Below are 56,712 nucleotides of genomic sequence, written 5' to 3'. Positions count from 1 at the left end.
TCAACGTAATTGTCATACCGAATGAATTTCAGGTAGTTCAAATTGCAAATATGTTACTGATTGGTGCAACTGAATCTTTTTTATCTATGGTTAAAGATATACAAGCTTGCTATTTAGTTGAAGATATCAAAGAAATTGCTACTAACCTAGTTAAGATGGGTGCAACTATTCAAGTCCCTTTGACAAAGATTACAACGGGAAGTTATATGATTATAGAACACCCCGATGGAATGAAAGTTGAGTATGTCGAACATACCAACAAGAACCCTTTAGACACTATGCTAAAGATAATTTAATGCTTGTTCAAAAAGACCTTATCAAATGATAAGGTCTTCTGTTATTTGAGTATGGACTGCCACCACTCTCCTATGTCAACGGCTTTAGGAGAAGTTGTAATTTTTCAAAAAGCTTGTAAACCACGTTAAAGCTTTCGACTTAACCTTCTTTTATGTTAAACCGTACCAGGGGTTTGTCGGTGACCAACTTTTCTGCGATGAAAAGCATCGCTTCGCAAGGGAACATCGAGCAAAACGAGATCTACATGATTTCATCATGCTGAGCAAATCAAACGAATTTGGAAAGAAAGTTCGGGGTGGTATGGCATTCGTAAAGTCTGGCAACAACTGCAACGAGAAGTTATGTTATTACGCGCTGTACAGTTGCTCGATTGATGCAAAAGCTAGGTATACAAGGTGTTTGGCGTGGTAAGAATAAACAAACTACCCGTAGCAGAGATGATCAAAAACGAACGAATGACTTGGTGAAATGGAATTTTAGTGCTGATCAACCTGACCACCTGTGGGTCGCTGACTTCACGTATATTCAAACCAAGTCAGGTTGGGTCTATACCGCATTTATTATTGATGTGTTCTCACGAGCAATTGTTGGATCAACACGTATGAATACAGATATGGTGCTTGATGCATTAGAGCAAGCATTGCATGATCGAGGCATGCCAAAGAACGTGATTCACCATTCCGACAGAGGTGTGCAATATCTTTCAATTCGTTATACCAATCGTTTAGAAGCAGCAAATTTAAGAGCATCAGTCGGTACGACTGGTGATTCATACGATAATGCTTTGGCTGAAACAGTGAATGGCTTATACAAAACAGAGGTGATTGAATATTTAAAAGCAGATTGGCAAGGTTTAGCTGATGTACAACTTGCGACACTCAACTGGGTAGATTGATTCAATAAAGAGCGTGTACACAGTGCACTGAGTTATGTATCACCTTTTGATTTTGAAGCAATGTACTATGATAAGAATAACCCGTTAGGTCAGGTGGCCTAACTTAAATAAAAAGTCTCCGACAAACCCGGTACGGTTCAAAAATAAAAAATTTCAAAAAATGGTTATTAAACTATAAGTCTGGTGAATTCTATAATTTGTAAAATGTTCTGTTTCAAGGGGCTTGGTTATATAAGATTTGTGAATGCTTTTGATCTAGCTTGTTTTTGATCGAGCAGGTTGTTGAGATTGAAGATCACACTAAATCCAAGCATTTCTCAATTGATTTAAGCCAAGTTTAACTTGGCTTAATCTTAAGATCATCGTCTCAGTAAGAACTCTGAGTCGTTAGAATGCCCACACCATTTTTAAGGTGGTGGAATGTCCTTCAGGACGATGCTCCACTTCGGTTTCTTTCAGGAACTTCGCCTCTAATGACCAGTTATCCTGTTTGTATTGAATTGCAGGGCCAAATGCCAACGCCTGTCCTTTATTGCCAATACTGACACCATTCACGTCATCATCTGTGGTTTGTTTAAACACATAGCCTTCTAGTGCCAATTTCACTTGATCATTTAACTGATAACCGATTGCATAATCCCCAGCAAAATAATCGCCCGATTGATAGTTGGTATCGTCATTTTCGGTATTGAAACTATAAGACAGTTTGGTCGAAAACTCCCAACCTTGTGGCTGCAAATACGAGTAAGCCAAAACTGGCCGAATGGTGTGATAATTCTTGCCTAAATTCGCAATTACAGGACGTTGGGGATTGGCATTGTCATAATCTCCGGTAGCAAAAACACCTTCCAGACCTGCAATACTGTGATGGTTACCTTTATGCCAACCGAGCATAGTGCCCATCACTAAATCTCCCAGTCCACTGTTAGAATCCGACGCGCCCATCGCATTTAAACGTAAATTGACTAAAGGCTGTGCTGCATAGAACCCTAATTGCCCGCCTGCAATTTGTTGTGGGGTCATCCACACCAGACGTGGAATAAAGGCATTTACATCGACATGGAAATTGTCGGGACCATCTTTAAACTCACTGGCATGGTAATTTTGGTAGTAGTTCAGCAAATATACCCCAGGTGGTGGCAAAGCACCTGCAGCAATGCCTTCAGCACCCAGTGCAAAAGAGTCTAAACCGTTTTCAGTTGCACAGACATGCGTTGCTATACCGCTCAATAACATGAGTGCGTAGATTTTGTTTTTCATAGAACATCCTATTCAATGCCAATTTTGATGAAGTTTGCTTGCCATGTTGAATCTTTCATACCTTGGCAAGAAACTGAAGTGAGCAGCATCACCAAATGGCTTGATGAGGCTGGGGTACGCTGTGGAAAATTTGGAAAGTAGCGCTAGGGACGGTAAATTATGTGCTTGCGCGGCGACGTTCCACCTCGGTTGATGGTGCGTTATTTAGATCTTTGACCAATTCAAAGTTAAAGGTGATGTGTTTGAATGGCTTGTCTAAACCACGGCGCTGGATTTCTGCAGGATCAGTCACATCTACTGCTGTAACGACTAGGCCTTCACGGGTAGCAAAGGCAAAGTCATTCCAAAGATATTGGTCGCCTTCGATGTTAAATTGAGTGGTCAATTTACGGAAACCCGGTGCAGAAATAAAGTAATGCACGTGAGATGGGCGGTTACCATGACGTCCCAGTTTGTTTAATAAAGCTTGAGTCGTACCGTCTGGTGGGCAGCCATAACCAACTGGCATGGTGGTTTGCGCTACATATTTACCTGCTGCATCACTAAAAATGGTACGGCGCAAGTTAAAGTCAGACTGGGTTTTGTCAAAGAATGAATAATTGCCCAAACTATTAGCATGCCAAACTTCGACTTTGGCATTTTCAATAATGTTGCCCTGTGTGTCAGTGACCTTACCTTCAATAATTAAAGTATCTATATGATCTGATTCTGAACCGTCATCCATACGCGCAAAACCGACTGATTCAGGTGCACCTGCAACATACAATGGCCCTTCAATGGTACGTGGTGTACCACCTGTCACGCCTGCTCTAGCATCGGCTTCATCGGCACGTAAATCTAGATAATGTTCCAGACCCAAACCTGCTGCAAGTAAACCAAGTTCATTGGCTTTGCCTGCGTCGGTCATGTATTCCAGACCTTTCCAGACTTCAGAAGGCTGAATGTCTAAATCTTCAATAGCTTGAAATAAGTCTGTTACCAAACGTACTACAATTTGCTGTACACGTTGATCGACAAGGCCTGTCGCAGTGTCGACGTTCATTTCTTTCACTAAAGTATCAATTTGTTGACGGTCCATGTAATCCTCCTTGTCTATTTTGGCACTGTAGAATTGAACAGTGCTATTTTTAGTTTTTGACACTACCTTCCAGTGTTGGTTTAAGTCAGTGCCAAAGCGAGTTTCTACGGCACTGAACGATGTCCTTAAGTTTTTTCTAATCTTTTTTTAAATATGTTTAAACAATGCAGAACGTGACTGACCGCTTGCCCCATCTGCAGCACTCAAGAAGCGCTCGGTATGAATATCTCGCTCAAATAAACGGCTTTGCATCAGGGTTGAAATGGCCGCATCAATCATCACCGGTGGGCCACATAAATAGGCCTTATGACCACCACAGCGCTGTTCAAAATAGTCAGCAACTGCTTCATGCACATAACCTGTAAAACCTGTCCAGCCATCTTCTTCTTTAGGCGCATTCAAAGCAGGAATATAGCGGAAGTTTGGATAGTCTTTGACCAATTTCTCAAACAGTTCTCGGTTATATAATTCCGCAACATCTCGCGCACCTTGGAACAGGTAGATGGTGCGGGTATCACCCGATTCAAGCAGGTCTAAAATCATAGATTGCGGGCTAGATAAACCTGAGCCACCAGCAATAAAGATCGCATCCTGTTCATCCGATTTACGTACAAAGAATTGTCCGTAAGGCCCTGAAATTTCCAGTTCATCGCCTGCTGCTAGCTGCTCATGCACATAAGTCGTTGCACTACCGCCCACCACATGACGGATATGCAATTCAATAATACCGAGTTCGCTTGGCGCATTGGCAATAGAAAACGCACGCGTGCCTTCAATGCCCGGGAATTGCACGTTAATGTACTGCCCTGCCTGAAAATCCATTGCGCGGTCTAACTGCAAACGCACACCTTTAATGGTTGGAGATAAGTCGCGAACTTCAATGACTTTGGCCTGATAATCTTGTACTAGATAACCCAGAAAATCAGGGTCTGCATCGACATCGGCTTCAATGGTCATGTCTGATTCTGGCTTACAGCAGCACGCCAACACTTTGTGTTCTTCACGCTCTAAATCCATCAGCGCGAAAGGTGATGCTTCGCCCACATCATAATAACCATCGGTGACTTGGACTTTACAAGTGCCGCAAGTGCCGTGCCCACAAGCAAATGGCAACCACACGCCCTGACGTAACGCGGCATCTAAAATGGTTTGATCTTCTTCAACCTCAATGGTTGTACCAATTGGCTCAATTGTGACTTGATAGCTCATCTGCGACCTCCTGTCTTGCACTTACTGTCTGTGCTTTGCTGTCTTTATCTAGTTGTGATCTTGCTGTTTTAAACGTGTGCGTCCTTGTACCCATTCAGCCCTGGAGTTACAAAGCGCAGTAGTGATTTATGATCGAAGCCAATTTCTGCCAAGGTCTGTTCAGGGCGTGGCTGAATCGCCTGTTTGTTCAGGGTAAATTGCACTTTATCCCATTTAATTTTTTCAAAGTCAGGATGTTGATGAAAACCCGCTTGCATTTGCTGATCCAAAAACTCCTGAAAAGTTTGCTGCGGCGAAACCAACATGGCGTGTGCAGAACAATATAAAGTGTGATGATCCCAACCCACATAAATCAAAATATTGCCGCTATAGTGTTTTTGTAGATCGCGTGGTTCAAAGTCGTAATCTGGGCGAATAGCGCGTACTGACATGGTCATTCTCCGTATTGAGGTGGTTTAAGCCGAAAATGGCTCAAACCAAAATCCTTTTAATTTTAAAGCTTGAAATAACTTAAACTTTATATATTTACCTTAGATATTGAATGCGAGTTATGCCGCATCACCTTTCCATTTTCTCCAACGTTGCTGGTCTGGCGAACCTTCAATATCCAAGTTATCTGCACCGACATTAAATCGATAATATTCGCGCAGCATGTTTTCCAAATCTAAGCCACCACAGTTGCCTTGTAGAATTTGGTTAACTGGTAACCATGCCTGCACATATTTTTCAGGTTCACGTTCAAAAATATCGTGACAACCATCTGAACAAGTGTGGTAACGATCGCCTTTATAAACAGACTCACGATAAGCAAACATGGTCGGATCGCCATCCATTTCGGTGAATGTCATTGGCACTTGGCAAATCTGGCACAATTGCGGTAAGCCTGCACTGTAGAAACGCTTACCTTCTGCTTCCATCTTGCGTGCGATTTCCCACTTTGGACGGTAGTATTTGTCAAAGGTATCTGGATATTTTTCAGATAACCAATCCATTTCCTGATCGGTTGGAATCCATGTATGGAAACCTGCTGCATGACCGAAGTTATAGAAAATCCACCATGCCTGATGCGACACGTGTTCTTTTTCTTTGGTAATCACTTCTGAATATTTCGGCATACGAATACCATAACGGCTCAAGTCCTTAAATAACGCACCGCCCGCTTCTTCAAAGTAAGTTTCCCACGCTTCCTTCCACGACATCACTTTGTTTGGCAGCATGTAGTCCATCATCATGCCAACAATCGATAACAAACGTGTCCCACGCCAGAACCACTTATCAATCCACTCCTGTACGATTGGCACGTTGTCTTCGTGTTGTTCTAACAAGAATTTCACAATTTCTAGACCTAAAGTCATGTGACGTGCTTCATCGGACTGTGCACTAAAACCAAAGGTTACGGTTGCCATATCGCCATTGTGTGCCGCACCCGACATGAACGGTACGAACAACAAGTTGGTCAATACATATTCAAATGCAAAACTGATCGCCAATAAGAACTCAAACGGCCCTGCAGAACGGGCATCTTCAAAGAAAGATTTTGGTACAGACAAGTACCAAACGCGGTCATGCATGTGCGACCAATCCTGAAAACCATCAAAGAATTTGTTGTAATGGCTCATGGCATGAATTTGTGTCTGCACGTGACGCAATTCATCAATCGACTGCATTTGTGATGCGATACGTGCGCCCACACCACTGAACTGACGCCCCACATGCGCATAACCTTGGAATGCCTGATATTCAAGCGGAGTTACCGCAGTTAAAAACAGTTTGATGGCATTTAAGTAACGTTCATTGGTCACGTTCATTTGACCATTGTTTTGTGCAAAAGCATCAAAAATCGCGTAGAGTTTTTTCTCTTTTTCTGCCTGATATTTCCAGTAAGCATCCATGGTTAAACGGAATGGATCTTCCCATTTAGACCAGTCTGTAATTTTAATGCCTTCAAATTCTTCGTATGGAAAGGCTTCTTTGCGGTCTGCATAAGAAAAATCCCAATCCAAGTCACGAGTGAGTGCGCGATAACGGTCTTTGGCATTCATTTTTTTTGCTGGGGTTTTGACTTGTGAATTCATGCTCATCATCCTTAAATTTTTTAGCGGCAATCTATGCAGCAATATGTTCTGGTGGCACTGCACTCAAATTGGCTCAGTGCGCATCCTTATTCCTAGTTCCAGTGCAAACGGAAACTGTCGTCATCTTCTTCGACGTTGCCGCCCAACGTAATCATGTTGAGTTGTAAAGACTGAATATCCCAATCTTGTCCAAGTTTTTCAGATACCGTTTCTGCTTTAACAATCAGACCTGTTTCACTTTCTACCCGAATCATGGCTGGCAGATATTGAATCGTGGCATCTGGGTTGTCTTCTTCAATCGCTTCAATGATGTAGCGCGATGTGTCATTGTCCTGTAATGCCAGATAAACCTTAGACATGCTGCTTCTCCTTAAGCCTGCAAAATTTGTTCAAGTTCGATGCCAATTTTTTTACTACGTTCCAGCAGTTTTTGTTCTGCAATGTCGACTGCATCTGCAGACAACGCCTCAGCTGCCCACACTGCAAATGCCGCTTTCACTTCAGGTAAATATTCGGCTAACCATTGGCTCAACAATTGTTTGTTATGTGCAGATTCTGCTGCTGCGGTTTTAAATACGCTGTCTGACCATTTGCGCAAATCTGCCATAGCTTCCTGCATAAATTCCATCAGCATCGCTAAGTCACGTGCTTGATGCTGTGCTAACCATTGATCAAATTGGGTGTAAAACAATTCGCTCATAAAACTGTCAATCACCAAGTTTTGTAATAAAAACAGTTTGAAATAGTCTTGCTCGGTCAAACTAGTTTCACATAGCTTGCGCAGTCCTTGCCATGCTTCATCTTGCATCCATGCTTGTTTGGCTGGAATTAAAGATTCGCCCGTGTTGCCATCGAGTGCCAAACCGACACGTGAGATGTACTGCGCCATACCTAAACGATCCATCGCAGCATAAATACAGGCTTGGCTCAGCACCGTGCCGTAACCATAAGCACTGCCCGACATCATGTGTAAATTGGCAGTTTGCTCGATATGACGAAACGGCAAAAACAAGGCAATCACTTTGGCTTTGACGCCTTCAGAAATATGCTCTGCCAACTGACGCTTTTCAAAAAAGCTAAAGTTACTTTCAGCAATGTCCTGCAAACGCGCACGATGCTGCACATAAGTTCCGTAATAAAATTGACGTGGGTCTTTAAATGCGTACCAATCCTGCATTTCAATTGCAGTATGGGTTTTATCATTTAAGGTTTTTTCAGGTTTCCACAGCGGACGATAGTGAAAGTTGGTTTCCGGCTGAATATCAAAACTGACTTCCTGATAACGGGTGGCTGGCTTGTTGCCAAAACGACGCTCAATATAGGCATAGTTTTGACGAATTGGCTCAATACCCGCTGTTTTAATTTCTAAAGTCATCGCTTATCTCCTTAAGCATTCAGTGTTGATCTTCATGATCAATGTTGTATCGCTGTGCACCGACTAAAGTGTCATGTTCAATGCCGTAACGCCATTTGTCTTCTTCAGCATCATTTACGGCTTGCTGTTGTTCGCTCATTTCCACCACTTGATTGGTTGCGCAGAACTCGCGGAATGCTTGCTGCGGTAACACCAACTCCACATATAAAGTAGGATCGTGAATGGCAAAGTCGAACTCGACAAATCCGGCATTAATATCACCCGTCACTCGAATATATTTGGTTAAGGGCAATGCGCCTGTTGCATCCTTCATATTGTTCTCCTACAAGATCTGATTCATTCAGAGCTTGCTTCAGTTGCTTCATGCATCTGTTGCTTACTTTTACTATTACAACAAGCGTGCCAACTTTATAAAAACATTGAAAAACAGCAATTTAAAAAATCCGAGTGTTTTTATAAGAATTTGAATTTCATGATTTGATGAATTTTTATGTAAAAAAATTTTTAGATTTCATGATTTGATGAAATATAGCCCACTCGGATACAAAAAATTATCCTTTTGCTTTATGCAATTCGCCTAAAATAAAAATAAAAACATATAGATACACTCAAATACCTTTAAGGTTTGGCATGATACTATTTATGTATTGTTAAATTTTCACGAATTTGCATAAGATAGCTAACCAGCCACGAATTTAATGGATTAAACACGGCGCATGGCACTAGTAAAATACGACAGTAGCGGCAAAAATGCAGGCTATCCTCAGGAAATTCATGACCTGCTTTCCAAGCTACATTTTGACACTGAGCATGGACAAATCTGGTTTGACGAATACCGCATGTTGCTGATGCATACCAGCGTCATCGGCTATTTGCGTAAAGACCTTGTCAATATGATTGGAATACAACGCACCAAACGCTTTTTTATTCGTTTAGGCTATCAGGCAGGTCTAAAAGATGCAGAAGTCACCACTAAAATGCGCCCAGGCTTAAATGAAGAGCAGGCTTTTATGGCAGGGCCACAAATGCACGGTATTCGTGGCATGGTACAAGTTTCTGCCAATCAACTGATTTTAAATCAAAAGAAAAAACAGTTTTATGCAGACTTAAACTGGCATAATTCCTTTGAAGCCGATGTACATCTTGAACAGTTTGGACCGAGCAATGAACCTTCTTGCTGGATGCTGCTAGGCTATGCTTGCGGGTACAGCAGTTATGCCACAGGCATGACCATTATTTATCAGGAAATAGAATGTAAAACCTGTGGACATGCGAACTGTCGCATTATTGGTAAACCACTCAGTGAATGGGAAAATGCTGATGAACTGATTCAGTTCATGTCACCCGAACCGATGGAACAGGAACTCATTGCACTACAAGCCGAATTGTATGAACTGAAAAAATCGATTTATACCACCAGTAAAAATGACTACAGCATGTTCAGCTCAGTCGGGCAATCGGCAGCTTATCAACGGGTTTGTGACTTACTCAAAAAAGCCGCAGGTGCAAAAGTTTCCATTTTGTTGCAAGGTGAAACAGGTGTCGGGAAAGAAGCCTTTGCCCGTGGTGTACATGAACTGAGTCAACGTAAAGAATATGCTTTTGTCGCAGTCAACTGTGCGGCAATTCCGCCTGAACTGATTGAATCTGAACTGTTTGGTGTTGAAAAAGGTGCATTTACAGGTGCACATCAATCACGTGTAGGTAAATTTGAACGCGCCCATGGCGGTACTATTTTTTTAGATGAAGTGATCGAACTTTCACCACGTGCTCAAGCGGCTTTGCTGCGTGTGCTACAAGAAGGTGAAGTGGAACGTGTCGGAGATTCACAAACCCGTCATATTGATGTTCGCGTGATTGCTGCAACCAATGAAGATTTAGAACAAGCGGTTAAAGCTGGGCGTTTCCGTGCCGATTTATATTACCGTTTAAATATTTTTCCTGTCCAAATTCCACCTCTGCGTGAACGCCGTGAAGATTTACCGCTGTTAGTCGAACACTTTTTAAAACGCTTTGAAAAAATGTATGACAAACAAATTCAGGGCGTCAGTGAAAAAGCCACTGATTTTATGCAAAGCTATGCTTGGCCTGGCAATATTCGTGAACTGGAAAACCTGCTCGAACGTGCGGTACTGCTAACGGAAGATCAACAACTGATTAAACTGAAAGCCTTATTTCCACAAATGCACAGCGAGCATAGCGTAGATGAACAAGCCAACGTAGATTTAGACAAACTGTTGACTGAAGGTTTTGATTTAGAACAACATGAACAACAACTGATTATGACCGCGATGCAAAAAGCAAAACACAATGTGTCTGAAGCGGCCCGTTTGTTGGGTATTAGTCGAGCAAAGCTCGATTATCGACTTAATAAATATTATTAGGGCGTGTCCTCATTTAAATAATTGGTTTTAAATACTTAAAATCTTCCTTTGACTTATTTTTATTTCTATATTTTCAATGGAACGTACTCTTCTTACCGATGATATCTGGCAGCAAATTAAAGATACTATGCGATTACATGATTGCTACCGTTCAAAGAATAGTAGAAATATCATGGAAGCGATCTTATGTAATATGGTTCCGTTAATTAGACCACTCAATTCAGTTTTATAAGGGCTTTGTTGCACAAAGATTTGAAATGCAAAGCGCCCCTAATTGAGCTAAATTTAAGGCGTAACTTGGGTAAGTGGGCGACCTAATTCCGTAAATCTGTTAAGGACTGCTACACGTGCATGGATCTCATTCACTTGGCTATCAAAACTCCTTGCACTGAGTTTATCTCCTAATAATTTGATGCAATGCATCTTAGTTTCAACCAAACTTCGCCGATGATAGCCTGACCATTTTTTCCATAGTGTCCTGCCTAAACGTTTAATTGCTCGAAGTAATTCATTTCGCTCTAGCGAGCTACTCTTTGTATCTTTCCATGGTTTCGCATTTTTTCTAGGTGGAATCACCGCATGCGCTTGCCGATCTGCAATGACCTGACGGCATTGCTTGGTGTCATAAGCTCCATCGGTATAAACAGAGTTAATCTGCTCATCTTGTGGAATCTGATTAAGTAAATCACCAAGCACCTGTGAATCACTGACATTATTGGTTGTAAGCTGAACTGCTCGTATTTGTAGGGTTTTAGCATCTATACCAATATGAAGTTTACGCCATTGGCGACGATATTCAGGTCCATGTTTCTTGCGTTTCCATTCGCCCTCACCTAGAAACATCATGCCTGTAGAGTCCATGAGTAGATGCAGCCCATCGCTACTTTTTTGGTAGCTGATTACAATATCAATATGCTTTTGTCTTCTACAAAGCGTGGTGTAATCTGGAGCTATCCAATTTAATCCGCAAAGTTTAATCAGACTTTGCACAAAGCCAGTGACCATACGTAAAGACAGACGGAATAAGGATTTAATCATTAAGCAGCATTGGATAGCTGCGTCGGAGTAGGTTTGATTTCGCCCTTGTTTGCCTTTTGATGGAGCATACCATTGCGTAGCAGGATCAAACCAAATGGCAATATTTCCGCGACTCATGAGTGCTCGGTTATATGCGGGCCAATTGGTTGTGCGGTAGATTTTGTGTGTAGGCTTCTTCATTTGAAAATTATATCGCTGAAAAAGCCTTTACAGATAGGTTTGTGCAACAAAGCCGATGTTATCTAAAGCCGCTCTTTTCATAACAAAATCTCTTGTATCCGAGTAATGCAGAAAGAGTATCGGATACAAGATTGGATACACAAGAGGGTCAAATAAAGCTGTGCATAGCCAAACATAGTTGTGCAAAAAGCAGAAATAAAAAACCCATGAATCATTATAATTCATGGGTTTATATATCAAATCATTACAAAACTGTGCATATGATTACAAAAAACTGGTGGGCCCAGACAGACTTGAACTGTCGACCAACGGATTATGAGTCCGCTGCTCTAACCAACTGAGCTATAGGCCCTTTTCACTGAAATTGTTATATATCAACAAGTTCAGGCGCCATGAATACTAGCGAAGATTTTTTTAAATTACAAGCCCCTTTCAAAATCGCTTGTACAGTAAGACAACAGTTAACCAGAAGCCCAAAAATTAGCAGGAAATTGCACGACATCATCTCATCAAGCATTGCACTGAAACTGCGCTCATGTCATGAGAGGTAAACTCGCAATTTATTTGTTTTTAAGATAAAAAAGCAATAAATCAATAAAAAATTATACTTTTTTGAAATAACTTTATATCCTGAGTACAAAAACTTATAAAGTATTCGTACTGCTGAAATTTTAAACTCTTTTTGAGTTCAGTGACTTTTCTTTGCGCGATTCGAACACAAGTTCAGCAATAGACCAAAGCACAATCACCATTAAAATGAGCGAAGCAACAATTAGTGCGGTCAAATATGTCATTTTGCTATTCCTGTTGAGGTTAAGCCTAAAGTTGGACATTGGCCTGAACCACGACCTATCTACGACAAAAGTCTAATGCTTAAATTATCTGCTGAATAGCTTTTTTTTCACTTTCTTAATAGTAATTTTCTATAGACCTCTTTCATAAATCATTTTTTGCTCAGTTCCAAGTTGTAGATTCCAGCGATTAAATTGAATCTCAAACCAAGCCTTTTACCTCTATTTCGATAACGCTCAGCAAGGATTTTGAAGGTTTTCAGGCTGCCAAATACATGCTCAATTCCGATTCTTCTTTTATTGATTTCTTGATTATAGATTTTCAATTCAGGATCCAATTTACAGTGTCTTTTGGCTTTTAATGGCAACAGGCTATTCGGATACAACACATAAATCCCCTGATAGCCTTTATCTGCAAGGATAAAAGCCCCAAAAGGAATCTGGTTTAAATTGCGTTTGAACAACTTGAAATCATGCACTGCACCGCGACTAGTACATAAACTCAGAATTTGCTGAGTTTTGTAGTGAATCATGGCCTGTACTTTAAAGGTATGGGTCTTTTTCTTGCCGCTATAGCTTTTCTTCTGTTTTTTTAGGCCTTTGGATTGGAATTTCCGTGGCATCCACGATCACAACATTCCAGTCGATGCCTTCGCCCTCGGGTAAATCTTTGGGTAAATTAAACAGATTGGACCGAATCAGGCAATCTTCAACATGACGGACAATTCTTGAGGCTGTGGGCTCTGAAACCCCGTAACTCGTCGCAACGTGAAATAAGGTTCGGTATTCCCGCCAATAGCTCAGACAGAGCAGAACCTGATCCTCCAGGCTTAACTTGGGCGGTCTGCCTTTGGCAGAGACATGCTTCTGCAATTGCTCAACCATCAAATAGAAAGTTGACCATGAGATGCCTGTGTATCGCTTGAACTGAGGATCAGAAAGCTTGTTTGAATCGATGTATTTCATCCGCAGATTATGCACGAATGCTAAGAAATCCGGAGTGCAAATATTAATCAAAAGGAAGATCGTTTTTTGATTTATGAAAGAGATCTTATATACTCATTTATTTTAAGTCTTAATAACTTTTAATTTATATCTAAAAAACAATAAGTTGTTAGATAGTATTTAGCGCCCAAACAAGTCTTTATTTTTTCTGCACAGTTACACAAATTAACCCTTGACTCTAAAGCCGAACAAGCACAAATTATGCGCTTTCGTTTGTTTTACTCTGTACCCATGTTAAAAAAATTTATTGGCGAAGCTGCATTTAAAGTTGCCGGATGGAGCTATAACGTCGAACCTGATATTCTGGAAGATAAACAGGTCATTATTGGTTTTGAGCATACCTCGATGCTCGATGCAGTGCTGTCACTGGCCATCTTCCAAATTTTCGACATGAAAATTCATACCTTAATCAAGAAAGAATTATTCAAAGGTCCACTTAAACCGGTACTTGAAGCCGTGGGCGGTATTGCGGTTGATCGTAAAGCCAATCAGGACATCGTGGGACAAATGGTGGAGCTGTTCCAGCGCAATGAAAAATTCAATCTGGTAATTGCACCTGAAGCGACCCGTGCAAAAAATGGTGAAGCACGTAAGCCAATTCGTACCGGTTTCTGGCATATTGCCAAAGCCGCCAATGTGCCGATTGTGCTGATGTATGCCAACTCTGAAACCAAGCAAGGCGGGATTTTTGGTAAAATTTATCCAACCGACTTGGCGCATGATCTTGCGCTGATCAAACAGCTCTATAAAGAAAACACAGGATTGGATATTATTATTCCAGACGTGAAAACAGCGTAAATTTTTCAGTTAAAACTTAAAACCCTGCCCTTTTTTCAGAAAAAGGGCTTATGGTAGAATATGTGCAATTCGATCGGCATACAGCCAATCTACAAGGAGCATATTTCGCATGGCGGGTCATTCCAAGTGGGCCAATATCAAGCATCGTAAAGCCAAACAAGATGCTAGTCGTGGTAAGTTGTTTACCAAATACATTCGTGAACTGACAACTGCTGCTAAACTCGGCGGTCCGGATGCAGGGAGCAACCCTCGCTTACGTGCTGTAGTCGAAAAAGCATTATCGGTCAACATGACACGTGATGTGATTAACCGTGCGATTCAACGTGGTGCTGGCGGTGAAGATAACGATGACTTAAAAGAAGTCACCTATGAAGGTTATGGTGTCGGCGGTGTGGCCGTGATTGTAGAAACCATGACCGACAACTTAAACCGTACCGTACCAGACGTTCGTCACTGCTTCTCTAAAACCGATGGTAACTTAGGCACCAACGGTTCAGTGGCCTTCTTATTCACCAAACGTGGTGAAATTACGTTTGAAGATGTGTCTTTAGAAGATCAGATCATGGACGTGGCATTAGAAGCCGGCGCTGAAGATATTGAAGTGTCTGAAGATGAAATTCTGGTGATTACCACTCCAGAAACATTTGGTACCGTTCAGGATGCTTTAGCTGCAGCAGGTTTAAAATCTGACAATGCTGAAGTGGTAATGAGCCCATCAACCAAAGCTGAAATCACCGACATCGACCAGGCTAAAAAAATCATGAAAATGATTGATATGCTTGAAGATCTCGATGATGTTCAGAACGTTTATACCAACGTTGAATTCTCTGATGACATTTTAGCTGCCTTAGATGCTTAAAACGCAAAGATAAAAAACGCGCCAGATGGCGCGTTTTTTATTTCTTAGAAATTAAACTTTATTGAGCAAATTCGAGCAGTTTAAAACATTATATTCTTTAATGACGAAACTCGAATGCAGTGCCACTACATGGTCAATTTTACCAATGCGTTTGAGTAAAATTTCACTGTAGTTTTCCATATCCCGCGCAATCACTTCTACAATAAAGTCAGCGGTTTGCCCGGTCACCAAAAAGGCATTAATCACTTCGGGAATATTTTCCAGTTCTTCCAGAAACTTGGCAAAGGTATCGGTATCATGTTTACTCAGCGACACCTGCAACAGGACATGCAGACTAAAGCCGAGTTTCTGGTAATTAATTTCCCGTTTTAAACCTGAAATAATATTATGATCAATCAGGCTTTTAATCCGGCGATGCACCGAACTCACCGACAAATTCACCCGCTCCGACAATTCATTTAAATTGACATCTTCATGACTTAAAATTTCAAGAATATGCTTATCAAAGCGATCCAATTCCATTTTTATACTCTTTTTAACAGGCAATGACACCTTATAATTTTAGCCGAATCAGCCCCTCAACAATATTTATTTCTCATTATTTTTTCATCTATTGAAATTTTTTTTCAAGATATGATGGACTGACATAACTGAAGCATAACGGGATCAGACATCTGCCACTTATCTTGATCTTTTAAAAACAGATAAACGGTCAGCTTCAATAAACCGCTGTTTTCTCAAATATTTCCTTCTCTCTGCTGCGTTAAAATCGCCATCTCTGCCCACATGCAGCTGATTCCAGACAGTCATCTTTGACAAGTGTATACAAATAGATTTAAAAAGATGCGTTTCAACACCAGCAAAACAAAAACATAAGAACACACGGAATCGTCTTCATGGCTTTTAAATCTTTCAGTTTGCTGAAAAGCAAGCTCAGCCCGGTTTTAACTGTCGAAACCCAAACCAGCAGCTTTTTCAGTGGCATCAGCTCGACCTTATCGAACTGGTTTGGACAACTCACCAGCCCCTCTACCCCAACCCTCGACAGCTTATTGCAAAGTCTGTTGTCTGGAAACAGCCTGGACAGCAGCAGTCTTAGCAATTTAATCAGCCAGTTTACAGGAAGTAATAGCAGTAGTCTGGATATCTCCAGCCTGATTAATCAATTGACCCAAGCCAATGGTGGCAGTTTTGATCTGGGCTCGATTAGCAATTTAATCGGTGGTCTGATTGGCGGTGATAGCGCTGATCTGGATTTTGAAGCGATTAGCCAGCTGATTGGTGGCTTGATTGGCGGTAATACGGGTGACCTGGATATTGGTACCATTGCTGACCTGGTCGGTGGTTTAATTGGCGGCGGTGCTGGTGACTTTGATATCGGCGCAATCGTAGAACTGGTAAGCGGCCTGATGGGTGGCAGTTCAGGTGATCTCGACATCGCTGCCATTGCTGAATTGGCTGGTGGTCTCATTGGCGGTGGTGCAGGAGACTTTGATATCGGTACAATCGTAGAACTGGTGAGTGGCCTGATGGCTGGTGGTTCGGGCGATATCGACATTGCAGCGATTGCTGAATTGGTTGGTGGTTTAATTGGCGGCGGTGCCGGTGATATTGATATCGGCGCGATTGCCGGATTAATCAGCGGATTAATCGGTGGTGGTGCGGGCGATCTTGACATTGCTGCCATTGCTGAATTGGTTGGTGGATTGATTGGCGGCGGTACGGGCGACTTTGATATTGGCGCAATTTCAGAACTGGTCGGTGGCTTAATCGGTGGCAATACGGGTGAAATTAACCTTGAAACGATTTCTGAACTGTTTGAAGGACTCATCGGCAATAACACCGGTGATCTGAACCTTGAAACACTGACCCAGTTATTTGAAGGTCTGACAGGTAGCAGCAGTGAGTTTGATTTAAGTGTCTTACTTGGCGGGCTCACAGACATCAGCAGTGGTTTTGATTTAGGCGGCTTACTGGAAGGTCTGACTGACGGTGGCACAGACTTTGACCTAGGCAATCTTACTGACAGCTTGGGCGATGCATTTGGTTCAACTGACTTTAATCTGGAAGATCTGCTACAAGGTGCCAGCACAGGAGCAGACAGCAGTCTGAGTCTGGACAACCTGTTGCCTGAACTTCAGGAAGCTCTGCAATCGACCAGTACAGAGAGCAGTAGCAGCAACTTTGACCTGCTCAGCCTTGCACCGCAACTGCCTGCAATTGATCTGGATTCATCTACCCCATTCATTTAATGGATTTGATAAAGTCAAAAAATACGCGACAGGCGCGTATTTTTTATGGTTGCCGTTTTAGATACCACGCCAGTCCACACGGGCATGACGCTCGGTCTGATAAATTCTCAGTACATATTGCCCTAAAGGTAAATCACTGAGTTCCTGTTTAAATTGCAGAAATTGTTCGGACAAGGTTTCGCCCTGCTCTTTTTCCCACGGCGTATCCTGAATTTCCAGAATCGGGGCCAGCATGGAACAGACCGCGATATCCGCCAGGCCTAAACGCTCACCGACAAAATATGCACCGCCATTGGCTATCAGACGCTGGTTTAATTCTGCTATTAAACGGCGCATTTCCCGTTCCGATTCATCAACCTTGTCCTGATCCAGCTGATAGCCTTTGGAAATCAGCATCTTCATAATCGGTTTGGAGTATTTTTCAAATTGACGTAAATAACCTTTTTCACCAATCAGCAAATCTAAAGGCTGTTCACTTTCAGACAAAGTATGTGCCAGTCCCCAACGGCGGACGTGATAGCCCAGAGTCGAGGCCAACTGGTCAATCTCCAGCGCTTCATTGCGCTGCGTCGGGTCTGAGCGTAATAAGGTATGTTCCGGATACACTTCATCTAAATACAGGGCAATTTGGGTACTGTCCGCAATCCATTGATCCTGATCGCGTAAAATCGGCAGCTTGTTTTGTCCGGTTTTTAGCTTGGCAAAAGCACGATGCACACCCGGAATTAAATTCTGCGCGTTATAATCCAGTTCCTTATGATCCAGCAGCCAGCGCGCTTTTTCACAAAAATGAGATAAAGGAAACTGGTACAAAATACGCATATCTTCTCCGTCAATTTTTATTTTTTGTTCAATAATTTGAACAGCCAACATCCATTGGCTACTTTAGTCATACTGCTGCTGAAAAACAATGCGCTTTTTATTCAAAAATCGCCAGTATTCGGCCAAACGCTTCATCAAGCGTATCTAGGCCAGGCTATCCTGTTTAAAAATCAACAAAGATACGGCACGCATTACCCACCATCCGCAGCACATATTTCAGAAATATGCTTTTTCAACAAACATCCCCGCCATGACCTGACTTTATGCTGGCTTTCATGTAAAATCAGCGACAATTTTTGAATAACACTTTGTGAGTCATTTCATGGGTTTTAATTGTGGTATTGTAGGTCTGCCTAACGTTGGTAAATCGACTCTTTTCAACGCCTTAACCAAAGCTGCAATTGCTGCTGAAAACTTCCCGTTCTGTACCATTGAGCCAAACACCGGTATTGTGCCGGTGCCGGATGCGCGTTTAGATAAACTGGCGGCCATTGTAAACCCACAACGTGTCCTGCCGACCACCATGGAATTTGTGGATATCGCCGGTCTGGTTGCAGGTGCTTCAAAAGGTGAAGGTCTGGGTAACCAGTTCCTGGCCAACATCCGTGAAACTGACGCGATTGCTCACGTGGTGCGTTGTTTTGAAGATGAAAACGTCATTCACGTCAATGGTAAAATTGACCCGCTGGACGATATTGCCACCATCAACACTGAACTTGCGCTGGCCGACTTAGAAACGGTATCGAAAGCCGTGACCCGTTTAACCAAAACAGCCAAAGGCGGCGACAAAGAAGCAGTTGCGACCAAAGCCGTTTTAGAAAAAATCCTGCCATTACTGGATGAGGGCAAACCGGCACGTGCAGCCAATCTGGACGATGACGAACGTAAACTGATTCGTGGTTTTGGTTTATTAACCTTAAAACCCACCATGTATATTGCCAACGTGGCAGAAGATGGCTTTGAAAACAACCCGCATTTAGATGCAGTACGTGAACTGGCAGCAGCTGAAAATGCGATTGTGGTGCCACTCTGCAACCAGATTGAAGCCGAAATTTCATTATTAGAAGATGATGAACGTGCTGAATTCTTAGAAGCGATGGGTATGGAAGAACCAGGCCTGAACGTGGTCATCCGCGCAGGTTATGGCTTACTCGGTCTGCAAACTTACTTCACTGCCGGTGTGCAGGAAGTACGTGCCTGGACGGTGAAAGTCGGTGCAACCGCTCCACAAGCAGCAGGTGTAATTCATACCGACTTCGAAAAAGGCTTTATTCGTGCTGAATGTGTGGCCTATGATGACTTTGTACAATACAACGGCGAAGCTGGTGCCAAAGAAGCAGGTAAATGGCGTTTAGAGGGTAAAACTTACATCGTACAAGACGGTGATGTTTTACACTTCCGTTTTAACGTGTAATCGCCTGATATCAATGAAAAACCCTCAAATATTTGAGGGTTTTTTTATACTCTTTTTTAAGGATCAATCTTTGGCTCACCACAGTTTAAGCAAGAAAGTTAATCAATCAGCGAGCCGATCTTAATGTTTTCTTTGATTTAATAAGAGGGTAATGCATTCCCTACGCTTTCCAATTTTTGAAAGCACTTGATTTCAGTGCACTCATCTGCACTACAAGTGCTCATCAATTCCAGAACTGCACCAAGATATTACATGGTTGATGGTGTAGTGTAATTGCTGTTCTGATTGCAAACATCAATTCAATACAGCGCAGCCATTAAAAAAGCGGAGTGAACACTCCGCTTGTTGATGCTTCAGGATGCTGTCGCAATCGCATTGCCCTTTTGTTTGGGATCGGTATTTCCGAGTTCCGGATGAGCAATTGCATCGGCACATTGCTGTTTATCGCGCTCATAATCGGCCTGTTTCTGGCTTACCGTTGCACTACTTTCTAACGTCGCACGCGCCCAGATTTCCAGACTGGTGAGTGCTTTACGACATAAGGCATATTTACCTTCGGTGACTGAATCAGTCATTTTGACATTAATGCGCCATTCGGTGCTTAACTGGCGCGCCGGTTTGCGTACATTATCTTCAATTAAATTGCGCTGTTTGCGATAAACATAAGGTTCCACCTCATTCATCAGCTTCCAGGCCGCTTCTGCATACGCCGTTGCATCATTGGTCAGTTTCGGTGCAGGTTTAATTTCCGGTTTTTCACCGGACTGATCGCTCCCACAGGCCTGTAATAACAGGCTACTGCCCAGTACAGTCGCAACCACAAATTGACGTGTTTTGAACATCCACATATCTGGCTCGCTTCAACAAACATTTCGGCACTATGCTAGTGAATTCGGGTACAATACACAATCATCATTTGACTCCTTGTTCAACTCTCCTTCAGGTGTGTCGTGTCTGAACACAAAACGCTTTCCACACAGCCAGCCGGTTTTTGGCAAGGCGCTAAAGATAGCCAAGCCATTATTTTTACTTATCTCCCCGTTTCTTTTGCATTTGGCGTTTCGGCGACCCAATTCGGTTTTAGCGCCTGGGAAGCCCTGTTTTTATCCTGCACCATGTATGCCGGTGCCAGCCAGTTTCTGGTAGTGGCCCTGTTAGGCAGCGGCACTTCCATCTGGATGACCGCCCTGACTGTTATTGCACTGGATATTCGCCATCTGCTCTATGGCCCGGCTTTAACCAACCTGATTCAGGACCGACTCAATTTAAAGAAAACCGCGATCTGGGCCTGGGGCCTGACTGATGAAGTCTTTGCTTCCGGCATGATCAAGCTGTCGCAGCGCCGGCAACAATGGTCGGAATCCTGGATGCTCGGCTTAAGTCTGTTTAGCTGGGTGTCATGGGCGCTCGGTTCTTTACTGGGCGGTCTGTTTGCCGATCAGGTCAGTAAGCTGCCGCAGTTTTTACAGGCCGCACTGGATTTCCTGTTACCAGCCCTGTTCCTAAGTTTCCTGCTGGCCGCCTTTGAGAAAAAACATACCTTTGTGGTCAGTGTGACTTTGGTGGTATCGGCTATCGCCTGCTATTTCATTGACCTGTCCGCTGCCATCTTTATTGGTATTTTATCGGGCATTTTTGCAGGTCTGTTCAAACACTATGTCTTAAAACAACCGGATGATGCATATGCAGGAGGCTCACATGAATCTTGAAATTATTCTGGTCGGGATTGTGGTCGGCATCGCCAATTTTGCTTCACGCTTTGGACCGTTTTTTGTGATTCAGAAGTTTCAGCAGGACTCACAAAAGCGGGGTGCCCTCTGGCTAAAGATTGCCCTGGGTTCGATTGGTATTGCCGCGATCAGTTCAATGCTGGTGGTGGCGACCTTGCCACCGTTACTGGAAACGCCCAATAAAAGTTTTGCCATGCTGGTCGGATTTATAGTGCTGACCGGGCTGTATTTTAAATACAAGAAAATTGTACCGGCCACACTGACGGCAGCCGTGACCTATGGCCTGATTTATACCTATGTTCCATTTTCCTTCTAGGTTTTGATTGCAAAACCAGACACATTGACGCAGTGCAGCAGTTGTGCTGCGTCATAAAACTCTATTCTCTCTTGCCCACTGCGTCTAAAAATTGTTGGACAAAATCACGATTTTCTCCGAATCGGCACTAACATCGCGGTGCAGTTCTGCTATGCTAAAAGCCCATAAAATCAAGCATGGATGAATTACATGAGCGTGACGATTGGTACTCCTCTTCAAGCTTCGGCATTTAAAGTATTGCTATTGGGTTCAGGAGAATTGGGGAAAGAGGTGGTGATTTCTTTACAACGTTTAGGTGTAGAAGTGCATGCCGCCGACCGATATGATCATGCCCCTGCCATGCAAGTGGCGCATCATGCCCACACCATTAATATGGCCGATCATAACGCGCTGAAACAGCTGATTGCTCAGGTGCAACCGCATCTGATTGTGCCGGAAATTGAAGCCATTGCCACAGAAGTGCTGCTGGATATTGAAGCACAAAATGTCGCTACCGTGATTCCATCGGCCAAGGCAGTCAATCTGACCATGAACCGCGAAGGAATTCGCCGTCTAGCTGCAGAAGAACTGGGTCTGCCAACCTCTGCCTACCGTTTTGCCGACTCGCTGGAAAGCTTCCGCGCAGCCTGTGATGATATTGGCTATCCAAACTTTGTGAAGCCGGTGATGTCCTCCTCAGGCAAAGGCCAATCTCGGGTAAAAAGCTTTGATGAAGTCGATGCCGCCTGGGACTATGCGCAAACTGGCGGCCGTGTGAATCAGGGCACCGTGATTGTTGAATCGCAGATTGATTTTGATTTTGAAATTACCCTGCTCACGGTACGCTCAAAACATCCAGAAACTGGCGACATTGAAACCTCATTCTGCGACCCGATTGGCCATCGTCAGGATGCCGGTGATTATGTCGAAAGCTGGCAGCCACAACCAATGAGCAGCCAGGCCTTGGCTGAAGCCAAACGCATTGCCCACAAGGTTACCAGCGCACTTGGCGGTTGCGGTATTTTTGGGGTAGAACTGTTTGTCAAAGGTGACCAAGTGTGGTTTAGTGAAGTGTCACCTCGCCCACACGATACCGGTTTAGTCACGTTGGCCTCGCAATACCAGAGTGAATTCGAATTACATGCCCGTGCGATTCTCGGTTTGCCGGTGAACACGGCGCGCCATAGTGTGGCTGCCAGTGCAGTGATTTATGCCGGTGTAGATGACCACAACCTGTCATTTTCTGGCTTGAATCTTGCTTTAGCTCACCCGGATACTGATTTACGTCTGTTTGGCAAACCGGAAGGCTTCAAGCGTCGCCGCATGGGTGTGGCCACCGCCCGCGCAGAAACCACTGAGCAGGCACGTGAGCTGGCTTACGCTACTGCACAACACGTCAGTGTCAATCAAAACTAGTCGCACAACACGGAACGCTGTTCATGATCAACACCTTACCCTTGCTGAATTACGTAAAAAGTAACCATGACATTCAGGCCATCAATCAGTGGCGAAGTGATGTTGAACATCAGCTGGGGGAATGTTTTGAAAATGGACATTCGATCCGTGACATTATTCTGGCGCGCTCCAATTTTATTGATGAGGCGCTAAAATTTCTGTGGCAACATGCCGGACTGGACCAGACCGATTTAGGCCTGTTTGCGGTGGGCGGTTATGGCCGCCGCGAAATGTTGCCCTATTCCGATGTCGACATCATGATCCTGTCAGAAGATGAAATCTCGCCGGAACAGGAAAAACCGATTTCAACCTTTATTTCATCACTGTGGGATGTCGGTAATTTCAAACCCGGCATTAGCGTGCGCACCATTCAGGATTGCGTAATTCAGGCCACCAATGACCTGACTGTAGCCACCGCTTTAATTGAAGCACGGTTGATTATTGGCAATGAACATCTGGCCAAATGGCCACGCCGGATTGTGTCGCAAACCTGGACCGATAAAACCTTTTTTGATGCCAAGATGGAAGAGCAAGCCAAACGCTATGCTCAGCACAACCATACCGAAAGCAATTTAGAGCCGGATATTAAAACTGCACCGGGTGGCATCCGCGATATTAACCAGATTGGCTGGATTGCCAAACGACATTTCCGTGTCAACCGTATTTATGATCTGGTGCATCTGGGTTTTATTTCCGAGTTTGAGCTGGGCGTGCTGGAAGAGGCTGAAAGTTTCCTCTGGGAAATTCGCCATTATTTGCACCTGCTGACCAAACGCGATGAAAACCGCCTGCTGTTTGATTATCAGCGTGATATTGCAGCCAAGTTCGGCTATGTCCGTGAAGAAGGCAAATCACCGAATTATCCGATTGAACAGTTCATGAAGCGTTATTACCGCACCGCGCAGCAGGTGTCGACGCTAAATGAAATGTTACTGGCCTATTTTAATGAATCGGTGATTACCCCGCGTCTGCCGCAATATGAACGCCAGATTGAAGAAATTAATGAAAACTTCAAACTGGTCGATGGCAAACTGGCAGTGCAGCATCACAAGATTTTTTCTGAAAAACCCAGTGCGATTCTGGAAATTTTTTATCTGCTGGCCAATCGTCCTGAAATTACCGGTATTCGCGCCCGCACCTTACGCCTGCTGACCCTGGCTGCCAAACGGATTGACCGCGATTTTCGTGATAATCCAGTCCATCAGGCGCTGTTTATGGCGATTTTACGCTCACCATACCGTTTGTATGACACCATGGTGGCAATGAAACGTTATGGTGTATTGGGCAACTATATTCCGGCTTTCGGGCAGATTACCGGTCTGATGCAATATGACCTGTTCCATATTTATACCGTCGATGCGCACACCCTGCTGCTGATTCGCAACCTGAACCGCTTTAAAGAACCGGAATTTGCCAAAGATTTTCCGGTGGTCAGCTCGGTGTTCCAGCGTCTGGCGCGTCGTGACATTGTCTATCTAGCCGCAATTTTCCATGACATTGCCAAAGGTCGTGGTGGCGATCATAGTGAACTTGGCGCCGCCGATGCGATTGCCTTCTGCCGCACGCATGGCTTTACCGAACGTGAATGCAATCTGGTGGCCTGGCTGGTGCAAAACCACCTGCTGATGTCGGTCACTGCACAGAAAAAAGATATTTCCGATCCGGATGTGGTCAAAGCTTTCGCCGAACTGATGGGCGATATGGAGCATCTGGATTATCTCTACACCTTGACCGTAGCAGATATTAACGCTACCAATCCAACCTTGTGGAACACCTGGCGCGCCTCGCTGATGCGCCAGCTGTATACCCATGCCCGTGATGTGATCCGTTCCGGCCTGGGTCGTCCGGTGGATTATCAGATGCTGATTGAAGACACCAAATTTGCGGCCAGCGAATTACTGGTCGAGGATTTCTCGCTGGAAGAAGTGGAAAAAGTCTGGCAGGAACTGGGCGATGAATACTTCCTCAAAGAAACCGCCGATGAAATTGCCTGGCATACCCGCGCCATCTTGCAGCACAGTGATAATCCGGCACCGTTGGTACTGATGCGCGCGCATCGTAAATATGCGCAAGATGCCGTGCAAATCTTTATTTATACCCAGGATCAGCCGAACCTGTTTGCCACCACGGTGGCGATTTTAGACCGCATGAATCTGGATGTGCAGGACGCGCGGATTATTACCGCCACTAAAGCCTTTAGTTTAGATACTTATGTGGTACTGGACCGTTTTGGTACCCTGCTGACCGATGCCGAGCGTCAGGACACCGTGATTCAATCACTGGTCACCGCATTAAGCCAGTCAGACAAATATCCGGGGCTGATGCAACGCCTGATTCCGCGCCAGCTGCGCCATTTCGATATTGAAAATACTGTCGACATCAGCCTGAATGCCGCACTCAACCAGAACATGGTGGAAATTGCGACACTTGACCAGCCGGGTTTACTTGCCAAAGTCGGCGGCTTGTTTATGATGCAGGGGCTGGATATTCATTCTGCTAAAATTGCCACCCTAGGCGAACGTGCCGAAGATATTTTCTTTGTCACTAAAAAAGATGGTACGCCTATGAATGCAGAAGAAGCCAAAAGCTTTGCGGCCAAATTAAAGGCAGCACTTGATGAAGCCTCAAATCAGGTGTGCCAACATTAACATCAACCTATCGGTAACGATTACATGAACTCAAGTTTGTCTTTATTGCACCCTTATCCGTTTGAAAAGTTAAACCGACTTTTTCAGGATATACAACCGGCCGATTTACCGCTGATTCCCCTCTCGATTGGAGAACCAAAGCACCCGGCGCCGGAATTTGTAAAACAGGCCATTATTGACAACTTCCAGCATTTATCGACTTACCCGAACAGCAAGGGTCTGCCTGAATTACGCCACAGTATTGCCCAGTGGCTGAGTCGCCGTTTCAAGCTGAACAGCATCAGTGCAGATCGCCATGTTTTACCGGTTTCAGGTACCCGTGAAGCCATTTTCTCTTTTGTACAGGCACTGGTGAAACGTGAAGATGCACCGTATGTGGTGATACCAAACCCGTTTTACCAGATTTATGAAGGCGCAACCTTGCTGGCTGGGGCCAAACCGTATTTCATTAACTGTACCGAAGACAACCAGTATTTAGGTAACTTTGATGCCGTGCCGGCCGAAGTCTGGGAAAAAACCGCCTTGCTATTTGTCTGTACGCCGGGCAACCCGACCGGTGCGGTACTGTCCAAAGACCAGTTTAAAAAGCTGATTGCGCTGTCCGATCAATACGGTTTTGTAATTGCCTCGGATGAATGCTATTCAGAGCTGTGGTTTGATGAAGCACCAACTGGCCTGCTCGAAGTTTGTGCCGAAATGGGCCGAGATGACTATAAAAACTGCGTGGTTTTCCATTCGCTGTCCAAGCGTTCCAATCTGCCGGGGATGCGTTCAGGCTTTGTGGCTGGCGATGCCGATTTACTGAAACCGTATTTGCAATACCGTACCTATCACGGTGCAGCCATGCCAGTACAGCATCAACTGGCCTCTATTGCGGCTTGGGATGATGAGCAGCACGTTGAAGACAACCGCGTGCAATACCGCGCCAAATTTGACTTGTTCCAAAGCGAGCTGGGGCAGCTACTCCCTTTTCAAAAACCGGACGCCGGTTTCTATTACTGGCTCAAAGTTGATAATGATGAAGCCTTTGCCAAAATGCTGATGGAAAAAGCGCATATTAAAGTATTGCCGGGCCGGTATTTATCGCGTGAAACTGAGCAAGGGAATCCGGGTGAAAACCATGTCCGTTTAGCCTTGGTGGCCGATATTGCCCAGTGCGAACAGGTGATTCAGCGCCTCAAAGCGATTTTGTAAATGCTGATATTAAAAAATCCACTCTATTGAGTGGATTTTTCATTTTAGGCAGGACTAAACACTGTTTGCGTGGATAAGCATCATCCCTAACATTAAAGCTGATGCTGAAATCATCTGCCCTATCTTAACCCTGTAAAGCCTGTTCAATATCCTGTTCCAGCGCATCCGGCTTGGTGGTTGGTGCATAGCGATTCAGTACTTTGCCATCTTTGCCAATTAAAAACTTGGTAAAGTTCCACTTGATGCCATTGCCCAGAATGCCTTTGCTGTTATTGGTTAAATAACGGAAAATTGCGTGTGCTTCCGGGCCTTTAACATCAACCTTGGCAAACATGGGAAAGCTGACCCCATAATTTTTCTGGCAAAAGGCCCCGATCTGCTCATTGGAACCGGGGTCCTGGCTACCAAACTGGTTACAGGGAAAGCCGAGCACCTCAAAGCCTTGGGACTTATATTTTTCATAGAGCTTTTCCAGTCCGGCAAACTGCGGGGTAAAACCGCATTTGCTGGCGGTATTCACCACCAATAAAACCTTGCCTTCATAATCGGCAAATGATTTATTTTTCCCATCTAACAACTCAGCCTCAAACTGATAAATGTTGGTCATGGATAGGTTTCCTCATCACTTTTTTCTTGTGTTTTTAGCTCTAATGATGCCGAGTTGACGCAATAGCGCAAGCCGGTCGGTTGCGGTCCATCATCAAAAACATGGCCCAAATGTGCATCACAATGATGACAGACAATTTCGGTACGTACCATGCCATGCGACTGATCGTTATGTTCTTCCACGACCCCCGGGGCAATTGGACGGTAGAAACTTGGCCAGCCACTGCCACTGTCGTATTTGGTGTCGGAAGAAAATAAGGCTTCTCCACAGCAACGGCACACATACACCCCATCCTGTTTGCTGTTCCAGTATTTCCCTGTAAAGGCCGGTTCGGTTCCTTTTTGTCGTGTAATCCGAAACTCTTCTGGTGATAACTCTCTTTGCCATTCTCGGTCTGTTTTATTGAGTTTTCCCATCACTAACTCCTTTAAATCTTTGACATTCAATGTCATGCTTCAGTACTTCCATATTTACGCTAGAGCTTGCAAAATATCTAGCTAAATTTCAGTATAGATTGTGATAATTGCGTAATCTATTTTTTGCTAACAGAAACATATAATTGGATGGAATTATGTCCACAGGTAACACGACTCCTCGCGAAATTAAAAAATCCTCAAAACTCGAGCATGTATGCTACGACATTCGCGGACCTGTGTTACGAGCGGCCAATGAAATGGAAGAGGCCGGCCATAAAATTATTAAACTGAATATTGGTAACCCCGCCCCCTTCGGCTTTGAAGCCCCGCAGGAAATTATTAACGATGTGGCGCTGAACCTGCCAAATGCAGTCGGTTATACCGACTCCAAAGGGATTTTCCCGGCACGTAAGGCTATTTGCCAGTATTATCAGCAAAAAGGTATTTTTGACCTGCACGTTAATGATGTCTATATCGGCAATGGCGTGTCTGAGCTAATCGTAATGGCCATGCAAGGCCTGCTGGATGATGGCGATGAAATGCTGATTCCAATGCCAGACTATCCACTGTGGACGGCGGCAGTCAATCTGTCGGGTGGTACAGCCATTCACTATAAATGTGATGAAGAAAATCACTGGTATCCAGATCTGGCCGATATGGAAAGCAAAATCACACCCAATACCCGCGGTATTGTGATTATTAACCCGAACAACCCGACCGGTGCGGTTTATCCACGTCATGTGCTGGAACAGATTGTCGCGCTGGCAAAAAAATATGACCTGATTTTATTCGCCGACGAAATTTACGACAAAATCGTGTATGACGGCATTGAGCATGTGTCGGTTGCAGCCCTTGCGGGTGATCAGCTGTGTATTTCATTCAACGGTTTATCTAAAGCCTACCGTATTGCCGGCTACCGTTCTGGCTGGATGGCCATTACTGGCGACCGTTCACGCGCAGCCGACTATATTGAAGGTCTGGACATGCTGGCCTCTATGCGTCTGTGTGCCAACCATCAGGCGCAATATGCGATTCAGACCGCGCTTGGTGGCTATCAGTCAATTAATGACCTGATCCGTCCGGGTGGCCGTCTGTATGAACAGCGCAATATTGCCTGGGAAATGCTGAACGAGATTCCAGGTGTGTCTTGCGTCAAGCCAGAAGGTGCGATGTACTGCTTCCCGAAACTGGACCCGAATGTCTACGCGATTGAAGATGATGAAAAACTGATGCTGGATTTCCTGAAAGCCGAGAAAGTGCTACTGGTTCAAGGCACCGGCTTTAACTGGCCAACCCCAGATCATTTCCGTGTGGTGTTCCTGCCGGCTGAAAATGAATTGCGTGAAGCGCTTAGCCGCTTGGGCCGTTTTCTGGCGAAAATCCGCTAAGCTGAAATACAATAAAAAAGCCGTGATCAATTCACGGCTTTTTTATGCAGACGAGAAAGATTAAAGCGATTTCAGCGGATTGCCGTATTGCTGTAAATAGGCCTGCCCCAGCGCTTCCGAACCTTTAAAACTGAGATGATCATCATCCTGATTCCGGTACAGCGGCGTCCCCTCGACACTTAAATCACATTGCTGTGCATCACACAGCACCTTGGTCGGCTCGACCACAATCAGTTGCGGATACTGCTGCTGCAATTCGCTCATCCACTGATAAATTGGTGCATTGCTCTGCTGGAACTCCTCTGCCGACACCGCGCATTCACGCTCAATCCCCAGCCATTCACGGCGTAATGAGCAATTGGCCTGATCCGGATCAATCACCGGGACATCCATCAGCATCACCACATGTTCGCTGCTGGCCAGCGCACTATCTACCGCGGCCTGTAAACCGGCAAAATAACTGTCTAAATGATCCGCGACCTGACTGTCCTCTTCTGCGCTCCGATGCAGATCATGCCCGGCATCCAGATACTGGCTAAAGGCGGCTGACATCACCACAAATTGATAATGATGCTGCTTTAAATGGGCCTCAATGGCATCATTGCGGGCTTGAAAGGCAGCCACTTCATGCTCACCACGGCCACGCTGAACACCGGGTAAATAAATGGTGGTGTCCTGAGTGCTGTCATAGCCGCGCAGTCCAGCATCTTTGGCCCAGACATCCAGCAGTCCGGTATAGCTGTTGGCATGTGAATCACCAATCAGCATAAAATCAATCTGCGGCTTTTCCACGCCCAGCATACAGTCTTTCGGATTGGCCAGCGTTTCAGGATTGGGAAAGCTGTGACATTTCTGCCGGATGCCATGCGCAAACGAATTTAAGGCTGCCATCTGGTTTTGCACTTGCGGACTTAGGCGCTCCGGAAAACCCTGATGCTGACTGACCAGCTGCGCCACGCCAATAAAACAGAGCGCCGGCGCCACAAAACCGCTCAGAATGACCTTGTAATTGGCAGCCATCACAAAACCTTTGCTCGGCTGTTCAATATAACGATAAGTCAGATAGGCCAGCGCGATACTGAGCAGCACCATAGCCAGCTGATAACCGGCATTAACCGGTAGCATATAGATACTGAACAGTACAATTACCGGCCAGTGCCATAAATATAAAGGATAGGAAATTTTGCCCATCCAGAGGCTAAAACGGTTGGTCAGTACCACATTCTGCGACTGCACGCTCTGACCGATATAATTAATCAATGCTGTTGCCAGACATGGAATCAGCGCCATTGCGCCCGGAAATGGTGTGGCATGATCAAACCACATTGCCGTGCCTAATAATAGCGCCAAACAACCCCAGACCAGCGTTTGCGCCAGCCATTTTGACCATTTCATTTGTGGCAAAAAGCAGATCAGCGCCCCCAAGAGCAGTTCGAAGGCGCGGACCGGCATGCTGTAATAGGCTTTCTCGGCATTCACGCTCAACTGCTGCTGCGCATACAGCAACGACATGAGAATAAAAGACCCGACTATCAGCAGGCCCCATTTCCGGTTACTTTTTTTGATAAAACACAACAGAATCAATGGCCAGAAAATATAGAACTGCTCTTCAACACCCAACGACCATAAATGCAGCAGCGGCACTTCATTAACACTCTGACTGAAGTAATCGCCGACTTCACGCTGCATATAAATATTGGCCATCAGAAACGTAGCATAAAAGACACTGTCAAAATAACGGCTCAGCTCATCGGGCAGCATCACCTGCCAGGCCACCAGACTCACCACACTCAGTGCAGTAAAATAGGCCGGTGCCAAACGCACCACCCGCTTTTTATAAAAGCGACCGATCGAGAAAGTCTGGTTCTGGATTTCTTTGCTTAAAATTAAGGTAATTAAATAACCTGAAATCACAAAGAAAATATCGACGCCAATATAACCACCGGGGAAAATAGACAGGCCAATATGATTAAAAATCACCAACAGGACGGCAATCGCTCTTAAACCGTCAATATCGGCGCGATAGGCAAAACTCATGAACGCGCAGGGGAAAATTGAAACGTGGCTTATTGTAGACCTTTTCAGTCAAAGATCAATTTTGGATACACAGCGACGACAACATCGCTTTCAGGCTATACTGGGCATCATATTATGTGGGGGTGAGGGATGAGCAACTATAAAGTGCATCTGCTGGATATTCAGAACCAGCTACAGAATTATATTTGGCTGCTGGAACATACCACATCCAGAGATGTGATTGTGGTCGATCCCACCGAAGCCGAACCGGTGGAACAGTATTGCCATGAGCATGGTTTAAATTTAAGCCAGATCTGGCTGACTCACTGGCATAAAGACCATATTGGAGGTGTGCCGGAACTGCTGCAATCCCGCAATATTCCAGTGTATGGCCCACGCGAAGAGCTGAGTAAAATCCCGTTTATCACCCATCCTTTGCAGCATGAAGCCCATTTTAAATTTCATGACCTGCAGGTGGATGTACTGGCGGTTCCCGGCCATACCTTGGGGCATATTGTGTATTTTATGGATGCCATCGACACCCTGTTTTGCGGTGACACCCTGTTTGCCATGGGCTGCGGCCGTGTTTTTGAAGGCACCTTTGAGCAGATGTATCACTCTTTAAACCGTCTGGCGGCATTACCGGCACGCACCCAAGTGTACTGCACCCACGAATATACCCTGTCCAATGCTAAATTTGCCCTGCATGTTGAACCGGATAATCTGGCGCTGCAACAGCGTTATCAGCAGGTGGAAGATTTACGCCTGTTAAATCAGCCGACCTTGCCAAGTACGATTGAACTGGAACTGCAGACCAATCCTTTTTTACGGGTGGACAGCGTCGAAGAATTCCAAAAATTACGTGAAATGAAAGATAATTTTTAAAGCGGTTTAACCGGTTTATAACAGCTGGTGACTGGCCGCATTCGTATCCAGCTCGGTCTGTGTCACCACACGTACCGCATTCATTTCATCAATGCGTACCAGCAACAAGCCGCCCAATGCTGGTTGATAACGACGTGCACTGCCAAATGGAGTGTAGGCCACCTGCGATTGTTCGGCAAAGACCAGCCAGTCTTCGTGGCCCAACATGACCGCCACCGGGGTTTGGCCCTGTTGCTGCATCTGTTGAATGGCCTGCGGTACGTCAGCTTCAATGGTATTTGGCGTCATCTTACTCACTCCTGTTGCTGTGCTTTATGATACCCGATCTCCACGCCCGCGATGGCTGAAAATAAAGCCATCAATCACTCAGCGCATACGATCATAGCAGGCACAGATCTCTACAGCTTTTTATCTCGCGCTAGGCCGAGGTTGTAAGAAATACTTAAAGATCTGTTGTCATCAATATTTAACAAATTATTTCAAGCCGGCTAAAATAGCCAATGAATAATATTGAAAATTTAGAATAAAAATACATCAAATATATCAATCAATTAATTTAAAATTTGCTTAAAATTCTGCTGATTTATTCATCAATACACGTTTTTTAGGCGCTCAAATTCTGGATTTTTTGCTGCAAAAATCATCAGTCTCAATATTTTTTGACACACTCTTGAATTTTGCCCTTTAAAAAATCTTGATATAACCATATCTATACTTTATTGAAGATAAGGGAGTACACTCGTGAAAAAAGTGGTAAAAGCTAAAAATTTAATTGCCTTTCGTATTTGGTTAGAAAAACTGGGATATTCAGTCAAAAATTTAGCCGATGGCCGTGGTTTTACCTTTAGTTTTAAAAAAGAATATGGTCTGGTTACTGGTGAACTGGCCGGCAATGCGCTGGCGGTACAACTCGGTGAAGAATTTGAGGACCACTTAAAAGCCTGAATTCGTTTACGCACTCTTTGATCGAGAAAAATAAAGTGTTCTCATAACTTGAGCCCGTTGAACCGTCTGTTCTGCGGGCTTTTCTTTGGGTAGGATAAAAGCCTGACAAAATAACAGGCAATAAAAAAGCAGGACATCTGCCCTGCTTTTTCAAAATTTGGTGGGGATGAAGAGACTCGAACTCTTACACCTTGCGGCGCTGCGACCTGAACACAGTGCGTCTACCAATTCCGCCACATCCCCATATAAAGATGCCAATTTTTTGAAGAAATACTCAAGCTGGCCGGTTCACCAAAAAAGCAAGAAGTTAAACCTTGCTGATTTTGAGTGGTGGGGGCGGAGAGACTCGAACTCTCACGCCTCGCAGCGCTGGAACCTAAATCCAGTGCGTCTACCAATTTCGCCACGCCCCCATACCGGGTACCAACTTAATGCTGGATTTCTCAAAATTCTGGCAGAGGATCAAGGATTCGAACCTTGACGAACGGTTTTGGAGACCGTCATGCTACCATTACACCAATCCTCTGTTACCTAAAATCAAGCTCACTTGATATTTAAGTGGTGGGGGCGGAGAGACTCGAACTCTCACGCCTCGCAGCGCTGGAACCTAAATCCAGTGCGTCTACCAATTTCGCCACGCCCCCGATGGCTGTGTATATTATAGAGATCACTTCCCGATGACAAGCCCTTTTTATGAAAAAGCCACTTGTTTGTTTAAATAAAAAACAAAAGCCTCTATTTTGGTTTTTTCTTAAGCATTTTCAGTGCTTAACAGTGTTTTTAAGGCCAAAAAACTGACTTCTCTCTGGCTTTTTTGTTTGTTGAGCATCGCCTCAAGCAGGTCCTGAAAGCCCAAATACGCTGCAGGCAACTCAATTTTAAGCTGCTGACAATGCAAATAGGCCCAATCCTGATAACTTTTGGCCTGTAAACGACGCTGAGTCAGCCATTCATAGACAATAATCCCCAATGCATAAAGATCACTGGCCAGCGTTTTGGCTTCACCATGAAATAATTCAGGTGCCATATAACGCGGTGTGGCGGTCATATTCGACGCTGCTGGAGCATTTATGGCCTGCAACTGCTCAAAATCAATCAGTTTGACCTGCCCTGCCCATTCGCGCCAATGTTCGGCTTTTAAATCTGCATGTAGATAGCCCAACCGTGTTAGCTGTTCCAGGCTATCCAGTACCTGCAGCAAACGTGTTTGAATCTGACTTAGGCTAAATTGTGAGGGTGCTAAAGCAAAAAACGCTGGCGCATCCGGCACAATCAGATAATCCTGAAAGCTCTCCTGCTGGATGCGTAGGATTTCGGTATTTTGCGCACAATAGAAAGGTAGCAGAAAATCCGGTGCATCTGCCTGCTGAAACTGGCGATAAAAATCCAGCTCTCGGCAAAAACCCGCGCTCAGTTGCGGATGCGCATCCATCTGCTGGGCTTTCAGCCAATATAAGGATTGCCCTTGTTGAAACTGAAACAGACGCCGCCCCATCTTGAAGCTTTGCGGCTTGGTTTTTAACTCAAAACAATAGTGTTCAAGTTCAGCCGGACTAAACGGCAATAAATTCGGATTTGGCGTGTTCAACGGGGTTCTGCTGATATTCTAAAAGTTCCAGACAATGCTGAATGGTTTTACCCACGCGGGCATGGGTTTCAATCATGGAAATTTTTGGCCAGGTGGCGCGTTCACCTTCGCGTTGTAACAATCGGAACAGGTGTGGACGCGGGTTTTGTAACATATAGCTATAATGACGCCAGCCATATTTGCCAACAATATTCACATCACCATAATAACGCTGATCGACAATGCCATGGCCATGATCGAGCAGACGGCGTACTGCCGGCACACCACCGACACGTTCACGGGTAAAGTCCATAATCCCCTTACTAATCACTTTGCCCTGACGGCGCACAATACGCTCCGGCCAGCTCAGCATATCTTTACGGAAACGCTCGGTATCGGTTTGCATAAACGGCACCACATGAGGATTCACCTGACTGGCAATGGTGTAATTGACGTTATACAAACGCGCCATTTTTTCCTGCGGGAAATCACTACGCACACTGCCATCGACCCAGCGGGTTCTGCCCATATAGGGCGTATGTTTCCCATCCTGCCGTTTACTGGTCAAACGCACCGGTGGAAACAACACCGGTACCGCACAGGAGGCCAAAGCTGCACTCCAGACCAGCAAATCTGGCGAGGTATAACTGTTCATGATGCGTGCTTCTTGTGATGCATCATACGGCGCGACTGCAATATTGATATGCAGCCCGGACATCTTAAAAGCTTCTTCAAAGGTGACATCGCCGAGGTTGGTCAGCAGGAATTTTTTTAGATAGCGAACATCGGCAATACCGCCATTGCCCTTTAAAATGTCTTCCCAGCGGCGGAAATGAAAAGCTTCGGTAAAGAAAGATTCACCATTTAAAATGTGCATCATCTCCGATGGTTTAGAAATGCCAAGCATGGCGGTCATAATCGCCCCGGCACTGGAACCGGACAGCACTTGCGGCATCAGGTCACGCTCTAGCAGCGCCTTGCATACACCGGTATGAAACAGACCCAAGGTTGCCCCGCCTGAAAACATAATCGCCGGCTGGCCATAAGCCACCTGACAATTTTTAAAAAATTCGATTTTTTCCTGGGTACTGAGTAAATGGCATTCTTTGGATGCAATAAAGGCCAGACTGTTGCTGACTTCTTCAATATAATCTTCAATAATTTTTTTGGTGCCGACATAGGTCGCGGTAAACAGCATTGGATGGGCAATATTGGCCACATCATAGGTCAGGCCTTCACGCAGAATATACATCAGATCACTGGTGCGCTCTGCCAGGCGATAACGGCGTAATAAGTTCAGACGATGGGCAATAATTTCAGCATCAAAATATGGCGAGGTGTTGTCATACTTCCATTCCTGCGCCCCCGATTCTTCATCTATTTTTAGTGCCAGATTTTTCCATTCTTCGTAACTCTCGGCATGTTCTATTTTTCGTTTTAATTTTTTGATCCGATAGGCCTGATGAGGATTAATGTCCTGGCTAAACTCTTTAAACAACATAGCTTCCCTCTGCGCTTCGCTGAATAGGCGCTGATCTGTCGATGTCTCCTAACTATGCAGAAATTTCAGACATTCTTCAATTGCATAATTCATGTTTTCATTGCTAAATCATTTCGCCTTGGTATACAGTCGTTTGTGCACCCGATAATCTTTTGACCTAGACCGAAAAGCTGAATAATCATGGCGCATATTGATTTACCCGATAATATTCTCACCTCGCTTGCAACCGTTTTGCAGCAGCTCCAGCAACATTTGCCTGAACTCAAGCAAGCCACCGATTTTTCTGCATCGGCCTTTAAATGGCAGGATCAACAGTTAAAAGCCATTTACCAGCCACGAAAAATCCATCTGGAAGATTTAAAAGGTATTGAAAAACAAAAAGAAAAAGTAATTCAAAATACCTTGCAGTTTTTAAATGGCTTACCTGCCAATGATGTGTTACTCACAGGCTCACGCGGTACAGGCAAATCATCTATTGTACGTGCATTATTGACTGAGTATGCCAATCAGGGATTACGTTTAATTGAAATTGAACGCGATGATTTGTCTGAATTGCCAGAAATTCAGAAGATCATTCAGCATCGTCCTGAGAAATTTATTGTCTATTGCGATGATTTAGCTTTTAACGCAGAAGATGAAAATTATCGTAGTTTAAAAAGTGTTTTAGATGGTTCATTACAATCAGGTTCGAGTAATTTTATTATTTATGCGACCAGTAACAGACGTCATTTGCTGCCTGAATTTATGCACGAAAACACACCTGTCACCCGTGTAGATGTACCGCAATATACTGAATTGCATCCTCAAGAAGCGATTGAAGAAAAAATTTCATTGTCTGATCGCTTTGGTTTGTGGCTGTCGTTTTATCCAATGGATCAAAATCTATATTTAGAAATTGTGGAGCACTATTTACACAAAGCCGAGTTGCCAATGAATGTCGAAATACGTGCAGAAGCGTTAAGATGGTGTCAAGCACGTGGACAGCGTTCAGGGCGTGCTGCCTATCAGTTTTCAAAACATTGGATTGGCTCTGCGCAGTTAAAGCAACTTTAAGTTGCCTATTTTTCCTGCCTGACAGAAACAGCGATTATGGATTGAAAATCCTCATCTACAATCTGTTCGCTCATCATGTTGAAAAGCCCAACCTTGTGAGATTGGGCTTTCTATCTTAAGGATTAATCGCTTTTTCTTTTTTAAATTGTGAAATGATCGTATTCATTTCAGGTTCAAATAATTCAATATACCGATCAGATAAACCGCGACTTGAAGATGGATGAGGTAAACCTATAATCTGACAGTTTTCAAACTCACAAAAATATATTTTAAATTTTCTTCCTGAAAACTCTTTCTTTTGCTTCACTACAAAACTATCTAGAATTTCTGTACCTATAATTTCTTCAAAACGGGCTTTAACTATAGGATTTCTTAAAAGATGTATCAGCTGACTTCCCATAAACAGGATTATCTTAGGTTTTAAGGTACTGATATGATTTATAAAATTATTGACATGTTCTTCGCTCAACAGATGCGAGTAATTCGCTAATTGATGATTGCAGGTATTGGCCCAATTGGTCTGTATAATGGACTTATCAAAATCCTGACCATATTCATTACTATCTAGCGGATGCCCCCATAAAGCAAACCACCGTTTAATTCTATTATCATAGGGCCATGATAAAGCACCCTGCCCATATCTCGGAACTTTGTTACTAAAGGTACAGGCGATATTAAAATCAACTGGCTTTGCGTCCCGTGACTGCTCCTGATCTTTCTTAGAGTTACCCCATTCATAACCGCATATCATCAAACCCTGCTGATGATTCCAACCTTCAAATATCCCATTACCCAAATTTAAATCTTTATATCTGACTGATTTCATTTTAACTCAATAAAAAATTATTAAATTCATTGCATTATAAGCATTAAAAAAAGAGGCTTTCGCCTCTTTTACATGCTCTTTTATACTTGCTCTGGATTGGTCAATTCCGTCATCGGCCAGCGCGGTGTGGTCGTCACAGACAAACCATCCTGCTGTCCTGCTTTTAAACGCTGATAACCGGCAAAGGCAATCATGGCGCCGTTATCAGTACAAAGCGCAGGTTCTGCATAATAAACAGTAGCCTTAATCTTGGCTAAATCAGCCTCCAGACGTTCACGCAAGCGCTTGTTAGCACTCACGCCACCAGCAATCACCAGACGTTTTAAACCGGTCTGTTTTAATGCTTTCACCGATTTTTTTACCAAAGTATCTACAATCGCTTCCTGGAAACTGGCGGCAATATCGGCATCACGGTTTTCATCACCGAGTTTCTTCATCTGCACCGAAACGGCAGTTTTTAAACCACTAAAGGAAAAGGTTAAATCCTGATGCAGCATCGGACGCGGGAAAGCAAAAGCATTCGGATCACCCTGCTCGGCCAGTTTGGCAATATTCGGCCCACCCGGATACGGCAAGCCCATCATCTTGGCCACTTTATCAAAAGCTTCACCGGCGGCATCATCAATTGACTCACCCAGCAGTTCATACTGACCAATGCCATACGCGGCCATCAGCTGTGAATGTCCACCCGACACCAACAGTGCAACAAATGGAAATTCAGGCGGCGTTGCAGACAATAACGGTGCCAGCATATGTCCTTCCATATGATGCACACCAATCGCAGGTTTATTTAAGGCAAATGCCAAAGTCCGACCAAACAGTGCGCCCGTCATTAATGCGCCCATCAGGCCCGGACCACGGGTATAGGCCACGGCATCAATATCCGATTTTTTCACACCGCTTTGCTCAAGCAGCTCGTTCATTAATGGAATCAGTTTACGCACATGGTCCCGTGAGGCCAGTTCTGGCACCACGCCGCCATATTCGGCATGCAGTTTGATCTGGCTATACAGCACCTGTCCGCGTAAACCCAACTCACTGTCGTACAGCGCGAGTCCTGTTTCATCACACGATGTTTCTAAGCCTAAAACGATCATTAAACTGCCTATAACCTGTATCAAATTTATTGCGGGAACTATTATAGACTTGTGATATGAGATGTAAATGAGTAAAATAATGACCTTCACTTGTGATCGAGGGCAATTCGGCCCCAGATCTTATCCATAACTTAATGAGGATTCTTCATGCCACAAGTTAAATTGAAAGAAGGCGAACCAGTAGACGTAGCTATCCGTCGTTTCAAACGTTCTTGCGAAAAAGCAGGTGTTTTAGCTGACGTACGTAAGCGTGAATTCTACGAAAAACCAACTCAAGAACGTAAGCGCAAAAAAGCTGCTGCTGTTAAACGCTACCAAAAGAAATTGGCGCGTGAATCAGTACGTACTACTCGCCTTTACTAAGATTAATTTGTGATTGACTGCCTGGATTAAAACATGACTACTTTAAAAAGCCAGATTACTGACGTTTTGAAAGCGACAATGCGCGCTAAAGAAATGGACAAGTTAACGGTCATTCGTAGTCTACAGGCGGCAATTAAGCAAATCGAAGTCGATGAGCGCAAAGAGCTTGACGATGCTCAGGTTCTTGCGGTCATTGAAAAGCAAATTAAACAACGTAAAGAATCGGTTAAAGCCTTTGAAGGTGCTGGCCGAGAAGATTTAGCTAGTAAGGAACAAGCCGAAATTGAGGTGTTATCTCAGTTTCTACCAGAAGCTATGACTGAGGAAGAACTTGATTCCATCATTGCGCAAACGATTGCAGCGCAAGAAGCTACTAGCATGAAAGATATGGGTAAGGTGATGAATTCTCTGCGTCCGCTCATAGCCGGGCGCGCCGATCCTGCACAAGTATCTGCCAAAATTAAAGCCAAATTAAGCTAATTCAAGTCAGGCATACGCCTCACTTTCCTCCCCGAACAGCATCAACAGCTGCATCAGTTTATTTTCCCGAAAATAAAAAAACTGCCTAAAGTTTTAAGCAGTTCTTGAGTCACTTCTATCAGTGTGCACAATTGACCTGATATTTTTTCAGCATCTGCATTTCTTTAGATGAATACACCTGCTGGGCCACATCCTGCTTGGTCATGTTGCGATATTGCGGATCCAGATAGGCACGGTTTTCATCTGCAGCGCTATACAGCTGATCAATATAATTCTGCACAATGCCACAAAACTGCTGTTGCTGCGCCGGACTAAAACCCGATTGCTGCGGATTCAAGCCCTTTAAAAACTGCCGGGTCTGCTGCTTATAACTCTGGTTAATCTGCTCAACCGTCAGTACATACTGCTCCACACTCGCTGCCTGGACCACAGACAGACTCCCCCAGAGCAATATGCCCATCCATAATTTTTTCATCGCGTTATTTAAAATCATTATTTAGCCAAGAGCCAGAATTCTAGCATTTTAAACCCCATGCCTTACAGAGGTTTCCAGCAGACTGACTTGCAAAAACTGCGGTTTTCGATGCGCAAAAGCCTGTTCGGTCGGCGCCGGCACATAGCCTTCAGTCACCGTTCCCAAACGCAAACGCAGAACCCCCAGTAAATCTAAACGGTAAGAATAAATCGGGCTGCCACATTCCTGACAAAACACCCGCGCCTTATTCGGACTGTGAAAATATTCTTTTAAATATTGCTGTCCGCGTACAATTTTAAATTTGGATTGATCAATCGGACTATTCCAGCCCAGCATGGTCCCCTGCGCACGCTGGCAATGCTGGCAAAAACATAAAATGGTCTTTTCCAGCTCGGCCTGATAATGGTAATACACCAGCCCGCATAAACATTGTCCCTGTAACATCATTGTTCTCCTTATTGTTATTATGATTTTTCATGCTGTTAAATTTTGAGCTGTCGTTCCCGCTGCATTTCTGTGGTACGTATTTTCAGTTTGGCAGTCATGGCCTGATTGTCTTTGGCCAGACGCTGGGCATGCAGCAAGGATTTAATCGCTTCTTCCTCCCATCCAGACCAGTATTGCAGTTCTGCACGATAACGCAATACATTCACCGTGCGTAATGGCGAACTATGATCAATATTGGCGGCCTGCTGCATCAAACGCCAGGCACTTAAATCACGCTCATTCCTGTTCAGGAACTTTTGCACCAGTGCCTGTGCTTCAGCCGGCTGATTCTGCCGGATCAGCACCTCTGCCAGCTTGTAATTCAAGGCCCGGTTCTCCGGCATAATCCGCGCAGGCGAACTGATCACTTTATAAGCCTCACTCAGCTTATTCTGCCCTAAATAGATGTCAGTTTGAATTAAACTAATAAGATGATGTAAACGGCGATGATTTTTGGCCTGGTCCAGCGTTTGCTGTGCCAAGGCATAATCTCCCTGCCGGGTATAAAAGGCCGCTAAAGCCAGTTGTGCAGCAAAGTTGTTACGGCTGGCCAGCACCTGTAATTGCTGCTCTGTCGCCTGATTGGATACCACCAAGGTGTACTGTTTTAAAATATCAAATTCTTCATCACGTAATGATGATTTCACCCGTGGCAACTGGTTGGCACGTAAACGCGCTTCACTCATCCGTTCTGTGGTCAGTGGATGGGTAAACCAGAAATCTGGCAGGAAACTGACCCGGCTGGTGGCACGATGCATTACCTCAAAAAAATCAGCCATGCTTTGCGGGTTATAACCGGCGGTATACATATATTGCATGCCAATCCGGTCGGCTTCACGTTCCTGATTACGGCTATAGGTCAGCTGCTTATCCATTAATGCAGCCTGTGAACCCATCATTACGGCAGCACCGGCATCACCATCGGCCTGGGATGCCACCAATGCACCCACCAGCACACCTGCTAGTGCCAGCAACCCCTGACCCTTAAAAGCTTCCTGTGAACGGCTATAATGACGCTGGGTCACGTGAGCAATCTCATGCGCCATCACCCCAGCCACTTCATCCATATTACGCGCAGAAGTCACCAGACCGGTATTTAAGGCAAACAGACCACCCGGCACGGCAAAGGCATTAATTTGCGGATCATTAATAATGAGCAGACCAATGGGCTGGCCCATTTGGGTTTGGCTAAGCAGATGCGAGAAGACCGAGAACAGCTGGTCTTCCAGCCACGGATTTTGCGCCACCGGCATTTGACGCTGCACTTCACGATAGACTTTTTCACCAATCATGCGTTCTTTTTGCTGATCGATCCGCCCCACCCCTGCGCCAATTTCTGGCACATTAAATTGTGGTGAAGTGGTGAAGTTTGCCCCATGTGTCGAAGTGAATGCTGTAAGCAGGCCTAAACTACCTGCTAAAAACAACCGTTTCAAATTGCCGTTCTCAAATTATCTGCTCGTGTCTTGAATATAGCATTCAATATCGAAGAAATATGCAACGAAGTGTTAGGAAGTTTTACGCAAATCCACCATTGACCGCGTAGCCCGGCTGCCGGCCTTCCAGCACATCCACCAGATTTTTATAGGCCAGCCAGGCCATTTTTTTACGGGTTTCTGCGGTCGCCGAGCCAATATGCGGCAAGGTCACCACATTGTCCAGATTAAAGAGCTCCGAACTTTGCAGCGGTTCTTTTTCATAGACATCCAGACCGGCCGCAAAAATTTTCTGTTGTTTCAGCGCGTCAATTAAAGCCTGTTCATTGACCACGGAACCACGGGCAATATTCACAAATACCGCATGTTTTTGCATCAGCTCAAATTCACGCGCACCAATTAAAGCGGTCGAGTCGGCGTTTAAATCCACCGCGACCACCACAAAGTCCGACTGTTGTAGCAGCTCATCCAGACTACGATATTGCGCATTTAAGGGCTGCGCCTGCGCCAGATTTTCACGGCGGTTATGGTACAGAATATTCATGTTAAAGCCATAACGCCCACGACGGGCAATGGCGGCACCAATATTACCCAAACCAATAACCCCTAAAGTTTTACCATGAATATCCTGACCGAACTGGGCCGGGCCAACGGTACGTTTCCATTCGCCCTGTTTGGTCCAGCGATCCAGATAGGCCAGCTGACGCGAAGCTCCCATTAACAGACTAAAAGCCAAATCGGCAGTGGTTTCGGTTAATACATGCGGTGTATGACACAGATAAATCTTTTGCTCAGTCAGATAGTCCACATCATAATTGTCATAACCGACACTGATGCTGGAAACCACTTTAAGACGGCGCGCACCCGTCAGGTTAGAGGCATTGAGCAAACGCCCCGCACCAATCATGCCATCAGCATCTTGGACATGAGTACGAATCTGCTCATTAACATCACCCAGTTTCGGGCTAATTTCTACCAAGTCATACTGCTGTTTCAGCTGGCTTAAAACGTACTGATCAACCTGACTAAATGCGATAACTTTTTGTTTCATTCCTGATCCGTCATGTGTTTTCTATCTTGCATAGCCTGCCATAGCTGTTTTTTCAATAGCGGCTGTTCTAGCATCTCGGCCAAAGTGGGCAATGCTGTAGCTTGCGTTAACTGTACATGAGGCAATTGACCCAACACAATGATCTTTTTCTCCAGTGCAATCGCATCCAGAAAACCTTGTACATATACCGAAACCGCCCGGCCATCTTGCAGCTCAGGCAAAGCAAAGGGCCAATTCAGCTCAAAAAATTCTGCCTGTGCCGCACGCTGGATATTACGCCATAACTGTTGCTGCGACTCATTGATGTGGGTGGCATCCAGCACAATCGTATATTGTTTTGTAGCAATGGCTTGTAAATGGAATGCATCAATCTGTAAGGCAGGCTGCACTTCAACCAGAGCCGCAGGCGTGACAGGTTCTGCCGGGCTTTCGACTGGATTCTCTTGCGGAGAGACTTGTGGTTCCGCAACAGGCTGTCTGAGTTGTAAGGCAATATCTTGAGGTACTGTCGCCGCGACAGCCGCCGGCATGACAATTTCAGTCAGCAGTTCTGCCGGGGCCTGATCTCGCCATAAGGAAGATGTGGGCAAATTTTGAGATGCAGCGTCCCGGGGAATCCATATATCAATTCCCAAACTTGCCAAAATCTCACGTTGATGCCCAATCATCTGCTATCGTCACTTATGTCCATAGGGCTATTCTAGCCGGATTAGTCCGGTTTTGCTGTGCTTTCTGCATCCAGTCATATTAAAGCTGCTCAATGATGATGACACAATCCACCTACCGCACTCAGAAATAGAGTGCTTAGATAATCATTAAACTGTTTTTCTTCTGCATACGCTCGACCATTTCTTCGGTGGCAAAGCCTAAACGCCAGTACAGCAGCTCCAGTACATCCAGCTCATCCTGAGTGATAATCCGGTCATTCCACAAACAGGCTTCAGCAATACCCAGAATACTTAAACGGTCACGCAACAACAGCCCGGCCATATCATTCAGAATTTCTGCCAGATCAATTGGCTCATCGGAAATTTCTTCATACAGCGACATTTCATACGGTGTCAGTACGCGCTGTAAAATTTTTTCCCGCACTTCCAGCTGGTTGCCGCTATTGATTTGCTGCACATGCAGCAAGGCATCAATTAAACGTACAATTTGCGGTTTAACTTCATCCAGCGCCGTCGGGGTATGTAGCGGCAGCAGGTTCAACTCGGATTTGACCCGCTCCAGCAGCAAGGCATCCAGCAGTCCAATTTCCCCATCTTCCTGAATAATTTTGGCCAGCTTGGTCAAAAACTGCCGCGCGATACTGGCCGGCATACCGCCAATATTCTGGCAGGCTTCCAGAAAAATGGAGATATGCACCCGACCATCCAGATTCAACAAGGCATCGACAATGGCACGGCTGACTTCTACTTCAGGTGGAATAAATTCGCGGTATTGGCGAATCATTAAAATTGCCATCATCACCTCACGCGAACCAGTGGCCGTCTGCAAGGCACGCTGGATCAGTTCCGGACGCGGCATATTACGGCGGATTTCCGGTTTCAGCGGCTTGATTGCATCTTTAATGGCAAAACTAATCGGGGATAACCGCAATAAAGGCAAAGGTTGCGGCGAACTCCACGGTGCATAATATTCACCATTGACCTCTTCCAGTGAACGAAACAGACCAAACCAGGGCTGACTGCGCAGCTTTTTTAAATTTTCCAGTTGTAGATCCTGCACCAGTGCCGGATTTAACTCATAAATCCGCGCATCAATACTCGGATGGATATTCAACCAGCTTTGCGGACTCAGCGAGTTGGCAAAACACATATGCGCAATTGATTCCGAATATTCACTGTGAATTTGCGAACCGGCATGGTGCACATAAATCCTGAGCAGGGTTTGAATATTGGCATTGTTCTGGATTAAACGTTTGGTTTTCAGGTCGTTTTTAAAGGTACGCCCGCTCAGGTTTAAAAATTTAATAAAACGGGTAATCAGCATGCCTAAGCTGCCAATCAGCCAGATCATGCCGCCCAGTGCAACAAAAGGCGTGGCAGGTGCATAAGCGGTGTTGTAATACTGCTTGCCAAAGCCGAGTTTGGCCACTTTACTGCCCCACTGGCTTAACGTGGTCAGGCTGCTGTAGAGAATTTTCAGCTTGGTATTTTCCGCAGTTTCACCACTTAAAATTTGATGAAACTCATGACTGAGCAAGCCATACAGTTCCTGCTCATCCAGGTTTTGCAAGGCGCCCCAGGTCAGAATAATCGCAATATCGCGTGGATAAAAACCGGCGGTCAGTGCATTTACCCCGACTTCATCCGGCAGGACATACAGCGCCGGCGTATCAATCGCGAAGGTATCGGCCAGCTGTTCGGTAATTTTTAAGGCAACACTTTCTTCCGGCGTGCTTTCAATCAGGCTTAAACGACGTGCACACAGCTGCTTGGCCAGTGAGTGGCCGCCAGAACGGAAAATATATAATTCAATGGCAATGGAAATGCCCATTAAAGACAGCAGTACCGCGACCAGATAAGGACTTAAGCTATGCCAGTAAATGGACTGCGAAGCATCAATATAATGCACCAGCAAACCCAGTACAGTATTTAAAATAAAAATGGTCAGGATGACCGCAAGCAGACACAGGCTTGCAGACCACATCATATTCTTGTTTTTAATAAAGTAGTAACCTACATCTTTCAATGTAAATTTCCTTAAATTACATTGTCTTTAGGCGACATCATAAATGAAAAAAGCGGGAATTTCCCGCTTTTCCTGCCAGTTTTACAAGAATTATTCTTCTTTCAAACCGGTCAAATCTACCGATGCAGCATCAATATTCACATCGATATAATTGTCTTTTTTCTTTTTAGCTGTATCGCTGCGTTTTTGCTGAAGATTATCCAGATAGGCTTCATCAATACCGCCTGCGACATAAACCCCATCAAACACCGAGCAATCGAAATCATTCACTTCTGGCACTTTATGGGTACGTACTGCAGCTTTCAAATCTTCAAGATCTTGGAAAATCAGACGGTCAGCACCAATAATTTCACGAATTTCTTCGACGCTACGGCTAGAGGCAATTAGCTCCGATTTAGCCGGCATATCAATACCATACACGTTTGGATATTTCACCATCGGTGCCGCTGAAGCGAAGAATACGCGTTTGGCACCAGCGTCACGTGCCATCTGGATAATTTCGTTACAGGTGGTACCACGCACAATCGAGTCATCTACCAGTAACACATTCTTGCCTTTAAATTCCAGCTCAACCGGGTTCAGCTTTTGACGTACCGATTTTTTACGCTGCTGCTGACCTGGCATAATGAAGGTACGACCGATATAACGGTTTTTCATAAAGCCTTCACGGAATTTAACACCTAAGGTGTTGGCCAGTTCCAAGGCCGAAGTACGCGAAGTATCTGGAATTGGAATCACGACATCAATATCGTGTTCCTCACCCCATTCACGCAGGATTTTTTGCGCCAGCTTCTCACCCATTTTTAAACGGGCTTTATAAACCGAAATACCATCAATGGTCGCATCTGGACGCGCGAAATACACATATTCAAAAATACATGGATGATATTCAGATTGGGCCGCACACTGCTGGGTAAACATCTGGCCGTTAGAGTCAATGAAGATGGCTTCACCCGGTGCCAGGTCACGCTCGACTTTAAAGCCCAGTGCCGTAATTGCCACCGATTCAGAGGCAATGATGTATTCCATGCCTTCATCGGTTTCACGCGAACCGTAAATTAACGGACGAATCCCATGCGGGTCACGGAAGCCCACAATCCCTTGACCGGTCACCATGGCCACCACGCCATAAGCCCCTTTACAACGCTCATGCACACGCGTTACCGCATGGAAGATATCTTCTGCTGCCGGCTCCAGCTTGCCGCGTTTTTGTAATTCATGGGCAAAAACGTTTAACAGTACTTCTGAATCTGAATCGGTATTCATGTGACGTAAATCAGTCTTGAACAGGTCTTCATGAATTTCTTCGGCATTGGTCAGATTACCGTTATGCGCCAGCGTAATACCGTACGGCGAGTTCACATAAAACGGCTGCGCTTCTGCACTGCTAGATGAACCTGCCGTCGGATAACGCACATGACCAATCCCGTAGTTGCCCAGCAAGGCACGCATGTGACGGGTATGGAATACATCACGCACCATGCCGTTGTCTTTACGCAAGAACAAGCGACCTTCCTGGCAAGTGACAATCCCAGCTGCATCTTGTCCCCGATGTTGTAACATCGTTAATGCATCAAACAACATTTGGTTAACAGGTGATTTACCAGCTATACCAACTACTCCACACATAGCAACCTCGCAGACCAGCTAGGATTAATAAAAAGGATTATTCGTTGACTCATCTGCGCCCTTTCGTTCAGGTTCAGATGAAGAACCAGAAGATTTCGGAGCATCTTCTGATTTGATGTGCTGTAAAGCCTCATTGGCGGCATCTTTGGACATTTGTGTGGCCCAAGGCGCATAAGGTAAAAGGGTTTGAATAAATTTGGACTGTTTCCAGTGCGGCGAACTTTCGACCCACGGCCCAATGCCCTGAATGGCAATTAGCACAATCAGCAGACCTTTGAGGGTACCAAACGCACCACCGGCTAAACGATTTAATGGGCCCAGTTTCAGCGATTTCAAGATGCGGTTTAATAATGCGCTCACCATCCAGGTCAGCACCACAATCACCAACACAATAAAAGCAAAGGCCGCAATTTTCTGAACCACCGGATCAGCACTGAGAGCGGTCATTGAAGGCGCTAGAACGGAAGCATATTTTGCCGCCACAATCAGGGCAAAAATCCAACCGACCAAGTTCGCAAAGGCTTTAATAAATCCTTGACGCAAACCGTTAAGCCCTCCAATGAGCAGAATAATCAGTATAAAGATATCGATGGCGTTCATGACTTTAAAGTGCGTCTACACAATCTTTCACAAGTTCCGGGCCAGTATAGACCAAACCGCTATACACTTGTACCAAAGTTGCACCGGCATTGCGTTTCGCAACTGCCTGCTCACCTGAAAGAATACCACCAACACCAATTAAAGGAATTTTGCCCTCTAAGGTTTTGGCAAAGGCTGCCAGACACGCGGTACTCTTTTCAAATACTGGCGCACCCGATAAACCACCGGCTTCATCGCCATGTGGCAAATTCTCTACCCCTTCACGAGACAAGGTGGTATTGGTCACAATTAAACCATCAATTTTAAATTGCAGTAATTGCTGGGCAATAAATTCAATATCGGACGGTTCTAGATCTGGCGCGACTTTCAGCACCAACGGTACATAATGCTGATGCTCTTCGGCCAACGCCAACTGACGCTGTTTCAAGGTTTGCAACAGCTCGGTCAGGGCATCGCCGCTTTGCAGACTACGCAAATTCTTGGTGTTTGGTGATGAGATATTGACCGTAATATAAGAGGCGTAATTATAAACTTTTTCTAAACAGATCAGATAATCATCAACCGCTTTTTCTACCGGAGTATCGGCATTTTTACCAATATTAATCCCCAGTACGCCTTTAAATTTGGCGGCCTTGACGTTTTCAATCAGCTTATCGACGCCATCATTATTAAAACCCATGCGGTTAATAATGGCTTTGGCCTGCGGTAAACGGAACAGACGCGGATGTGGATTACCGGCTTGTGGACGCGGGGTGATGGTACCAATTTCAATAAAACCAAAACCTAGAGCGGCCAGTGCATCAATATAGGCACCATTTTTGTCCAGGCCTGCAGCCAGACCTACCGGATTCGGGAATTCAATACCCATACAGGTGACCGGTTTTGCTGCCACCTGCTGACGCATCAGGCCCATTTTATGACCTGATTTTAATAAAGATAATGTGAGCTCATGTGCACGCTCCGGTGCCAAAGAAAACAACAAAGGGCGGGCAAGAGAATACAACATATCGGCAAAAGTCTACGGCTTTTTAAGTCGGCCTATTATAGGCCCAGATTGTTGAAAACACCATGCTTGACCATTGTTTATTTTTACCGGTTATTGCACTGTCGCCGTTAATTTAATCTGCCCGGCATCAGAAATTAATTCCATTTTTTCAATGCTTAATCCCATTTGTGCCAGCTGGGTCAGGAAATTGGCCAGCACAGAATATTGTGCATGACTGCTTACAATTTGAATTTTTTCACCCGACTGCTGCGATGCCACCGACAAACCCTGCTGCTGTGCCACGCGCTGTACTTTTTCCAGACTGCTGAGCTGTAAATCCCCGGCCGGCTTCATGGTCACGGCGTTGCTTTGCATCCACACCACCAGATCTTTTAAGGTATTGAGCCGTTTTTGCTGCTGATCTGCTGCGCCGTGCATATACCACAGCGCCGATCCGACGGCGGCCACCAGCACAAAAATACCGGTAAAAATCACCATGATCCGTTCACGCAAGCTCAGCGTATCTAAATAGTCATTTAATTTTTCCAGCGACTGATCCCAACGCTGCTGAATTTTTTCTACTGCTTTCATTATTGTATTTTCACCAGTCCGATTGCGCCGTTGGCGGCCGGTTGAATATTACCTAGCTCGACCTTAAAGCCTTGCTGGTTTAATTGCTGGGTCAATGCCTGCAAGCTGGCTGCGGAACTGGCCTGCAATTCCATATTCAGGCTGGACAGATCATAATTGACCCGTCTGGCCACAATCTGATTCTGCATCAATACCGGCCCGACCCGACTGAGCAACTGTAAGGCCTGGGTATCGGCAGTCTGGCTTTGTTTTAACTGATATTCAAACTGGCTTTTAATATTTTGCTCGGTGACCGGATAGTTTTGCCCAAACCAGTATTTAAACTGATCAATCGCCTGCACCGCGGTCTGATTCGCGACTTTTTTATACTGATACCAGCGCGTGGCATCATAACTGAACTGCACCACCAGAATCCCCAAAAATACCGCAGCACAGGCTTTCCAGTAACCCGAAATGCCCGATTCACTTTTGGCTTTGGGTAAAATATTAAAAGGATGCTGTTTGACTTTTTTCAGCACCGGCACTTCATAATGGAAAGAGCTTAACTGCTCATGCGTGCTGATAGCCTCAATACTGTGCATCTGTTCGGCGGTAAAATTACTGATCTGATAACGCTGTTCAGGCGCCTGATAATCCAGAAATAAAGCCAGATCATCGACCGAGCTGCCCAGATATTCATTTTCACGTACCAGCAACCGGCCACAGACATTGGCCAGCACAATATGATCAGGCTCAGGCACTGGCAGCAATAAAAAGTCTGGCAATAAGGCCGTGACTTTGACCGGCAATAGCGCCAAAGCATGTTGCAAGGTTTCGACATGGCTTTGCGCCACACCAAGTAAAGTCAGGCGGTCCGGCTGCTGAAAATGATGCAGCACTTTCATGGCATCAATTGGCAATACCACAAACTCTTCTAGCAGGAATTTAATCCCCTCTGGCCCCAGCTGCTTGTATTGGGCCTTGCTCATCTGCTGTTGCAGCATCTGTATATCCCGGCTCGGGAAATACACCACTGCTTCTTCACCCTGATGAAGCTGTATCGCCTGAATCAGGTCTTCCAGGGTATTGGCCTGAACCCAGTACTCCCCGCTTGACCATTGCCAAACCCCATTGGCTTCCGGCATCCATATTTGCAACATTGTTATTGTACTGCCATGAAATAAAGTGTGTTGTTATGCGTCTGGAATAAAACTTTTTATTTGTGTCGATAAACCTGCAGCAATAACCGCCTGCTCATAAATACGCGCTTCTGCCAGCGCATAAGGATGGAAAGATTCCCCAGTTAACTGCTCTGCAATATGGGCCACCACATTCATATGACACACCACCGCAATTGATTCATAAGGCAAATGCGATAACCACTCAACAGCTTGAGTCGCATCATCATCCGGTTTAATGGTATTGCAGATCACCACAGGCACATCTTTAAAATAGGTCTGGATATGCGCCAGCGTTTCCTGGGCACGTAACAGCGGACTGACCACAAACACATCCGGACGGATCAGATCTTTTAAATACTCTGCCGTTTGCTGTGCCTGGATATGCCCACGTTCGGTCAGGGGACGTTTAATATCATTACCATGCACGGGTGGTGAAGCTTCACCATGACGCACTAGGGTCAATTGCATATACATTTCCTTATTTCATTTTGTCCGCATTATAAGCAGTAAATATGACAGTTCGGTTCATCAAACTGTCATATTTTAAACAATTTATACTTCATGATGCGGCAATACAAACTCTACATCACTACGATGGCCATTTTTCATGAGTGCCAGTGCAATCGTCAGCGGCGGCTGTCCTTCATAAATCACATCATACAAGGCGCTGGTAATTGGCATATACACATCCAGCTCTTCAGAACGTGCTTTGACCTGCACAATGGTATTAATCCCTTCTGCAGTCTGGCCCAGTTCCTGTGTGGCCTGTTCCAGGGTTTTACCTTTGCCCAGTGCATACCCCACCTGATAATTACGACTCAATGGACTGCTACAGGTGGCAAATAAATCACCGACACCTGACAAACCAAGGAACGTCAGCGGGTTGGCGCCCAGCTTGACCGCAAAACGGCTCATTTCAGCTAAGGCTCGGGTTAGAATCATACTTTTGGTATTTTCACCGACGTTATACGCGGCAGCCATGCCCATCGCCACGGCATAAATATTTTTTAACGCCCCGCCAAGTTCAACCCCGTGTACATCATCACTACCGAATACACGGAATAAAGCACTGTGCAGTGCCTGCTGCACCGCATAACGCACCAGTTCTGACTGGCTGGCAATCACGGTTCCGGCGGGCTGCCCGGCTACAATTTCTTTGGCCAGGTTCGGGCCAGACAGCACGCCATACGGCACTTCTGGCAATTCGGCACGAATAATATCGCTCATAAAGCAGAAGGTTTTGGCCTCAATGCCCTTGGTCAGGGACACCACCGCTTGCGAGGTGATAAACGGCTTAATCTGCTTCAGCACATCACGAAAAGAATGACTTGGAATGGCGACCAAAATAATATCGCGGTCGCGCACCGCCAGTTCCAGATCCGACACTGCTTTTAAGCCCGGCTCTAAAGGAAAATCTGGCAAATAGCGTTTATTGATATGAGTGCGGTTAATTTCTTCAGCGGTGGCTTCATCCCGAATCCAGATCATGGTATCGCAGCCGTTACGCACCGCGGTATTGGCCATGGCGGTACCAAAACTGCCCCCACCCAAGACGGTAATTCTTAATGCGGTTTTCTGATCAATATTGACCGGTTCTACCAGACTGGCAAAATTCAATTCTGACATTATTTTTATATCCTCAGCCGTATGCGATGCTTATTCAGTCCAGTAACTGACATAGGCGTCAGTCTGAATGTCCGCACGCGGCGCAATCGCTTTTGCGGCAGTTCCAATATAGATGATGCCTGAAATTAAATCATCTTCATTTAATTTCAAAGCTTTTTTCAATAATTTTGATTCCACTACAGCACCACTGCGCCACATGCTGGCAAAGCCTTGTGCCTGTAAAGACAGCAGGAAATTCTGTACCGCCGCCCCGGTACTTAAGGTCTGCTCAAAATCCGGAACTTTAGGATGCGGCTGGAATTTGGTCAGTGCCAGCACCAGTAATGGCGCCCGGAAAGGATGCTGTTTCACACGTTCCAGCTGCACCGCATCGGTCTGGCCTAAATCGGCCAGAGCCTGTACCAGCAACTCGCCAAAAGCTTCGCGGCGCTCTGCCGGAATCACCACAAAACGGGTCGGTTTTAAACGATGATGATCAGGCGCGGTCAAGGCTGCCTGAAAGGCACGCTCCAGCTGCGCTGCATTCGGTGCCGGCTCGACCAGATGCCCAATCGACTGACGTTGATGAATATTCTGATGAACCGTAGCTTCCATTGTATCCGTCATTGGCTTATATCTATCTATAAAATCTGCCTCAAGATTAGCATAAACCACAGAATTTACTCTATTTGCGTTGGGTTATTTGTATAAATCCTGAGTTTTAATGGCCGGCTTGTCTGTCACAGAGCCACTATATAAAACTGCATTTCTTTACAGCTTCTACAAACTCTAAAAGTGCAGATATGTTTAGATAGATGACTGATTCAACAAATAAAATATGGGGACCACACATGAACAAGCTGATTGGTTTAAGTGCTGCAGCCACCGCTGCGCTATTTTTGACCGCCTGTGCTTCAAACCCGACCTCTTCGCTGGCAATTCAGAAAGAAAATAATCAGTACGAAGTCACCGGTTTAGGGAAAAGCAATATCATCTCCAAAAACAACGCAATTAGTGCGGCCAACAAAACCTGTGGTAGCCGCGCTACACCGGTGGTGGTCGATGAACAGACCACTTATAACGGCGCTTTAAAAGGTGTGGTCGATGAACAGACCGGACAGATGATTCAGGCTGCCGCGACTGTACTCGGCACCATCTCGGGTCGTAATGCCCAGCTGGCGCAGGATGATGATTATCAGACCGTACTCACCTTCCGCTGTCAGGCCAACTAATCTAAACGTAATCAAAAGATGCAATAAAAAATGGATCAGATCCTTTGGAGCTGATCCATTTTTTTCATTTTGATGCGGGTAGCTGCCTCAGCACCCACCCAGCAAATCAAAACCTAGCAATAACCGTCTAAACGGGTTAATGGCAATTTTTGCCCGATGGCTTTTTCAATTTCTGGCAAATAGAAAGCATCATCTTCGGCTAGGAAACTGATACTGACCCCACGCGTACCAGCACGACCAGTACGGCCAATACGGTGTACATAATCATCTGACTGTTCTGGCAAGGTAAAGTTCACTACATGTGACACGCCATCGACGTGAATGCCGCGTCCGGCGACATCGGTGGCAATCATGATGTTGTGTTTGCCATTTTTAAACTGGTCCAGCATTTTCAGGCGTTTGTCCTGGGCAATTTCACCGGATAACATCACCACTTTATAGCCATCACGTTTCAGATGGTCATACAGACGGCGCACCTGATCGCGGCGATTAGCAAAAATCATGACTTTTTCAATTGGCTCATCGCGCAGAATATCTTGCAACAGTTTATATTTGTCTGAATTCGACACCATATATACGCGCTGTTCGACATCGGCATTGGTTTTCTTTTCCGGTTCAATTTCGACAGTCACCGGTTCAAATAACCATTGCTGGGCCAGATTCAGCACATCGTAGCTAAAAGTGGCTGAGAACATTAAAGTCTGGCGCTGCTCTTTACGCGGTGAAAAACGCACAATCCGTTTTACCGATGGAATAAAGCCCATATCCAGTAAACGGTCGGCTTCATCAATCACCAGAAATTCCAGCTGATCCAGCCAGACTTCTTTTTGCTCGACAAAGTCAATCAGACGACCCGGGGTCGCGACCATAATGTCGACAAAGTTTTTATCCAGCTGCGCTTTTTGCTTGTCAAAATCGACACCGCCCAACAAGGTCACTACATGCAGGTCGGTAAACTTCACCAGCTCTTTGGCATCGCTTTCAATCTGTAAGGCCAGTTCACGGGTCGGTGCCAGAATCAGGGCACGCGGCTCACCACGGAAACGCTGCTCTTTCACCGGATTATTCAATAAGTCATTGATTACGCTAATGAGGAAGGCAGCGGTTTTGCCGGTACCGGTCTGGGCGCGACCAATGGCATCATGTCCAGCCAAAGTAAATTTTAAAACCTTTTGCTGAATGGGCGTCATTTCCTTAAAACCTAAGGCCGCAATAGCTTGTCTCAGTTTCGGATGTAAATTTAAGGTTTCAAAACCAGATGACATAAAAATGTGCTCTAACTTATTAATCACAAAAACGTATCATATTATAAACAAAAAACGCCCCAATAGATGGAGCGTTTTTCAGATTAATCCAACGATTAGTCTAAAGGTTGTACTTCTTCCGCTTGGAAGCCTTTTTGACCTTTAACTACGCTGAACTCAACACGTTGACCGTCACGAAGTGAACGGTGGCCTTCGCCTTGAATCGCACGGAAGTGAACGAATACATCGTCGCCGCCGTTACGTTGAATAAAGCCAAAACCTTTAGTGTCGTTGAACCATTTAACTACGCCTTGTTCACGAGCTGTCATAAGTTAATCCTCATTGATTAAAAAGAAGGACCACCCGGTGTTGCAAACAGCAGAGTAAACAAAGTTTAAAAATATTTTTATTTCTAAGCTTGTAATCATTCTGTATAACTATTAACAAAATCCCGGTTACATCCAATTTGTAATAGGGCGACAAACAACAACTGCCTATCTCAAATCCTAAATACGCATCGAGCTTAACACGGGTTTATGACAAATAATAGATTTTTTTTGATTTATCTTATTCAGAATTCATGCTTTTTTTGACAAAGTTAATTCAAGATTTTTCAATGTTATATTTTGATAAAAACCGCAAATAAACTTTAGATTTGGCACCAAATTTGCTAATATTTTGAGTCCTTTTTTAAAGACCCGATTGAAGCAGATTATGGACAACTCTGTCGATGAAATGATCATCATTGATGCGATGGGACAACCCTGCCCCATGCCCTTACTGATGCTAAAACGCGCTTTAAAAAAAACCGGCGCCGGACACTTTCTGCTCAAGTCCTCTGACCCGCATAGTCAGCAAGATGTCAGCCGCTATTGTCAGATTCACCAGTACGGCTGTGAATTGACACAAATTTCTGCCAACGAGTTTCATTACTTTATTGAAATTAAATAATTTTCAATTAAAGTAAACAGCATGCATTGGCATAAAACTTTACATTTCTCTACCTTTTTTCCTTAATTTGCAAGGATATTGGTATTAAGATGAAATTTACAGGTAATACGACCCACCGATCCTATAAGGAGAACTCATGAGTGACAGCCGCAATCAGTTGATGCCCCTGTCATTATCTGCGCCAGGCGTAAATCTCGGTGCTTATATTAGTACCGTCAATCAAATTCCTATTTTAACGGCTGAACAAGAAAAAGAGTTAGCTGAACGTTATTATTACGATCAAGATTTAGATGCAGCGAAAATGCTGGTCATGTCGCATTTGCGATTTGTAGTCCATATTGCGCGTAGTTATGCAGGTTATGGTTTGCCACAAGG

Annotated in this window: 58 protein-coding genes, 5 tRNA genes and 1 pseudogene (2 of these 64 only partly in view); 21 read left to right on the top strand and 43 right to left on the bottom strand. The window is 44.9% G+C overall.

Annotated elements, in window-relative coordinates:
- Window positions 1–296, top strand: partial view of a VOC family protein gene (locus tag P253_RS02795; RefSeq protein ID WP_016658320.1) — the 3' portion only. It extends 100 nt beyond the left edge of the window; 296 of the gene's 396 nt are visible here — the last part of the coding sequence; the start codon falls outside the window, past its left edge; its stop codon occupies window positions 294–296.
- A 220-nt stretch (window positions 297–516) separates the two neighbouring features.
- A pseudogene (locus tag P253_RS02790) lies at window positions 517–1,294 on the top strand (IS3 family transposase); the annotation flags it as partial.
- A 285-nt stretch (window positions 1,295–1,579) separates the two neighbouring features.
- On the opposite strand, the gene P253_RS02785 reads toward P253_RS02790, so the two are convergent.
- The 8 genes from P253_RS02785 to P253_RS02750 form a co-directional block, all read right to left on the bottom strand.
- Window positions 1,580–2,452 carry a SphA family protein gene (locus P253_RS02785; RefSeq protein WP_016658313.1) on the bottom strand — a complete coding sequence of 291 codons (873 nt, stop codon included), beginning with the start codon at window positions 2,450–2,452 and terminating at the stop codon, window positions 1,580–1,582.
- Between the two features lie 157 nt (window positions 2,453–2,609).
- Window positions 2,610–3,530 carry a catechol 1,2-dioxygenase gene (catA, locus tag P253_RS02780; RefSeq protein ID WP_016658322.1) on the bottom strand — a complete coding sequence of 307 codons (921 nt, stop codon included), beginning with the start codon at window positions 3,528–3,530 and terminating at the stop codon, window positions 2,610–2,612.
- A 147-nt stretch (window positions 3,531–3,677) separates the two neighbouring features.
- Window positions 3,678–4,739 carry an NADH:ubiquinone reductase (Na(+)-transporting) subunit F gene (locus tag P253_RS02775; protein WP_016658323.1) on the bottom strand — a complete coding sequence of 354 codons (1,062 nt, stop codon included), beginning with the start codon at window positions 4,737–4,739 and terminating at the stop codon, window positions 3,678–3,680.
- 68 nt (window positions 4,740–4,807) lie between these two features.
- Window positions 4,808–5,170, bottom strand: a complete 363-nt coding sequence (locus tag P253_RS02770) for a phenol hydroxylase subunit P4 (RefSeq protein ID WP_016658324.1) — start codon at window positions 5,168–5,170, stop codon at window positions 4,808–4,810.
- Between the two features lie 117 nt (window positions 5,171–5,287).
- Complete coding sequence (locus P253_RS02765; protein ID WP_016658325.1) at window positions 5,288–6,814, bottom strand: aromatic/alkene/methane monooxygenase hydroxylase/oxygenase subunit alpha; 1,527 nt, start codon at window positions 6,812–6,814, stop codon at window positions 5,288–5,290.
- A 92-nt stretch (window positions 6,815–6,906) separates the two neighbouring features.
- Window positions 6,907–7,173, bottom strand: coding sequence for an MmoB/DmpM family protein (locus P253_RS02760; protein WP_004971969.1), 267 nt, complete (start codon window positions 7,171–7,173; stop codon window positions 6,907–6,909).
- Window positions 7,174–7,184: 11 nt separating this feature from the next.
- Window positions 7,185–8,189: an aromatic/alkene monooxygenase hydroxylase subunit beta gene (locus tag P253_RS02755; RefSeq protein WP_016658326.1), complete on the bottom strand. Its 1,005-nt coding sequence runs from the start codon at window positions 8,187–8,189 to the stop codon at window positions 7,185–7,187.
- A 19-nt stretch (window positions 8,190–8,208) separates the two neighbouring features.
- The gene (locus P253_RS02750) at window positions 8,209–8,502 is read right to left on the bottom strand and encodes a phenol hydroxylase subunit (protein WP_016658327.1); all 294 of its coding nucleotides are present in this window, start codon (window positions 8,500–8,502) and stop codon (window positions 8,209–8,211) included.
- 403 nt (window positions 8,503–8,905) lie between these two features.
- Between P253_RS02750 and mobR the strand changes: the two genes are divergently transcribed.
- The gene (gene mobR / locus P253_RS02745; RefSeq protein WP_016658328.1) at window positions 8,906–10,573 is read left to right on the top strand and encodes a phenol degradation transcriptional regulator MobR; all 1,668 of its coding nucleotides are present in this window, start codon (window positions 8,906–8,908) and stop codon (window positions 10,571–10,573) included.
- A gap of 285 nt (window positions 10,574–10,858) precedes the next feature.
- On the opposite strand, the gene P253_RS02740 is transcribed toward mobR, so the two are convergent.
- From P253_RS02740 to P253_RS15360, 4 genes are all read right to left on the bottom strand, one after another.
- Complete coding sequence (locus tag P253_RS02740; RefSeq protein ID WP_035362985.1) at window positions 10,859–11,791, bottom strand: IS5-like element ISAba12 family transposase; 933 nt, start codon at window positions 11,789–11,791, stop codon at window positions 10,859–10,861.
- 275 nt (window positions 11,792–12,066) lie between these two features.
- Window positions 12,067–12,143: transfer RNA gene (locus P253_RS02735), tRNA-Ile, on the bottom strand.
- 591 nt (window positions 12,144–12,734) lie between these two features.
- Entirely contained in the window at window positions 12,735–13,205 is a 471-nt protein-coding gene (locus P253_RS02730) for an IS5/IS1182 family transposase (protein WP_016658330.1), read from the bottom strand.
- Window positions 13,153–13,548: a transposase family protein gene (locus tag P253_RS15360; RefSeq protein WP_008306679.1), complete on the bottom strand. Its 396-nt coding sequence runs from the start codon at window positions 13,546–13,548 to the stop codon at window positions 13,153–13,155. Before P253_RS15360 ends, P253_RS02730 begins: the two co-directional genes overlap by 53 nt.
- Before the next feature lie 270 nt (window positions 13,549–13,818).
- Here P253_RS15360 and P253_RS02725 point away from each other — a divergent pair, with 270 nt between their 5' ends.
- Both P253_RS02725 and P253_RS02720 read left to right on the top strand, forming a co-directional pair.
- Window positions 13,819–14,385 (top strand): 1-acyl-sn-glycerol-3-phosphate acyltransferase, encoded by a 567-nt coding sequence (locus tag P253_RS02725; RefSeq protein ID WP_035363066.1) that lies wholly within the window; start codon window positions 13,819–13,821, stop codon window positions 14,383–14,385.
- Between the two features lie 109 nt (window positions 14,386–14,494).
- Window positions 14,495–15,244, top strand: coding sequence for a YebC/PmpR family DNA-binding transcriptional regulator (locus P253_RS02720; RefSeq protein WP_016658332.1), 750 nt, complete (start codon window positions 14,495–14,497; stop codon window positions 15,242–15,244).
- A 51-nt stretch (window positions 15,245–15,295) separates the two neighbouring features.
- On the opposite strand, the gene P253_RS02715 is transcribed toward P253_RS02720, so the two are convergent.
- Entirely contained in the window at window positions 15,296–15,766 is a 471-nt protein-coding gene (locus P253_RS02715; protein WP_005177212.1) for an Lrp/AsnC family transcriptional regulator, read from the bottom strand.
- 374 nt (window positions 15,767–16,140) lie between these two features.
- Between P253_RS02715 and P253_RS02710 the strand changes: the two genes are divergently transcribed.
- Entirely contained in the window at window positions 16,141–17,496 is a 1,356-nt protein-coding gene (locus tag P253_RS02710) for a hypothetical protein (protein ID WP_016658333.1), read from the top strand.
- Between the two features lie 57 nt (window positions 17,497–17,553).
- On the opposite strand, the gene P253_RS02705 is transcribed toward P253_RS02710, so the two are convergent.
- The gene (locus P253_RS02705) at window positions 17,554–18,318 is read right to left on the bottom strand and encodes a glutathione S-transferase family protein (RefSeq protein WP_016658334.1); all 765 of its coding nucleotides are present in this window, start codon (window positions 18,316–18,318) and stop codon (window positions 17,554–17,556) included.
- A gap of 322 nt (window positions 18,319–18,640) precedes the next feature.
- On the opposite strand from P253_RS02705, the gene ychF reads away from it, so the two are divergent.
- A complete protein-coding gene (gene ychF, locus P253_RS02700) occupies window positions 18,641–19,732 on the top strand; it encodes a redox-regulated ATPase YchF (protein ID WP_005177206.1) in 1,092 nt (363 codons plus the stop codon).
- 353 nt (window positions 19,733–20,085) lie between these two features.
- On the opposite strand, the gene P253_RS02695 is transcribed toward ychF, so the two are convergent.
- A complete protein-coding gene (locus P253_RS02695; protein ID WP_016658335.1) occupies window positions 20,086–20,580 on the bottom strand; it encodes a hypothetical protein in 495 nt (164 codons plus the stop codon).
- Window positions 20,581–20,682: 102 nt separating this feature from the next.
- Between P253_RS02695 and P253_RS02690 the strand changes: the two genes are divergently transcribed.
- The 5 genes from P253_RS02690 to dapC all read left to right on the top strand — a co-directional run bounded on the left by P253_RS02690 (window position 20,683) and on the right by dapC (window position 27,054).
- On the top strand, window positions 20,683–21,441 hold the full coding sequence (locus P253_RS02690) for an AzlC family ABC transporter permease (RefSeq protein ID WP_016658336.1): 759 nt from the start codon (window positions 20,683–20,685) through the stop codon (window positions 21,439–21,441).
- A complete protein-coding gene (ygaH, locus tag P253_RS02685; RefSeq protein ID WP_016658337.1) occupies window positions 21,431–21,778 on the top strand; it encodes an L-valine transporter subunit YgaH in 348 nt (115 codons plus the stop codon). Before P253_RS02690 ends, ygaH begins: the two co-directional genes overlap by 11 nt.
- A 189-nt stretch (window positions 21,779–21,967) precedes the next feature.
- The gene (gene purT / locus P253_RS02680; protein WP_016658338.1) at window positions 21,968–23,173 is read left to right on the top strand and encodes a formate-dependent phosphoribosylglycinamide formyltransferase; all 1,206 of its coding nucleotides are present in this window, start codon (window positions 21,968–21,970) and stop codon (window positions 23,171–23,173) included.
- A gap of 23 nt (window positions 23,174–23,196) precedes the next feature.
- Window positions 23,197–25,860 carry a [protein-PII] uridylyltransferase gene (gene glnD / locus P253_RS02675; protein WP_016658339.1) on the top strand — a complete coding sequence of 888 codons (2,664 nt, stop codon included), beginning with the start codon at window positions 23,197–23,199 and terminating at the stop codon, window positions 25,858–25,860.
- Window positions 25,861–25,884: 24 nt separating this feature from the next.
- The gene (gene dapC, locus P253_RS02670) at window positions 25,885–27,054 is read left to right on the top strand and encodes a succinyldiaminopimelate transaminase (RefSeq protein ID WP_016658340.1); all 1,170 of its coding nucleotides are present in this window, start codon (window positions 25,885–25,887) and stop codon (window positions 27,052–27,054) included.
- A gap of 124 nt (window positions 27,055–27,178) precedes the next feature.
- Here the strand turns inward: dapC and P253_RS02665 are convergent, their stop codons facing one another.
- Window positions 27,179–27,661, bottom strand: coding sequence for a glutathione peroxidase (locus P253_RS02665; RefSeq protein WP_016658341.1), 483 nt, complete (start codon window positions 27,659–27,661; stop codon window positions 27,179–27,181).
- Window positions 27,658–28,077, bottom strand: coding sequence for a peptide-methionine (R)-S-oxide reductase MsrB (msrB, locus tag P253_RS02660; RefSeq protein ID WP_005177175.1), 420 nt, complete (start codon window positions 28,075–28,077; stop codon window positions 27,658–27,660). Before msrB ends, P253_RS02665 begins: the two co-directional genes overlap by 4 nt.
- Before the next feature lie 155 nt (window positions 28,078–28,232).
- Here msrB and P253_RS02655 point away from each other — a divergent pair, with 155 nt between their 5' ends.
- Window positions 28,233–29,465 (top strand): pyridoxal phosphate-dependent aminotransferase, encoded by a 1,233-nt coding sequence (locus tag P253_RS02655; RefSeq protein WP_005177173.1) that lies wholly within the window; start codon window positions 28,233–28,235, stop codon window positions 29,463–29,465.
- 60 nt (window positions 29,466–29,525) lie between these two features.
- Here P253_RS02655 and P253_RS02650 read toward each other — a convergent pair whose 3' ends face one another.
- Window positions 29,526–31,502, bottom strand: coding sequence for an acyltransferase family protein (locus tag P253_RS02650; protein WP_016658342.1), 1,977 nt, complete (start codon window positions 31,500–31,502; stop codon window positions 29,526–29,528).
- Window positions 31,503–31,631: 129 nt separating this feature from the next.
- Between P253_RS02650 and gloB the strand changes: the two genes are divergently transcribed.
- Entirely contained in the window at window positions 31,632–32,366 is a 735-nt protein-coding gene (gloB, locus tag P253_RS02645) for a hydroxyacylglutathione hydrolase (protein WP_016658343.1), read from the top strand.
- A 15-nt stretch (window positions 32,367–32,381) separates the two neighbouring features.
- On the opposite strand, the gene P253_RS02640 is transcribed toward gloB, so the two are convergent.
- Window positions 32,382–32,654 carry a hypothetical protein gene (locus P253_RS02640; RefSeq protein WP_016658344.1) on the bottom strand — a complete coding sequence of 91 codons (273 nt, stop codon included), beginning with the start codon at window positions 32,652–32,654 and terminating at the stop codon, window positions 32,382–32,384.
- A 453-nt stretch (window positions 32,655–33,107) separates the two neighbouring features.
- Here P253_RS02640 and P253_RS02635 point away from each other — a divergent pair, with 453 nt between their 5' ends.
- Window positions 33,108–33,311, top strand: coding sequence for a hypothetical protein (locus tag P253_RS02635; protein WP_005177162.1), 204 nt, complete (start codon window positions 33,108–33,110; stop codon window positions 33,309–33,311).
- A 158-nt stretch (window positions 33,312–33,469) separates the two neighbouring features.
- On the opposite strand, the gene P253_RS02630 is transcribed toward P253_RS02635, so the two are convergent.
- The 6 genes from P253_RS02630 to P253_RS02605 form a co-directional block, all read right to left on the bottom strand.
- Window positions 33,470–33,554: transfer RNA gene (locus P253_RS02630), tRNA-Leu, on the bottom strand.
- 85 nt (window positions 33,555–33,639) lie between these two features.
- Window positions 33,640–33,724 (bottom strand) — tRNA-Leu (locus P253_RS02625).
- Window positions 33,725–33,763: 39 nt separating this feature from the next.
- Window positions 33,764–33,837: transfer RNA gene (locus P253_RS02620), tRNA-Trp, on the bottom strand.
- Between the two features lie 33 nt (window positions 33,838–33,870).
- Window positions 33,871–33,955, bottom strand: a tRNA-Leu gene (locus tag P253_RS02615).
- A 107-nt stretch (window positions 33,956–34,062) separates the two neighbouring features.
- A complete protein-coding gene (locus tag P253_RS02610; RefSeq protein ID WP_016658345.1) occupies window positions 34,063–34,899 on the bottom strand; it encodes a protein kinase domain-containing protein in 837 nt (278 codons plus the stop codon).
- Window positions 34,865–36,379: a DUF3336 domain-containing protein gene (locus P253_RS02605; RefSeq protein ID WP_016658346.1), complete on the bottom strand. Its 1,515-nt coding sequence runs from the start codon at window positions 36,377–36,379 to the stop codon at window positions 34,865–34,867. The genes P253_RS02610 and P253_RS02605 overlap by 35 nt, the downstream gene beginning before the upstream one ends.
- Window positions 36,380–36,559: 180 nt before the next feature.
- Between P253_RS02605 and P253_RS02600 the strand changes: the two genes are divergently transcribed.
- A complete protein-coding gene (locus tag P253_RS02600; protein ID WP_016658347.1) occupies window positions 36,560–37,432 on the top strand; it encodes an ATP-binding protein in 873 nt (290 codons plus the stop codon).
- A gap of 115 nt (window positions 37,433–37,547) precedes the next feature.
- Here the strand turns inward: P253_RS02600 and P253_RS02595 are convergent, their stop codons facing one another.
- Window positions 37,548–38,258 carry a hypothetical protein gene (locus P253_RS02595; RefSeq protein WP_016658348.1) on the bottom strand — a complete coding sequence of 237 codons (711 nt, stop codon included), beginning with the start codon at window positions 38,256–38,258 and terminating at the stop codon, window positions 37,548–37,550.
- An 80-nt stretch (window positions 38,259–38,338) separates the two neighbouring features.
- Window positions 38,339–39,355, bottom strand: coding sequence for a tRNA (adenosine(37)-N6)-threonylcarbamoyltransferase complex transferase subunit TsaD (gene tsaD, locus P253_RS02590; protein ID WP_005177148.1), 1,017 nt, complete (start codon window positions 39,353–39,355; stop codon window positions 38,339–38,341).
- Between the two features lie 147 nt (window positions 39,356–39,502).
- Between tsaD and rpsU the strand changes: the two genes are divergently transcribed.
- Together rpsU and P253_RS02580 are read left to right on the top strand one after the other, a co-directional pair.
- Window positions 39,503–39,718 (top strand): 30S ribosomal protein S21, encoded by a 216-nt coding sequence (gene rpsU, locus P253_RS02585; RefSeq protein WP_001136722.1) that lies wholly within the window; start codon window positions 39,503–39,505, stop codon window positions 39,716–39,718.
- A gap of 33 nt (window positions 39,719–39,751) precedes the next feature.
- On the top strand, window positions 39,752–40,198 hold the full coding sequence (locus tag P253_RS02580) for a GatB/YqeY domain-containing protein (protein WP_005177146.1): 447 nt from the start codon (window positions 39,752–39,754) through the stop codon (window positions 40,196–40,198).
- Window positions 40,199–40,316: 118 nt separating this feature from the next.
- Here P253_RS02580 and P253_RS02575 read toward each other — a convergent pair whose 3' ends face one another.
- The 14 genes from P253_RS02575 to P253_RS02510 all read right to left on the bottom strand — a co-directional run bounded on the left by P253_RS02575 (window position 40,317) and on the right by P253_RS02510 (window position 53,537).
- Complete coding sequence (locus P253_RS02575; RefSeq protein ID WP_035363064.1) at window positions 40,317–40,673, bottom strand: hypothetical protein; 357 nt, start codon at window positions 40,671–40,673, stop codon at window positions 40,317–40,319.
- A 48-nt stretch (window positions 40,674–40,721) separates the two neighbouring features.
- On the bottom strand, window positions 40,722–41,117 hold the full coding sequence (locus P253_RS02570; protein WP_016658350.1) for a GFA family protein: 396 nt from the start codon (window positions 41,115–41,117) through the stop codon (window positions 40,722–40,724).
- 38 nt (window positions 41,118–41,155) lie between these two features.
- Complete coding sequence (locus P253_RS02565) at window positions 41,156–42,595, bottom strand: M48 family metalloprotease (RefSeq protein WP_016658351.1); 1,440 nt, start codon at window positions 42,593–42,595, stop codon at window positions 41,156–41,158.
- Between the two features lie 82 nt (window positions 42,596–42,677).
- Window positions 42,678–43,646, bottom strand: coding sequence for a 2-hydroxyacid dehydrogenase (locus P253_RS02560; protein WP_016658352.1), 969 nt, complete (start codon window positions 43,644–43,646; stop codon window positions 42,678–42,680).
- Window positions 43,643–44,314, bottom strand: coding sequence for a P-loop nucleotide/nucleoside kinase family protein (locus P253_RS02555; protein WP_016658353.1), 672 nt, complete (start codon window positions 44,312–44,314; stop codon window positions 43,643–43,645). Before P253_RS02555 ends, P253_RS02560 begins: the two co-directional genes overlap by 4 nt.
- A 136-nt stretch (window positions 44,315–44,450) precedes the next feature.
- Window positions 44,451–46,340, bottom strand: coding sequence for a M48 family metallopeptidase (locus tag P253_RS02550; protein ID WP_016658354.1), 1,890 nt, complete (start codon window positions 46,338–46,340; stop codon window positions 44,451–44,453).
- Between the two features lie 90 nt (window positions 46,341–46,430).
- Complete coding sequence (purF, locus tag P253_RS02545) at window positions 46,431–47,969, bottom strand: amidophosphoribosyltransferase (RefSeq protein WP_016658355.1); 1,539 nt, start codon at window positions 47,967–47,969, stop codon at window positions 46,431–46,433.
- Window positions 47,970–47,993: 24 nt separating this feature from the next.
- Entirely contained in the window at window positions 47,994–48,569 is a 576-nt protein-coding gene (locus P253_RS02540) for a CvpA family protein (RefSeq protein WP_016658356.1), read from the bottom strand.
- Between the two features lie 4 nt (window positions 48,570–48,573).
- On the bottom strand, window positions 48,574–49,575 hold the full coding sequence (locus tag P253_RS02535) for a quinone-dependent dihydroorotate dehydrogenase (protein ID WP_016658357.1): 1,002 nt from the start codon (window positions 49,573–49,575) through the stop codon (window positions 48,574–48,576).
- A gap of 90 nt (window positions 49,576–49,665) precedes the next feature.
- Window positions 49,666–50,145 carry a type II secretion system protein GspM gene (gene gspM, locus P253_RS02530; protein WP_016658358.1) on the bottom strand — a complete coding sequence of 160 codons (480 nt, stop codon included), beginning with the start codon at window positions 50,143–50,145 and terminating at the stop codon, window positions 49,666–49,668.
- Window positions 50,145–51,284 carry a type II secretion system protein GspL gene (gene gspL / locus P253_RS02525; protein ID WP_035362982.1) on the bottom strand — a complete coding sequence of 380 codons (1,140 nt, stop codon included), beginning with the start codon at window positions 51,282–51,284 and terminating at the stop codon, window positions 50,145–50,147. Before gspL ends, gspM begins: the two co-directional genes overlap by 1 nt.
- A 33-nt stretch (window positions 51,285–51,317) precedes the next feature.
- Window positions 51,318–51,773, bottom strand: a complete 456-nt coding sequence (locus tag P253_RS02520) for a SixA phosphatase family protein (RefSeq protein ID WP_016658360.1) — start codon at window positions 51,771–51,773, stop codon at window positions 51,318–51,320.
- 84 nt (window positions 51,774–51,857) lie between these two features.
- Entirely contained in the window at window positions 51,858–52,931 is a 1,074-nt protein-coding gene (locus P253_RS02515) for an NAD(P)H-dependent glycerol-3-phosphate dehydrogenase (RefSeq protein ID WP_016658361.1), read from the bottom strand.
- Between the two features lie 30 nt (window positions 52,932–52,961).
- Window positions 52,962–53,537, bottom strand: a complete 576-nt coding sequence (locus tag P253_RS02510; RefSeq protein ID WP_035362980.1) for a nitroreductase family protein — start codon at window positions 53,535–53,537, stop codon at window positions 52,962–52,964.
- Between the two features lie 224 nt (window positions 53,538–53,761).
- On the opposite strand from P253_RS02510, the gene P253_RS02505 reads away from it, so the two are divergent.
- Window positions 53,762–54,142 (top strand): hypothetical protein, encoded by a 381-nt coding sequence (locus tag P253_RS02505; RefSeq protein WP_005177108.1) that lies wholly within the window; start codon window positions 53,762–53,764, stop codon window positions 54,140–54,142.
- Between the two features lie 113 nt (window positions 54,143–54,255).
- On the opposite strand, the gene rhlB is transcribed toward P253_RS02505, so the two are convergent.
- Both rhlB and P253_RS02495 read right to left on the bottom strand, forming a co-directional pair.
- A complete protein-coding gene (rhlB, locus tag P253_RS02500) occupies window positions 54,256–55,407 on the bottom strand; it encodes an ATP-dependent RNA helicase RhlB (protein ID WP_005177106.1) in 1,152 nt (383 codons plus the stop codon).
- A 95-nt stretch (window positions 55,408–55,502) separates the two neighbouring features.
- Complete coding sequence (locus P253_RS02495) at window positions 55,503–55,715, bottom strand: cold-shock protein (RefSeq protein ID WP_005177104.1); 213 nt, start codon at window positions 55,713–55,715, stop codon at window positions 55,503–55,505.
- A 385-nt stretch (window positions 55,716–56,100) separates the two neighbouring features.
- Here P253_RS02495 and P253_RS02490 point away from each other — a divergent pair, with 385 nt between their 5' ends.
- Together P253_RS02490 and rpoH are read left to right on the top strand one after the other, a co-directional pair.
- A complete protein-coding gene (locus P253_RS02490) occupies window positions 56,101–56,337 on the top strand; it encodes a sulfurtransferase TusA family protein (RefSeq protein WP_016658363.1) in 237 nt (78 codons plus the stop codon).
- 136 nt (window positions 56,338–56,473) lie between these two features.
- On the top strand, window positions 56,474–56,712 hold the 5' end (the start) of the coding sequence (gene rpoH, locus P253_RS02485; protein ID WP_016658364.1) for an RNA polymerase sigma factor RpoH. The gene runs 631 nt beyond the window's last position; only the first 239 of its 870 coding nucleotides appear in the window; it begins with the start codon at window positions 56,474–56,476; the stop codon falls past the right edge of the window.

Source organism: Acinetobacter indicus CIP 110367 (assembly GCF_000488255.1).
GTDB classification, from domain to species: Bacteria; Pseudomonadota; Gammaproteobacteria; order Pseudomonadales; family Moraxellaceae; genus Acinetobacter; species Acinetobacter indicus.
Note: the sequence above shows the minus strand (reverse complement) of the source record. Positions and strands in the feature narration are given on the sequence as shown.

What these genes read in the sequence shown, in the direction of transcription:
- P253_RS02785 (WP_016658313.1), bottom strand. Translation starts at nt 2,452, where the DNA reads ATGAAAAACAAAATCTACGCACTCATGTTATTGAGCGGTATAGCAACG.
- catA (WP_016658322.1), bottom strand. Translation starts at nt 3,530, where the DNA reads ATGGACCGTCAACAAATTGATACTTTAGTGAAAGAAATGAACGTCGAC.
- P253_RS02775 (WP_016658323.1), bottom strand. Translation starts at nt 4,739, where the DNA reads ATGAGCTATCAAGTCACAATTGAGCCAATTGGTACAACCATTGAGGTT.
- P253_RS02770 (WP_016658324.1), bottom strand. Translation starts at nt 5,170, where the DNA reads ATGTCAGTACGCGCTATTCGCCCAGATTACGACTTTGAACCACGCGAT.
- P253_RS02765 (WP_016658325.1), bottom strand. Translation starts at nt 6,814, where the DNA reads ATGAATTCACAAGTCAAAACCCCAGCAAAAAAAATGAATGCCAAAGAC.
- P253_RS02760 (WP_004971969.1), bottom strand. Translation starts at nt 7,173, where the DNA reads ATGTCTAAGGTTTATCTGGCATTACAGGACAATGACACATCGCGCTAC.
- P253_RS02755 (WP_016658326.1), bottom strand. Translation starts at nt 8,189, where the DNA reads ATGACTTTAGAAATTAAAACAGCGGGTATTGAGCCAATTCGTCAAAAC.
- P253_RS02750 (WP_016658327.1), bottom strand. Translation starts at nt 8,502, where the DNA reads ATGAAGGATGCAACAGGCGCATTGCCCTTAACCAAATATATTCGAGTG.
- mobR (WP_016658328.1), top strand. Translation starts at nt 8,906, where the DNA reads ATGGCACTAGTAAAATACGACAGTAGCGGCAAAAATGCAGGCTATCCT.
- P253_RS02740 (WP_035362985.1), bottom strand. Translation starts at nt 11,791, where the DNA reads ATGAAGAAGCCTACACACAAAATCTACCGCACAACCAATTGGCCCGCA.
- P253_RS02730 (WP_016658330.1), bottom strand. Translation starts at nt 13,205, where the DNA reads ATGCCACGGAAATTCCAATCCAAAGGCCTAAAAAAACAGAAGAAAAGC.
- P253_RS15360 (WP_008306679.1), bottom strand. Translation starts at nt 13,548, where the DNA reads ATGAAATACATCGATTCAAACAAGCTTTCTGATCCTCAGTTCAAGCGA.
- P253_RS02725 (WP_035363066.1), top strand. Translation starts at nt 13,819, where the DNA reads ATGTTAAAAAAATTTATTGGCGAAGCTGCATTTAAAGTTGCCGGATGG.
- P253_RS02720 (WP_016658332.1), top strand. Translation starts at nt 14,495, where the DNA reads ATGGCGGGTCATTCCAAGTGGGCCAATATCAAGCATCGTAAAGCCAAA.
- P253_RS02715 (WP_005177212.1), bottom strand. Translation starts at nt 15,766, where the DNA reads ATGGAATTGGATCGCTTTGATAAGCATATTCTTGAAATTTTAAGTCAT.
- P253_RS02710 (WP_016658333.1), top strand. Translation starts at nt 16,141, where the DNA reads ATGGCTTTTAAATCTTTCAGTTTGCTGAAAAGCAAGCTCAGCCCGGTT.
- P253_RS02705 (WP_016658334.1), bottom strand. Translation starts at nt 18,318, where the DNA reads ATGCGTATTTTGTACCAGTTTCCTTTATCTCATTTTTGTGAAAAAGCG.
- ychF (WP_005177206.1), top strand. Translation starts at nt 18,641, where the DNA reads ATGGGTTTTAATTGTGGTATTGTAGGTCTGCCTAACGTTGGTAAATCG.
- P253_RS02695 (WP_016658335.1), bottom strand. Translation starts at nt 20,580, where the DNA reads ATGTGGATGTTCAAAACACGTCAATTTGTGGTTGCGACTGTACTGGGC.
- ygaH (WP_016658337.1), top strand. Translation starts at nt 21,431, where the DNA reads ATGAATCTTGAAATTATTCTGGTCGGGATTGTGGTCGGCATCGCCAAT.
- purT (WP_016658338.1), top strand. Translation starts at nt 21,968, where the DNA reads ATGAGCGTGACGATTGGTACTCCTCTTCAAGCTTCGGCATTTAAAGTA.
- glnD (WP_016658339.1), top strand. Translation starts at nt 23,197, where the DNA reads ATGATCAACACCTTACCCTTGCTGAATTACGTAAAAAGTAACCATGAC.
- dapC (WP_016658340.1), top strand. Translation starts at nt 25,885, where the DNA reads ATGAACTCAAGTTTGTCTTTATTGCACCCTTATCCGTTTGAAAAGTTA.
- P253_RS02665 (WP_016658341.1), bottom strand. Translation starts at nt 27,661, where the DNA reads ATGACCAACATTTATCAGTTTGAGGCTGAGTTGTTAGATGGGAAAAAT.
- msrB (WP_005177175.1), bottom strand. Translation starts at nt 28,077, where the DNA reads ATGGGAAAACTCAATAAAACAGACCGAGAATGGCAAAGAGAGTTATCA.
- P253_RS02655 (WP_005177173.1), top strand. Translation starts at nt 28,233, where the DNA reads ATGTCCACAGGTAACACGACTCCTCGCGAAATTAAAAAATCCTCAAAA.
- P253_RS02650 (WP_016658342.1), bottom strand. Translation starts at nt 31,502, where the DNA reads ATGAGTTTTGCCTATCGCGCCGATATTGACGGTTTAAGAGCGATTGCC.
- gloB (WP_016658343.1), top strand. Translation starts at nt 31,632, where the DNA reads ATGAGCAACTATAAAGTGCATCTGCTGGATATTCAGAACCAGCTACAG.
- P253_RS02640 (WP_016658344.1), bottom strand. Translation starts at nt 32,654, where the DNA reads ATGACGCCAAATACCATTGAAGCTGACGTACCGCAGGCCATTCAACAG.
- P253_RS02605 (WP_016658346.1), bottom strand. Translation starts at nt 36,379, where the DNA reads ATGTTGTTTAAAGAGTTTAGCCAGGACATTAATCCTCATCAGGCCTAT.
- P253_RS02600 (WP_016658347.1), top strand. Translation starts at nt 36,560, where the DNA reads ATGGCGCATATTGATTTACCCGATAATATTCTCACCTCGCTTGCAACC.
- P253_RS02595 (WP_016658348.1), bottom strand. Translation starts at nt 38,258, where the DNA reads ATGAAATCAGTCAGATATAAAGATTTAAATTTGGGTAATGGGATATTT.
- tsaD (WP_005177148.1), bottom strand. Translation starts at nt 39,355, where the DNA reads ATGATCGTTTTAGGCTTAGAAACATCGTGTGATGAAACAGGACTCGCG.
- rpsU (WP_001136722.1), top strand. Translation starts at nt 39,503, where the DNA reads ATGCCACAAGTTAAATTGAAAGAAGGCGAACCAGTAGACGTAGCTATC.
- P253_RS02580 (WP_005177146.1), top strand. Translation starts at nt 39,752, where the DNA reads ATGACTACTTTAAAAAGCCAGATTACTGACGTTTTGAAAGCGACAATG.
- P253_RS02575 (WP_035363064.1), bottom strand. Translation starts at nt 40,673, where the DNA reads ATGAAAAAATTATGGATGGGCATATTGCTCTGGGGGAGTCTGTCTGTG.
- P253_RS02570 (WP_016658350.1), bottom strand. Translation starts at nt 41,117, where the DNA reads ATGTTACAGGGACAATGTTTATGCGGGCTGGTGTATTACCATTATCAG.
- P253_RS02560 (WP_016658352.1), bottom strand. Translation starts at nt 43,646, where the DNA reads ATGAAACAAAAAGTTATCGCATTTAGTCAGGTTGATCAGTACGTTTTA.
- P253_RS02555 (WP_016658353.1), bottom strand. Translation starts at nt 44,314, where the DNA reads ATGATTGGGCATCAACGTGAGATTTTGGCAAGTTTGGGAATTGATATA.
- purF (WP_016658355.1), bottom strand. Translation starts at nt 47,969, where the DNA reads ATGTGTGGAGTAGTTGGTATAGCTGGTAAATCACCTGTTAACCAAATG.
- P253_RS02540 (WP_016658356.1), bottom strand. Translation starts at nt 48,569, where the DNA reads ATGAACGCCATCGATATCTTTATACTGATTATTCTGCTCATTGGAGGG.
- P253_RS02535 (WP_016658357.1), bottom strand. Translation starts at nt 49,575, where the DNA reads ATGTTGTATTCTCTTGCCCGCCCTTTGTTGTTTTCTTTGGCACCGGAG.
- gspM (WP_016658358.1), bottom strand. Translation starts at nt 50,145, where the DNA reads ATGAAAGCAGTAGAAAAAATTCAGCAGCGTTGGGATCAGTCGCTGGAA.
- gspL (WP_035362982.1), bottom strand. Translation starts at nt 51,284, where the DNA reads ATGTTGCAAATATGGATGCCGGAAGCCAATGGGGTTTGGCAATGGTCA.
- P253_RS02520 (WP_016658360.1), bottom strand. Translation starts at nt 51,773, where the DNA reads ATGCAATTGACCCTAGTGCGTCATGGTGAAGCTTCACCACCCGTGCAT.
- P253_RS02515 (WP_016658361.1), bottom strand. Translation starts at nt 52,931, where the DNA reads ATGTCAGAATTGAATTTTGCCAGTCTGGTAGAACCGGTCAATATTGAT.
- P253_RS02510 (WP_035362980.1), bottom strand. Translation starts at nt 53,537, where the DNA reads ATGACGGATACAATGGAAGCTACGGTTCATCAGAATATTCATCAACGT.
- P253_RS02505 (WP_005177108.1), top strand. Translation starts at nt 53,762, where the DNA reads ATGAACAAGCTGATTGGTTTAAGTGCTGCAGCCACCGCTGCGCTATTT.
- rhlB (WP_005177106.1), bottom strand. Translation starts at nt 55,407, where the DNA reads ATGTCATCTGGTTTTGAAACCTTAAATTTACATCCGAAACTGAGACAA.
- P253_RS02495 (WP_005177104.1), bottom strand. Translation starts at nt 55,715, where the DNA reads ATGACAGCTCGTGAACAAGGCGTAGTTAAATGGTTCAACGACACTAAA.
- P253_RS02490 (WP_016658363.1), top strand. Translation starts at nt 56,101, where the DNA reads ATGGACAACTCTGTCGATGAAATGATCATCATTGATGCGATGGGACAA.